Annotated in this window: 53 protein-coding genes, 1 tRNA gene and 3 pseudogenes; 39 read left to right on the plus strand and 18 right to left on the minus strand. The window is 72.2% G+C overall.

The window, feature by feature from the left end; all coding sequences use genetic code 11:
- The first annotated feature begins 99 nt into the window (after positions 1-99).
- On the plus strand, positions 100-594 hold the full coding sequence (locus ABZ374_RS38585; protein WP_360320765.1) for a hypothetical protein: 495 nt from the start codon (positions 100-102) through the stop codon (positions 592-594).
- 66 nt (positions 595-660) lie between these two features.
- On the opposite strand, the gene ABZ374_RS38590 is transcribed toward ABZ374_RS38585, so the two are convergent.
- The 3 genes from ABZ374_RS38590 to ABZ374_RS38600 all read right to left on the minus strand — a co-directional run bounded on the left by ABZ374_RS38590 (position 661) and on the right by ABZ374_RS38600 (position 2,380).
- Complete coding sequence (locus tag ABZ374_RS38590; protein WP_360320768.1) at positions 661-897, minus strand: DUF2795 domain-containing protein; 237 nt, start codon at positions 895-897, stop codon at positions 661-663.
- Positions 898-1,117: 220 nt separating this feature from the next.
- Positions 1,118-1,747, minus strand: coding sequence for a class I SAM-dependent methyltransferase (locus tag ABZ374_RS38595; protein ID WP_360320771.1), 630 nt, complete (start codon positions 1,745-1,747; stop codon positions 1,118-1,120).
- A 30-nt stretch (positions 1,748-1,777) separates the two neighbouring features.
- Positions 1,778-2,380 (minus strand): helix-turn-helix domain-containing protein, encoded by a 603-nt coding sequence (locus ABZ374_RS38600; RefSeq protein WP_360320774.1) that lies wholly within the window; start codon positions 2,378-2,380, stop codon positions 1,778-1,780.
- A 200-nt stretch (positions 2,381-2,580) separates the two neighbouring features.
- Here ABZ374_RS38600 and ABZ374_RS38605 point away from each other — a divergent pair, with 200 nt between their 5' ends.
- The 6 genes from ABZ374_RS38605 to ABZ374_RS38630 all read left to right on the plus strand — a co-directional run bounded on the left by ABZ374_RS38605 (position 2,581) and on the right by ABZ374_RS38630 (position 7,306).
- Entirely contained in the window at positions 2,581-3,039 is a 459-nt protein-coding gene (locus ABZ374_RS38605) for a hypothetical protein (RefSeq protein ID WP_360320777.1), read from the plus strand.
- A gap of 122 nt (positions 3,040-3,161) precedes the next feature.
- The gene (locus ABZ374_RS38610; RefSeq protein ID WP_360320780.1) at positions 3,162-3,392 is read left to right on the plus strand and encodes a hypothetical protein; all 231 of its coding nucleotides are present in this window, start codon (positions 3,162-3,164) and stop codon (positions 3,390-3,392) included.
- A 310-nt stretch (positions 3,393-3,702) separates the two neighbouring features.
- Complete coding sequence (locus ABZ374_RS38615; RefSeq protein WP_360320783.1) at positions 3,703-4,740, plus strand: metal ABC transporter substrate-binding protein; 1,038 nt, start codon at positions 3,703-3,705, stop codon at positions 4,738-4,740.
- Between the two features lies 1 nt (position 4,741).
- Positions 4,742-5,515, plus strand: coding sequence for a metal ABC transporter ATP-binding protein (locus ABZ374_RS38620; protein WP_360320786.1), 774 nt, complete (start codon positions 4,742-4,744; stop codon positions 5,513-5,515).
- Positions 5,516-5,522: 7 nt separating this feature from the next.
- Entirely contained in the window at positions 5,523-6,452 is a 930-nt protein-coding gene (locus ABZ374_RS38625) for a metal ABC transporter permease (protein WP_360320789.1), read from the plus strand.
- Positions 6,449-7,306, plus strand: a complete 858-nt coding sequence (locus tag ABZ374_RS38630) for a metal ABC transporter permease (protein WP_360320792.1) — start codon at positions 6,449-6,451, stop codon at positions 7,304-7,306. The genes ABZ374_RS38625 and ABZ374_RS38630 overlap by 4 nt, the downstream gene beginning before the upstream one ends.
- A 34-nt stretch (positions 7,307-7,340) precedes the next feature.
- Here the strand turns inward: ABZ374_RS38630 and ABZ374_RS38635 are convergent, their stop codons facing one another.
- On the minus strand, positions 7,341-8,024 hold the full coding sequence (locus ABZ374_RS38635; RefSeq protein ID WP_360320795.1) for a TetR/AcrR family transcriptional regulator: 684 nt from the start codon (positions 8,022-8,024) through the stop codon (positions 7,341-7,343).
- Between ABZ374_RS38635 and ABZ374_RS38640 the strand changes: the two genes are divergently transcribed.
- Together ABZ374_RS38640 and ABZ374_RS38645 are read left to right on the plus strand one after the other, a co-directional pair.
- Positions 8,002-8,421, plus strand: coding sequence for a CBS domain-containing protein (locus ABZ374_RS38640; RefSeq protein ID WP_360320798.1), 420 nt, complete (start codon positions 8,002-8,004; stop codon positions 8,419-8,421). The two genes, ABZ374_RS38635 and ABZ374_RS38640, sit on opposite strands and share 23 nt — an antisense overlap.
- 91 nt (positions 8,422-8,512) lie before the next feature.
- Entirely contained in the window at positions 8,513-9,376 is an 864-nt protein-coding gene (locus ABZ374_RS38645; protein WP_360320801.1) for a universal stress protein, read from the plus strand.
- 122 nt (positions 9,377-9,498) lie between these two features.
- Here ABZ374_RS38645 and ABZ374_RS38650 read toward each other — a convergent pair whose 3' ends face one another.
- Positions 9,499-10,485 (minus strand): alpha/beta hydrolase, encoded by a 987-nt coding sequence (locus ABZ374_RS38650; protein ID WP_360320804.1) that lies wholly within the window; start codon positions 10,483-10,485, stop codon positions 9,499-9,501.
- Between the two features lie 176 nt (positions 10,486-10,661).
- Here ABZ374_RS38650 and ABZ374_RS38655 point away from each other — a divergent pair, with 176 nt between their 5' ends.
- The 6 genes from ABZ374_RS38655 to ABZ374_RS38680 all read left to right on the plus strand — a co-directional run bounded on the left by ABZ374_RS38655 (position 10,662) and on the right by ABZ374_RS38680 (position 14,124).
- Entirely contained in the window at positions 10,662-11,174 is a 513-nt protein-coding gene (locus ABZ374_RS38655; protein ID WP_360320807.1) for a methylated-DNA--[protein]-cysteine S-methyltransferase, read from the plus strand.
- 69 nt (positions 11,175-11,243) lie between these two features.
- Positions 11,244-11,702, plus strand: coding sequence for a hypothetical protein (locus ABZ374_RS38660; protein ID WP_360320810.1), 459 nt, complete (start codon positions 11,244-11,246; stop codon positions 11,700-11,702).
- A gap of 70 nt (positions 11,703-11,772) precedes the next feature.
- Positions 11,773-12,204 carry a GNAT family N-acetyltransferase gene (locus tag ABZ374_RS38665; protein WP_360320813.1) on the plus strand — a complete coding sequence of 144 codons (432 nt, stop codon included), beginning with the start codon at positions 11,773-11,775 and terminating at the stop codon, positions 12,202-12,204.
- Between the two features lie 111 nt (positions 12,205-12,315).
- Positions 12,316-13,389 carry a dihydrodipicolinate reductase gene (locus ABZ374_RS38670; protein ID WP_360320816.1) on the plus strand — a complete coding sequence of 358 codons (1,074 nt, stop codon included), beginning with the start codon at positions 12,316-12,318 and terminating at the stop codon, positions 13,387-13,389.
- A 2-nt stretch (positions 13,390-13,391) separates the two neighbouring features.
- On the plus strand, positions 13,392-13,871 hold the full coding sequence (locus tag ABZ374_RS38675) for a carboxymuconolactone decarboxylase family protein (protein ID WP_360320819.1): 480 nt from the start codon (positions 13,392-13,394) through the stop codon (positions 13,869-13,871).
- A 133-nt stretch (positions 13,872-14,004) separates the two neighbouring features.
- Positions 14,005-14,124, plus strand: a tRNA-OTHER gene (locus tag ABZ374_RS38680).
- A 55-nt stretch (positions 14,125-14,179) separates the two neighbouring features.
- Here ABZ374_RS38680 and ABZ374_RS38685 read toward each other — a convergent pair.
- Positions 14,180-14,764 carry an XRE family transcriptional regulator gene (locus tag ABZ374_RS38685; RefSeq protein ID WP_360320822.1) on the minus strand — a complete coding sequence of 195 codons (585 nt, stop codon included), beginning with the start codon at positions 14,762-14,764 and terminating at the stop codon, positions 14,180-14,182.
- 77 nt (positions 14,765-14,841) lie between these two features.
- On the opposite strand from ABZ374_RS38685, the gene ABZ374_RS38690 reads away from it, so the two are divergent.
- Positions 14,842-16,314, plus strand: a complete 1,473-nt coding sequence (locus ABZ374_RS38690) for an MFS transporter (protein ID WP_360320825.1) — start codon at positions 14,842-14,844, stop codon at positions 16,312-16,314.
- Positions 16,315-16,331: 17 nt separating this feature from the next.
- Here ABZ374_RS38690 and ABZ374_RS38695 read toward each other — a convergent pair whose 3' ends face one another.
- Both ABZ374_RS38695 and ABZ374_RS38700 read right to left on the minus strand, forming a co-directional pair.
- Positions 16,332-16,895, minus strand: coding sequence for a hypothetical protein (locus tag ABZ374_RS38695; RefSeq protein ID WP_360320828.1), 564 nt, complete (start codon positions 16,893-16,895; stop codon positions 16,332-16,334).
- A 153-nt stretch (positions 16,896-17,048) separates the two neighbouring features.
- Positions 17,049-18,167, minus strand: a complete 1,119-nt coding sequence (locus tag ABZ374_RS38700; protein WP_360320831.1) for an MBL fold metallo-hydrolase — start codon at positions 18,165-18,167, stop codon at positions 17,049-17,051.
- A gap of 261 nt (positions 18,168-18,428) precedes the next feature.
- Here ABZ374_RS38700 and ABZ374_RS38705 point away from each other — a divergent pair, with 261 nt between their 5' ends.
- Positions 18,429-19,874: an amidase family protein gene (locus tag ABZ374_RS38705; protein WP_360320834.1), complete on the plus strand. Its 1,446-nt coding sequence runs from the start codon at positions 18,429-18,431 to the stop codon at positions 19,872-19,874.
- A gap of 57 nt (positions 19,875-19,931) precedes the next feature.
- Here ABZ374_RS38705 and ABZ374_RS38710 read toward each other — a convergent pair whose 3' ends face one another.
- Positions 19,932-20,798 carry an SAM-dependent methyltransferase gene (locus tag ABZ374_RS38710; RefSeq protein WP_360320837.1) on the minus strand — a complete coding sequence of 289 codons (867 nt, stop codon included), beginning with the start codon at positions 20,796-20,798 and terminating at the stop codon, positions 19,932-19,934.
- 140 nt (positions 20,799-20,938) lie between these two features.
- On the opposite strand from ABZ374_RS38710, the gene ABZ374_RS38715 reads away from it, so the two are divergent.
- Positions 20,939-21,619 (plus strand): class I SAM-dependent methyltransferase, encoded by a 681-nt coding sequence (locus ABZ374_RS38715; protein WP_360320840.1) that lies wholly within the window; start codon positions 20,939-20,941, stop codon positions 21,617-21,619.
- A 247-nt stretch (positions 21,620-21,866) separates the two neighbouring features.
- A complete protein-coding gene (locus ABZ374_RS38720; RefSeq protein ID WP_360320843.1) occupies positions 21,867-22,469 on the plus strand; it encodes a TetR/AcrR family transcriptional regulator in 603 nt (200 codons plus the stop codon).
- A 24-nt stretch (positions 22,470-22,493) separates the two neighbouring features.
- On the opposite strand, the gene ABZ374_RS38725 is transcribed toward ABZ374_RS38720, so the two are convergent.
- A complete protein-coding gene (locus ABZ374_RS38725) occupies positions 22,494-22,886 on the minus strand; it encodes a DUF2267 domain-containing protein (RefSeq protein WP_360320845.1) in 393 nt (130 codons plus the stop codon).
- 794 nt (positions 22,887-23,680) lie between these two features.
- Here ABZ374_RS38725 and ABZ374_RS38730 point away from each other — a divergent pair.
- Positions 23,681-25,117, plus strand: coding sequence for a hypothetical protein (locus ABZ374_RS38730; RefSeq protein WP_360320847.1), 1,437 nt, complete (start codon positions 23,681-23,683; stop codon positions 25,115-25,117).
- Positions 25,118-25,155: 38 nt separating this feature from the next.
- A complete protein-coding gene (locus ABZ374_RS38735; protein WP_360320849.1) occupies positions 25,156-27,168 on the plus strand; it encodes a phosphocholine-specific phospholipase C in 2,013 nt (670 codons plus the stop codon).
- A gap of 64 nt (positions 27,169-27,232) precedes the next feature.
- On the opposite strand, the gene glgX is transcribed toward ABZ374_RS38735, so the two are convergent.
- On the minus strand, positions 27,233-29,353 hold the full coding sequence (gene glgX, locus ABZ374_RS38740) for a glycogen debranching protein GlgX (RefSeq protein ID WP_360320852.1): 2,121 nt from the start codon (positions 29,351-29,353) through the stop codon (positions 27,233-27,235).
- Between the two features lie 67 nt (positions 29,354-29,420).
- Positions 29,421-30,137, minus strand: coding sequence for a rhomboid-like protein (locus tag ABZ374_RS38745; protein ID WP_360320855.1), 717 nt, complete (start codon positions 30,135-30,137; stop codon positions 29,421-29,423).
- A 255-nt stretch (positions 30,138-30,392) separates the two neighbouring features.
- Between ABZ374_RS38745 and ABZ374_RS38750 the strand changes: the two genes are divergently transcribed.
- Positions 30,393-32,591 (plus strand): MMPL family transporter, encoded by a 2,199-nt coding sequence (locus tag ABZ374_RS38750; protein ID WP_360320858.1) that lies wholly within the window; start codon positions 30,393-30,395, stop codon positions 32,589-32,591.
- 109 nt (positions 32,592-32,700) lie between these two features.
- Here ABZ374_RS38750 and ABZ374_RS38755 read toward each other — a convergent pair whose 3' ends face one another.
- Both ABZ374_RS38755 and ABZ374_RS38760 read right to left on the minus strand, forming a co-directional pair.
- Entirely contained in the window at positions 32,701-33,144 is a 444-nt protein-coding gene (locus ABZ374_RS38755) for an SRPBCC family protein (RefSeq protein ID WP_360320861.1), read from the minus strand.
- A 29-nt stretch (positions 33,145-33,173) separates the two neighbouring features.
- Positions 33,174-33,359 (minus strand): annotated as a pseudogene (locus ABZ374_RS38760) (LuxR C-terminal-related transcriptional regulator); the annotation flags it as partial.
- Between the two features lie 297 nt (positions 33,360-33,656).
- On the opposite strand from ABZ374_RS38760, the gene ABZ374_RS38765 reads away from it, so the two are divergent.
- The 5 genes from ABZ374_RS38765 to ABZ374_RS38785 all read left to right on the plus strand — a co-directional run bounded on the left by ABZ374_RS38765 (position 33,657) and on the right by ABZ374_RS38785 (position 37,588).
- Positions 33,657-34,175: a YceI family protein gene (locus tag ABZ374_RS38765; protein ID WP_360320864.1), complete on the plus strand. Its 519-nt coding sequence runs from the start codon at positions 33,657-33,659 to the stop codon at positions 34,173-34,175.
- 151 nt (positions 34,176-34,326) lie between these two features.
- Complete coding sequence (locus ABZ374_RS38770; protein ID WP_360320867.1) at positions 34,327-34,518, plus strand: hypothetical protein; 192 nt, start codon at positions 34,327-34,329, stop codon at positions 34,516-34,518.
- Positions 34,511-35,488, plus strand: a complete 978-nt coding sequence (locus tag ABZ374_RS38775; RefSeq protein WP_360320870.1) for a hypothetical protein — start codon at positions 34,511-34,513, stop codon at positions 35,486-35,488. The genes ABZ374_RS38770 and ABZ374_RS38775 overlap by 8 nt, the downstream gene beginning before the upstream one ends.
- Positions 35,489-35,490: 2 nt before the next feature.
- Positions 35,491-36,318 (plus strand): phosphotransferase, encoded by an 828-nt coding sequence (locus ABZ374_RS38780; protein ID WP_360320873.1) that lies wholly within the window; start codon positions 35,491-35,493, stop codon positions 36,316-36,318.
- A gap of 235 nt (positions 36,319-36,553) precedes the next feature.
- The gene (locus tag ABZ374_RS38785) at positions 36,554-37,588 is read left to right on the plus strand and encodes a Sua5/YciO/YrdC/YwlC family protein (RefSeq protein ID WP_360320876.1); all 1,035 of its coding nucleotides are present in this window, start codon (positions 36,554-36,556) and stop codon (positions 37,586-37,588) included.
- Between the two features lie 267 nt (positions 37,589-37,855).
- Here the strand turns inward: ABZ374_RS38785 and ABZ374_RS38790 are convergent.
- Both ABZ374_RS38790 and ABZ374_RS38795 read right to left on the minus strand, forming a co-directional pair.
- Positions 37,856-38,551: pseudogene (locus tag ABZ374_RS38790) on the minus strand (gamma-glutamyl-gamma-aminobutyrate hydrolase family protein); the annotation flags it as partial.
- 142 nt (positions 38,552-38,693) lie between these two features.
- Positions 38,694-39,437 carry an FCD domain-containing protein gene (locus ABZ374_RS38795; RefSeq protein WP_360320879.1) on the minus strand — a complete coding sequence of 248 codons (744 nt, stop codon included), beginning with the start codon at positions 39,435-39,437 and terminating at the stop codon, positions 38,694-38,696.
- 174 nt (positions 39,438-39,611) lie between these two features.
- On the opposite strand from ABZ374_RS38795, the pseudogene ABZ374_RS38800 reads away from it, so the two are divergent.
- The 3 genes and pseudogenes from ABZ374_RS38800 to ABZ374_RS38810 form a co-directional block, all read left to right on the plus strand.
- Positions 39,612-40,389, plus strand: a pseudogene (locus ABZ374_RS38800) (hypothetical protein); the annotation flags it as partial.
- 11 nt (positions 40,390-40,400) lie between these two features.
- Positions 40,401-41,858: an aldehyde dehydrogenase family protein gene (locus ABZ374_RS38805; protein WP_360320882.1), complete on the plus strand. Its 1,458-nt coding sequence runs from the start codon at positions 40,401-40,403 to the stop codon at positions 41,856-41,858.
- On the plus strand, positions 41,859-42,644 hold the full coding sequence (locus ABZ374_RS38810; RefSeq protein ID WP_360320885.1) for a 3-oxoacyl-ACP reductase: 786 nt from the start codon (positions 41,859-41,861) through the stop codon (positions 42,642-42,644).
- A 53-nt stretch (positions 42,645-42,697) separates the two neighbouring features.
- On the opposite strand, the gene ABZ374_RS38815 is transcribed toward ABZ374_RS38810, so the two are convergent.
- Positions 42,698-43,375 carry a transglycosylase family protein gene (locus tag ABZ374_RS38815; protein WP_360320888.1) on the minus strand — a complete coding sequence of 226 codons (678 nt, stop codon included), beginning with the start codon at positions 43,373-43,375 and terminating at the stop codon, positions 42,698-42,700.
- A 622-nt stretch (positions 43,376-43,997) separates the two neighbouring features.
- Positions 43,998-45,014: a LacI family DNA-binding transcriptional regulator gene (locus tag ABZ374_RS38820; protein WP_360320891.1), complete on the minus strand. Its 1,017-nt coding sequence runs from the start codon at positions 45,012-45,014 to the stop codon at positions 43,998-44,000.
- A 526-nt stretch (positions 45,015-45,540) separates the two neighbouring features.
- Here ABZ374_RS38820 and ABZ374_RS38825 point away from each other — a divergent pair.
- The 9 genes from ABZ374_RS38825 to iolD all read left to right on the plus strand — a co-directional run bounded on the left by ABZ374_RS38825 (position 45,541) and on the right by iolD (position 55,381).
- On the plus strand, positions 45,541-46,578 hold the full coding sequence (locus ABZ374_RS38825) for a Gfo/Idh/MocA family oxidoreductase (protein ID WP_360320894.1): 1,038 nt from the start codon (positions 45,541-45,543) through the stop codon (positions 46,576-46,578).
- Positions 46,575-47,495, plus strand: a complete 921-nt coding sequence (locus ABZ374_RS38830) for a TIM barrel protein (protein WP_360320897.1) — start codon at positions 46,575-46,577, stop codon at positions 47,493-47,495. Before ABZ374_RS38825 ends, ABZ374_RS38830 begins: the two co-directional genes overlap by 4 nt.
- 188 nt (positions 47,496-47,683) lie before the next feature.
- Complete coding sequence (locus ABZ374_RS38835; protein WP_360320900.1) at positions 47,684-48,679, plus strand: sugar ABC transporter substrate-binding protein; 996 nt, start codon at positions 47,684-47,686, stop codon at positions 48,677-48,679.
- The gene (locus ABZ374_RS38840) at positions 48,676-49,785 is read left to right on the plus strand and encodes an ABC transporter permease (protein ID WP_360320903.1); all 1,110 of its coding nucleotides are present in this window, start codon (positions 48,676-48,678) and stop codon (positions 49,783-49,785) included. Before ABZ374_RS38835 ends, ABZ374_RS38840 begins: the two co-directional genes overlap by 4 nt.
- Positions 49,782-50,660 (plus strand): ATP-binding cassette domain-containing protein, encoded by an 879-nt coding sequence (locus ABZ374_RS38845; RefSeq protein ID WP_360320906.1) that lies wholly within the window; start codon positions 49,782-49,784, stop codon positions 50,658-50,660. The genes ABZ374_RS38840 and ABZ374_RS38845 overlap by 4 nt, the downstream gene beginning before the upstream one ends.
- Positions 50,657-51,676 carry a 5-dehydro-2-deoxygluconokinase gene (gene iolC, locus ABZ374_RS38850; protein ID WP_360320909.1) on the plus strand — a complete coding sequence of 340 codons (1,020 nt, stop codon included), beginning with the start codon at positions 50,657-50,659 and terminating at the stop codon, positions 51,674-51,676. Before ABZ374_RS38845 ends, iolC begins: the two co-directional genes overlap by 4 nt.
- Complete coding sequence (locus tag ABZ374_RS38855) at positions 51,673-52,587, plus strand: aldolase (protein WP_360320912.1); 915 nt, start codon at positions 51,673-51,675, stop codon at positions 52,585-52,587. Before iolC ends, ABZ374_RS38855 begins: the two co-directional genes overlap by 4 nt.
- Positions 52,584-53,483, plus strand: coding sequence for a 5-deoxy-glucuronate isomerase (gene iolB / locus ABZ374_RS38860; protein WP_360320915.1), 900 nt, complete (start codon positions 52,584-52,586; stop codon positions 53,481-53,483). Before ABZ374_RS38855 ends, iolB begins: the two co-directional genes overlap by 4 nt.
- Positions 53,480-55,381 carry a 3D-(3,5/4)-trihydroxycyclohexane-1,2-dione acylhydrolase (decyclizing) gene (gene iolD / locus ABZ374_RS38865; RefSeq protein ID WP_360320918.1) on the plus strand — a complete coding sequence of 634 codons (1,902 nt, stop codon included), beginning with the start codon at positions 53,480-53,482 and terminating at the stop codon, positions 55,379-55,381. The genes iolB and iolD overlap by 4 nt, the downstream gene beginning before the upstream one ends.
- Positions 55,382-55,415: the final 34 nt, after the last annotated feature.

Raw genomic sequence — 55,415 nt, forward strand, 5'->3', positions numbered from 1 at the left:
CCTAGCCCGCCCCCCACGGACCGGCCCACCCGCGAGGCGACCCGGCACCCGGGGCGGTGGGCGGGGTCGCGGGTCCGGGCGCGCACCTACGCTGGGGGCATGGTCTCTTCGGAAGCGGCGGGCGGCTTCGAGCCGGCGACCGGTGCCGAGGTGCGGCCGGCGGCGGCGCCCGGCGCGGGGACGGCGGAGCGGGCGGCGGCGGTGCGGGACGCGTTCGACGCGTTGCTGCGCATTCGCGCGGTGGTGAACACGGTGGTTGCCGATCCGGGTTCGGTGCCCGCCGAGTGGGAGCGGGTGCGGATGGTGCGGGCGATCGGCCTGTCGTTGGAAGCGGCCGGGGTGCCGCCGTCGGCGGTCGACGAGCGGGGCGAACGCACCGCGACCGGCTACTGCGTCACCGCGACCGAGCATCCCGCGGTGGTCCGGGTGGAGTGGCCGGGCCCGAGGGGGAGCGGTGCACGCCACGAGGCGGAGACGGCGCTGCGCGAGTGCGCGCGGGTGCTGGGCGGGCTCGGTTGGGTGGTGCTGGAGTACCGGGGTCGCGCCGGGCGGCGTCACCTGGAAGTTGAGGCCCCCGCGACCGTACGACGGTGAGCGACCGCACGACGCCGGACGGCGACACCCGGGAATCCGGCCGCCGCCTCGTCCGCCCCGGCGGCGTCACAGGCCCGGGTCCATGGCCGCGTGTCGGCCGCACAGGGCCATGCAGACCTGGTTCGGCCCCTCGTAGGGGCGTTCCGGCAACATCGCCAACGCCCGGGTGACCCAAGCCGCGGCGCCGTTCGTCGCGGCCGCCGCCGTCAGGGCTGCCGGCCGGGCCGGGAATTGCACGCCGAACAGCGCACACTGCAGCGCGTCGGGTTCCATCAACAATGTCGAATCGCCAGTGCGGCGCATGACTCCTCCAGACCACCACCCGGCACTGTCGATTGTGTGGCCCGGCGGCCGGTCGCGCCGAAGGCGCCGGTGACCGACCCGCTGGACCGCCTGGCACACGAGCCAGACGAGGTGTCGTGGGGGCTCGGATCCCGGGGCGCCGGCGGTTTTCCGTTCCAGAGCTATAATACGCCGCCCCGGCCCGGCCATGTCGGATCAGGATTCCCGCGGACGGCGCTGGTCAGCCCCGGGCGCGGTAGACGAGCAGATAGCGCCAGAAGAGCAAGCGGCGCACCGTGCAGCCGGGCAACAGCGCCGCGGCCTCCCGCCGGATCAGCGGCAACGGCATCGTCGGCGGACGCACCGGCGCGGTGATGGCCGGCTCGGGTGCGCCGGCGCGCCCGCCGCGTCGCTCCTTCGCCGCCACGACGAGCCGCGCGGCGGCGTTGATCGGGACGGCGGCCAGGCTGTACGCCCAGTCGAGCGGGGTGTGCTCGGGGTGGCAACCCAGGATCACCAGGACCCCACCCGGCGCGAGCGCGTCGCGCAGGCCGGCGACGGTGTCGAACGGGACGTGGTGGATGCTCGCCAGGCACGAGATGAAGTCGTAGTGCCCGGCCGGCAGTTCGATTTCGGTGACGTCGGCGCACCGGAAGCGTGGACGCGGCGCACTCGGCGCGGCCCGGGTCGGACGACGGGCCTCGGCGATTGCCTCCTCGGCCGGATCGATCGCGTCGACCGCGATGCCCGAGGCGGCGAGCCGGCGCGCGAACCGCCCGGTGCCGCAGCCCACGTCCAACGCCGTGCGACTGTTCCTCGGCACCTGGCGCAACAGCAGCGGATGGTAGTGGTCGTTGTGATCGAAGGGCATGCCCCGACCCTGCCACAGCCCCTCCCGGCGTCAGTCGGTCGCATCTCCCGCCGCCGCGACCAGGGCGCCGTCCAGGAGCGCGTCCAGGTAGCGCGTCGCCGACTCCGGGTCGTTCCGGTGCGGGGAGTGCCGGATGGCGAAGCCCAGGCCGCAGAGCATGAGCTGGAGGTCGGTGGGGCCCAGGGGCGGGCGCAGCGCCTCGGCGCCGGCCGTACGAGCCAGCAGCTCGCCGGTCGCGCGCAGCAGATGGTCGCGCAGCTCCACGGTTTCGGTGGTGGCGGCGTCGGGGCCGAAGGCGGCCGCGGTGAACGCCTCGTCCTGGGTGTAGGCGGTCAGCGCGGCGGCCAGGAAGCCCCGTAGCGCCTGCCGCGGATCCGGCAGTTCGGCGGCCCGGCGGGCGTGCTGGATCAACTCCGCGAACCGGTCGGCGGCGAGCGCCTCGAGCAGCGCCTCGGGGGTGGGGAAGTGCCGATAGACGGTGCCGACGCCGACGTCGGCGGCCAGTGCGACCGCGTTGAGCTGCGGCGGCCTGCCCCGGCGCACCAGCTCGCGCGCGGCGTCCAGGATCCGGCGCCGATTGCGCGCGGCATCCTTGCGCAGCGTGGGTCTGTGGGGTGCGGCCGTGTCGTCCATGCGGCCGACGGTATCGGCCAAGCGGACGGATGGTCCATGCGGCCGATGGTGGCGGCCGGCGGTCGATCGGCGTCGATACGGCGGTCCCCGATGGGGTGGATTCGCCGGATCGGGTGAAATCCGGGTCGGTTCGGCCTCGTTGCCGTGCCGACGGCGGAAATCGGAGGTTCTCTCGGAGAGCGGTACCGAGGGAGGTCAGGATGGGGCAGGTCGCGGCCGGTGGCGTTTCCGCCCGGCACGGCGTGTTCGGGGTGATCGTGCTGATCGCCCTGATGGCCCTGTTGCACGCGACCCACGTGCCCGGCGTGGCACACCGCGTCGCGCCGGATCCGGACCGCTGTGCGGTGGGCACGGTCGGCCGCGCCGCCTCGTCCGTCACCGGCGACGTGCCCGGCGACGGGCCGCCCGGCGACCACTCGGTGCGCAGCGCCACGCCCGCCGGCGAGACCGGTGGCCGGCACGGCCCCGCCGTCGGCCCCGCGTGCACGTCGGCCACCGCCCGGCCGCGGCACCACTCCACCACCGCGTCGGCCGCCGCCCCGGTGGGCACCGTCGGATCCCGGCCGGCCGATCCGGCCCTGGCCGGCGAACTGCGCGCCCGTACCGCCGCGGGCCTGCCCGGACCGACCCCGGTCCGGACCGTCGTCCTGCGCTGCTGAGCGATCACCGCCGCCGAGCCACCGCCGTCCGGGTCCCGTCCGCCGGACACCCCCGGGGCGCGTGGCCGGACCGGCGTGTCCGCGTTCGATTCCTCAGCCCCGCGAACCCGGGAGATTCCGCCATGCCCCTTGACGCATATCTGCTCATGAGCGCCCTCGTGCGCGCCGAAGCCGTCCGTTCCGCCGCCGGCGCCGGCACCGCCGCGACCTCGGACACCCCGGTGCCGACGGCCGCTTCGGGCCGGACCGCGGCCGAAGCAACGACCCCGGAGGGTGATCCGACCGGCGCCGCCGGCGCCGCGGCCGAACGGCGGGCCGATCCACAACCACCGGCTGCGGCGTCGAGGCCGTAGCACCCGCCCGCCCCACCTCGGTGTCCCCCGGCCCACCCGTGCCGGGGGACACCGGCGTTTTTGGTGTCGTCGCCCGTGCACATCCCATCCGGGCCATCGGTGCGCCGTGACCGACCGTTCGAGGAATTCCTCGACCCGAGCGCCTGATGCCGACCCGCGCTCGACCCCGGCCGGGCTCTCCCCGGTCCCCGGCCGCGCTCGGCCCCGGCCTGGACACGGGTTTCTCAGATGATTATGGTTTTCATTATCGGACGATCGAGGCGACATCCGCCGATCGATGCGTCGATACACCCCTGCCTGGAGAGTTCTCATGCGCATATCCACCCGCGCGATGTTCGCCGTCGCCGCCACCGCCCTGACCGCCGGAACCCTCACCGCGTGCGGCTCCGACGACAAGGACACCGACGACGGCAAGGGCGGGAACCGGATCGAGTCCGCCGGACCGGCGGCCGGCGCCGGTACCGGGCCCCGGATCAAGGTCGTCGCGACCACGACGCAGGTCGCCGACTTCGTGCGCAACATCGGCGGCGACCGGGTCGAGGTGACCCAGTTGATCAAGGCCAACGCGAGCGCCCACGAGTACGAGGCGACGCCGGCCGACCTGAACGCGCTGCGCGCGGCCAAGCTGGTCGTACAAAACGGCGTCGACATGGAGAAGGCGTGGTTGCCCAAGGCGGTTCGGGCCGCGGGCTTCGAGGGCCCGGTCGTGGACACCTCCGTCGGGGTGCAGTTGCGCAAGGGCGAGCACGAGGAACACGAGGAACACGGGAAGTTGGCGGAGCCCGAGAAGCACGAGGAACACGGCGAGTACGATCCGCACATCTGGCACGACCCGCAGGCCGCCAAGGTGATGGTGACCAACATCGCCAAGGCGTTGAGCAACGCCGACGGGGCCAACGCCAAGGTGTACGAGAACAACCTCGCCGGCTACGGCGCCAAACTCGACGCCCTGGACGCCGACAACCGGGCCAAGCTGGACACCATTCCGGCGGCCAACCGCAAACTGGTCACCAACCACGACGCGCTGGGCTACTACGTCGACCGTTACCGGCTGGAGTTCGTCGGCTCGATCATCCCGAGCTTCGACGACCAGGCCGAACTCTCCGGCAGCCGAATCGAGGACGTCGTGGCCAGGATCAAGGCCACCGGCGCCAAGGCGGTGTTCGCCGAAAGCGCGCTGCCGCCCAAGACCGCCGCGACCATCGCCCGGGAGGCGGGCGTCAAGGTCGTCGACGGCGACGACTCGCTCTACGCCGACTCGCTCGGCGCGCCCGGCTCCGCCGGGGCCACCTACCTCACGGCCGAGGCGCACAACACCGACACCATCGTCGCCGCACTGCGGGGCTGAGGTGAGCGAGCCCATCGAGACCACACCGGATCCCGTGCGCTTCACCGAGGCGACCATGGCCTACGACCGCACCCCGGCCCTGAGTCGGGTAGACGGACGCGTCCCGGCCGGCCAGGCGGTGGCCCTGGTCGGTCCCAACGGCGGCGGCAAGTCCACGCTGATCAAGGCCGTCCTGGGCCTGGTTCCGGTGGTCGCCGGCGCGGTCACCGTGGCGGGGCGCCGCCCGGCCGCGGCCCGCGCGCTGGTCGGCTACGTACCGCAGGCGGCCGATCTCGACCCGGAATTCCCGGTCACCGCACGCCAGGTGGTGCTCATGGGCCGCTACCGGCTGATCGGCCGACTGCGGCGACCCGGCCGCCGAGATCGGGCCGCCGCCGACGAGGCGCTGGCCCTGGTCGGCCTCGCCGACCGCGCGAACACCCGCTTCGGCGCCCTGTCCGGGGGCCAACGCCAGCGCGTCCTGCTGGCCCGCGCGCTCTCCGCGCAACCGCCGATCCTGGTCCTGGACGAGCCGTTCAACGGCGTCGACGCGGTGAGCCAGGAGGCCCTGATCGACGCCCTCGCCCGGGCCAAGGCAGCCGGCACCGCGGTCCTGGTCAGCACGCACGACCTCGCCGTGGCACAACGGCTGTGCGAGCAGACCTGTCTGGTCAACCGCAGGCAATTCGCCTTCACCCGAACCGAGTCCGCGCTCACGTCGGAACTGCTGTGCGCCTGCTACGGCGGACAGGTCCTCGAACTCGACGCCGGGCGCCTCGTCGTCACCCCGGGCTGAGGCCGCCGTGGACACCACCCTGCTCCTGGAGCCCTTCCGGGTCCCCTACCTGACCCGGGCCCTGATCGAACTCACCATCCTGGGCGTCCTGTGCGGCACCGTCGGCGCGTTCGTCGCGCTGCGCCGACTGGAGTTCGTCGCCGACGCGCTCACCCACACGGTATTCCCGGGCGTGGCGATCGGCTTCGCCCTCCAGGGCGCCGACGGCGTCTTCGAGGGCGCGCTGATCGCGGCGGGCATCACCGCGTGCGTACTGACCCTGCTCACCCGCAACCGGCGCACCAGCGACGACGCCGCGCTGGCCATCGTCCTGACCGCGATGTTCTCGATCGGGGTGATCGTGGTCTCGCGCAGCCACTCCTATGCCGCCGACCTGCAGACCTTCCTGTTCGGCCAGATCCTCTACACCTCCCGCACGCAGATCGTCGAGACCGCGGTGGTCGCCGTGCTGTGTCTGGCCGTGCTCGCGGCGCTCGGCCGAGAACTGTTCCTGCGCAGCTTCGACGTCGAGGCCGCCCGCGCCGCCGGCCACCGGGTCGGCGCGCTGGACCTGGCGTTGAACCTGGTGATCGCGCTGACCGTGGTCGCCGCGGTCCGCACCATCGGCACCGCGCTGGTGCTGGCGCTGCTGGTGGTCCCGGCGGCCATCGGCCGCACCCTGGGCGGCCGACTGGGCACGATCGTCACGATCGGCGTCGGCTCGGCCGTGCTGTGCGGATACTTCGGCCTGATCATCAGCTACACCGCCTCGATCGACCACGACGTCGCGCTGCCCACCGGGCCGACCGTCGTCCTGACCCTGGTCGCGGCCTACCTGCTCGCCCTGGTCGCGGCCGGCCTCGTCCGCCGGCGCGGCCTGCGCGCGTCCGCCCACGCACCGGCCGCAGGAATGCCCGCCCCGTCGGGTCTTCCCCGGCCGACCGGGAGCCCCCGATGACCTGGTTCGACACGTACACCCACCGCGCCTACGCCGAGGCCGGTCTGGTCGGTCTGCTCGCCGGCGTCGTCGGCGTGCAGGTGGTGCTGCGCAAGCTGGCCTTCCACGCCATGGCGATGACCCATGCCACCTTCCCCGGCGTCGTGCTCGCCTCGATCCTGGGCCTGGACATCTACCTCGGCGGTGCCGCGGTGGGCGTGGTGTTGTCGCTGGCCGTCGTCGGCCTGACCCGACGACCGGGCCGGACCGCGTCCGGTGCGACCGGGGTGATCCTGGCGGCCGGCTTCGCCCTGGGCGCCGCCCTGGTTGCCGCCGGTCCCGCCGGAGACCGCAAACTCTCCGCGTTCCTGGTCGGTTCCATCGTCACCGTCGACACCCACGACCTCGTGGTCACGGCCGGCACCGCGGCGGTGATCCTGCTCGTGCTCGGCCTGTGCGCCAAGGAACTCACCTTCGCCGCGTTCGACCACGAGGGCATGCGTGCCGCCGGGCATCCGGTGACCGCGCTGGACCTGTTGCTCCTGCTGATCGTCCAGGCCGTGATCGTGGTGCTCACCCCGGCGGTGGGCATCATGCTCACGATGGCGTTGCTGGTGGCGCCGGCCGCCACCGCCCGACTGTGGACCGACTCGCTCGCCCGCACCACCGTGCTGGCCGGCGCACTGGGTATCGGCAGCGCGTCGGCCGGACTGGAGATCTCCCGGCACTACGACGTCGCCGCCGGAGCGACCATCGCGCTGGTGGCCGGCGCCGTCTTCGTGCTCTCCCTGCTCCTGTCCCCACGGCACGGCCTGCTCGCCCGCCTCGTCGAACGCCGACCCGCCACCGGCCCGTCGACCGGCGCAATCGGCTGAACCCGCCCGGAGGTTCGGGGTGCGGCGCGGCGGGTCAGCGGAAGATCGGGTGTGCCGCCGTGTCGATGTGGGCGCAGGTCTGGTCCGGGTGGGTGCGGCCGGAGGTGATGTCGAGCAGGCAGGCGACCGGGACGTGTCCCGGGGCCGGCGCCTTGCCCTCGTCGTCCGGCCGGCCCGGGTCGTCCGGCGCGGCCCGCACGAACGCGGTGAACAGCCCCTGCCACCGGGCCGGTCCGTCGTCGGCCGAGGCGTCGACGCGGAAGGAGACGATGCCCGCCTCGACGAGGGCCGGATCGCGGGCCACCCGACGCACGATGTCCCGGAAGGCCGCGCCGCCCCGGTAGGTCACCTCGCCCGGGTGGGCGGCGGTTCGCTCGGCCCATTCGATCACCACATCGTGCAACAGCCGGTCCTTGGACCCGACATAGCGGTACACGGTCGCCGGCGTGGTGCCCGCGCGGGCGGCGATGTCGCGGTCTGCCGAGCACCTTCGTCCGCCGCCCGGCCCACCTGCCGCCGACCCCGACCCCACGTCGGGCGCCATCGAGGGTGTTCCGGTCGGGCCGTCATTCACCCGGGTGGCCGACCGGGAGTGGGGCGGAGACGATGGAAGGACCGCGTCACGGCGCTCGCGGCGTGGTCCCGAGCCCGCGGTCGGTGTGCTGCCGTCGGCGGGCCTGACGAGAGGCACCATCATGACCATGGCCAAGGACATCATGCACGAGGGTGCGCAGTGGATTCCGCAGACCGAGACGCTGGATCGGGCCGCGCAACTGATGCGCCGACTCGACGTGGGTTCGCTCCCGGTCAGCGACGCGAACGAGCGGCTGTGCGGGATCATCACCGACCGCGACATCGTCATCAAGTGCCTTGCCGCCGGCCACGACCCGGCGCGCGTCACGGCCGGCGAGCTGTGCGAGGGCACCCCCCGCTGGATCGACGCGGACGCGGACATCGCCGAGGTGCTGAGCGAGATGCAGGTGCACCAGATCCGTCGACTGCCGGTGATCGCGCGTAAGCGCCTGGTCGGCATGATCAGCGAGGCGGACGTGGCGCGACACCTCTCGGAGGAACAGATCGCCGCCTTCGCCGAGAACGTCTACGCGGCGCGCTAGCGGGAGAATCCACGCGACGCGGCCGTGCGCGTGTCGGGCGATGTGCGTGCCGGGCCGTGCGTGTGCCGAGCGCCCCGTCGAGGTGAATGCCATGTCGTCCACACACAGCGAAGTCGCTCTCGGGGTCCTGGTCGGTCACGACGGTTCGCCCGCCGCCGACCGGGCCCTGGATTGGGCCGCGCAGGACGCCGTCGCCCGGCGGGTACCGCTGTACGTGGTCACCGCCGTGCCGGTCGGCGGGCTCGGCCACCGACATCGGGTCGAGCTGCGCGAGCGGGCACACGCGCTGGTCGACGCCGCCTGCGCCCGGGTGCGGGCGCGCTTCGCCGGAGCGGTCGTGGAGGGCTCGGTCCGTGAGGGCGACGCCGCCGAATCGCTGCTCGCGGCGAGCGCCCGCGCGGACACCATGGTGATGGGCAGTCGCGGTCACGGCGGCTTCACCGGCCTGCTGCTGGGATCGGTGTCGCTGCGGGTGTGTGCGCACTCGTCGTGCCCGGTCGTGGTGGTGCACGCCGACGCGGCCGAGGACGCGAGCGGTGTGGTGGTGGGCATCGCCGGCCCCGAGGACGGACCGGCCGCCGAGTTCGCGGCGGACCGGGCGCTCCGGCTGGGCGGGCTGCGTGGTGTGCACTCGTGGGCGCTCCCGGTGACGGGCCTGGCGCCCAGCCTGATGTTGCCGTCGATGTACGACGTCGACGAGATCGCCGCCGAGCGCGGCCGGATGGTCGACACGGTGCTCGATCCGATCCGGTTCGAGTATCCCGAACTGCCGGTGGACACCGTGGTGATGAACGGGTCGGCCGGGCGCGACCTGGTCTGCGTGTCCACCGGCGGCGCCCTCGTGGTCGTCGCCTCGCACCGACGACACGGCCCCCTGCCGATGAGGTTGGGCCCGACCACGCACGCCGTCCTGCACCACGCCCACTGCCCGGTGGCGGTGGTCCCGGTGCTCTGACCGCGACTTCGGCCGGGCCCGACCCACCGGATGTCGCGGTCGACACCGAACGTCTGTTCACCGCCCGAGCCCGTGCCGGAGTCGGTGCGTGCCGGCAACCCGTCTTCCGGGCAAGGGACTTGTCAGCTCGGTAGGCCGGCCAGCCAGTCGACCAGAAGCCGGTCGACCTCGGTGGGGCGCTCGTGGTGGAGCCAGTGGCCGCAACCGTCCAGGATCCGCGAGTGGACCAGGCCGGGCAGCGTGGTGGGGAATGCCTCGATCGCGTCGGACAGCCACATGGTGGAGGCGTCCAGGGCGCCGCCCAGGAACAGCGAGGGCTGGGTGATCGGCGCGCCGGCGTAGGCCGCCAGGTCGGCCCAGTCCCGGTCCATGTTCCGGTAGCGGTTGAGCGCGCCGGTCATCCCGGTCCGCTCGAACTCACCGGCGTAGACGTCGAGATCGGCCTCGTCGAGCCACCCCGGCAGGCGACCTTCGGGGAAACGGTCGCGCAACCGGCCGCCGCGGCCGACGAAGTGCGGGTCCGGCGCGTCGGCGGCCGGCATCGTGTCGGCGGACAGCGCGGCGTAGAACCCGGCCAGCCACCCCCGCACGTCCGGCTCGATCTCCGCCTCGGCGCGGCCGGGCTCCTGGAAGTACCGGACGTAGAACTCCTCCTCGCCGCCCATCGCCGCGAACACGTCACCGGGCTTCGGCCCGCCCGGCGGGGTGTACGGCACACTCAGCAACCCGACCGCGCGAAAGACGTCCGGCCGCACGAGCGCGGACCCGGCGGCGATGGTCGAGCCCCAGTCGTGCCCGACGATCACCGCCGAACGCTCGCCCAGCGCCTCGACGACGGCGACGTTGTCCTCGATCAGCTCCAGCATTCGATACGCGGCGACGTCCGAAGGCTTGGACGAGCGGCCGTAGCCCCGGACGTCGATGGCGACCGCCCGATGGCCGGCCGCCGCCAGGTCGGCCAGTTGCCGGCGCCAGCCGTACCAGGAATCGGGGAACCCGTGCACGAGCAGGACCAGCGGGCCGGTGCCCTGCTCCACCAGATGGATGCGGCCGGCGGGGGAGGGGATCAGGCGATGGACGGGGGCCGCGGTGTGGGCAGGCCGTGTCATGAAAACTCCCGGGTCTGGGTGCGGACCCCGATCATGTGGCGACTTTTCCACCGTCACAAACTTCTTTGCCGCTTCGGCAAACCGCGCCCGGATCGCACATCCCGCGGGCTCCGCGCGGCCGGCGGACGCGGGGGTGAAGGATGGGCACACACATCGCGACAGGGGAGATCGGCACCATGGACACACGGCACTCGATCGTCGACACCTCGCTGGGCGGGCTCACCGTGGTGGCGGCGCAGGATGCCATCGTGGGCCTCTACTTCCCGCAACACTGGTACCTGCCTCCCGAGGAGAGCCTCGGCCGGCGGGTCGACCATCGCCGGGACCCGTTGCTCGCGGCGGCGGCGACCCAATTGGCCGAGTACCTCGACGGCGACCGGACCGCGTTCGACCTGCCCATCGCCACGCACGGCGATGCGTTCCAGGAGCAGGTGTGGGCGATGCTCCGGGAGATCCCGTTCGGCGAGACCACCACCTACGGGGCACTCGCCGAGCGGTTGGGGAACAAGGCGCTGGCCCAGTCGGTGGGCCAGGCGGTCGGGCACAACCCGATCTCGATCATCGTGGCCTGTCATCGCGTCGTCGGCAGCGACGGGAAGCTGACCGGCTTCGCCGGCGGACTCGAACGCAAGCGACGGCTGCTCGAACTGGAGGAATCCGAGAGCACCAGGGCCGCCCGGCTGTTCTGAGCCCCGACGCGGGTCGACCCGGGCGCTGCGGGGAAGCCGGTTACGACTCTTCGACTTACAGTGACTGTCATGGACGATTTCTTCGGCGTGTCGGGTGAAGAGGCGCCCGGGGACGCCTTGCACGAGTTGGCCGAGCAGACGACCCGGCCGGGCTGGCCGGCGGCGGATCCCGCAACGGATCTGCTGCCCAGACTGCGCGTCGCCTGCGATCTCCCCGGGTCGCCCTGGCGGCTGCGCGGCGCCACCGTATTGCCGGACGGCGTCTACGCCGTCGACGTCGAGCACGCCAGACCGCGCAGCCCCCGCCTGTTGGCCGACGCGATCGAACTGCTCGCCGGGATCGCCGGCCCGGCCTTCTTCGTCCGGCACACGGACGCGGCCACCTTCGACTGCGTCACCGGCACCCTGCAACGCGACACCCCCGGCCCCGGCCGAGGCCACCTGCTCCGGCTGCGCCTGATCACCCCCGGGCGGGACTGGGTGCCCGGCCTGCGGGCGCGCGCGGAGGCCCTGGTGCCCACACTTTGAACGCGGCCCGGACAACGGGCGGCCGTTTAACGGGTGGTCGTCCGCGGGGGCCGGCTGGTTGGATCCGGGGATGGACTTTCACCTGCCCGACGGCTACGAAATCTCGACCGACCCGACCCGGCTCGACGCCGCGCTGATCCACCGCTGGTTGTCGCTCGACGCGTATTGGGCGCTGGGGCGCACGCGGGAGAAGCTGGACACGGCGATCGCCGGGTCGCTCAACTTCGGGGTCTACGACACGGCCTCCGGGGCCCAGGTCGGCTATGCCCGGGTGATCACCGACGGGGCCACCTTCGGTTGGCTCTGCGACGTGTACATCGCGCCCGACGTCCGGGGCAAGGGCCTGGGCACCGCGTTGGCCGCGCACGTGCGGGACCACCTCGCGCCCGCCGGCATACGGCGCCTGATGCTGGCCACGGCGGACGCGCACGCGGTCTACGCGCAGGTGGGCTTCGTACCGCTCGGCGCCACCGACACGTGGATGGTCCTGGGCGAACAGTGAGCCGTCCGGGCACGGCGACCGAGCCCGCGTCGGACGCGGGCTCGGCCAACCGGTCATCTTTTCCGGTCGTGGCCCTATGAACCGTCGAGGGCCCTCGCTACCCTCCAGCGCATGATTTCCACGGTTGTCTGGGGTACCGGGAACGTCGGCCGTGCGGCCATCCGCGCCGTCGAGGCGCATCCGGCGCTGAAGCTCGCGGCGGTATTGGTGCACAATCCCGACAAGGTCGGCCGCGATGCGGGTGAACTGGCGGGGTTGGACCACGAGTTGGGTGTCGCGGCCGAGAACGACATCGACGCGGTGCTGGCCGCCGGGCCGGGCGCGGTGGTGTACGCCGCGTCCGGCGACATCCGTCCCGACGAGGCGCTCGACGACATCGTCCGGGCGATCCGGGCCGGTGCCGTGGTGGTCACCCCCGCCCTGTACGCGCTCTACGACCAGCGCAACGCCCCAACGGAGTTGCGCGAGCCGGTACTTGCCGCCATCGCGGCGGGCGGCGGGTCGCTGTTCGTCTCCGGCGTGGACCCGGGCTGGGGCAACGACGTACTGCCGCTGCTGATCAGCGGGTTGGGCACCACCGTGGACGCGATCCGCTGCCAGGAGATCTTCGACTACTCCACCTACGACCAGGAGGACTCGGTCCGGAATCTGGTCGGCATGGGGCAGCCGATGGACTACGGGGCGCCGATGTTGTGGCCGGACATGCCGACCATGGTGTGGGGCGGGCAAATCCGGTTGATGGCACGGGCGTTGGGCGTCGAACTGGACGAGATCCGGGAGACGATGGACCGCCGGCCGCTGGAGAGCACGGTACGCACCACGACGATGGGCGAGTTCGAGGCGGGCACGCAGGGCGCGGTGCGGTTCGAGGTGCAGGGCATCGTCGACGGCGAGCCCCGGATCGTGATCGAGCACGTGACCCGGATCCACCCCTCCTGCGCGCCGGACTGGCCCACACCGCCCAACGGCGACGGGGCCCACCGGGTGGTCATCGAGGGACGCCCGCGGATCGAGGTGACGGTCGAGGCCACCGACGAGGGCACGAACCGGTCGGCGGGCGGGAACGCCACCGCGGTCGGCCGACTCGTCGGCGCCATCGACTGGCTGGTCGCCGCCGAACCCGGGCTCTACGACGCGCTCGACATTCCGCTCCGTCCCGCAGTCGGCAAGCTCGGAAGGAAGTAACCATGCAGATCGACATTCCCGAGGACAAGGACCCGCTCGCCTACGTGTGGGCGGAGATGGTGCCCGAGATCGGCATCGCGGCCTCCACGTTCTCGATGAAGGTCTACGACGCCTCGAAGCTGGGCCTGCGCGAATTCGAGGCCGCGCGGCTGCGGATCGCCCAGATCAACGGGTGCATCTTCTGCCTCGACTGGCGCACCGAACGCGACGGGGACAAGGTCGAGGACGGCTTCGACGTCGCGGTCACCGAGTGGCGCACCACCGAGGTCTTCGACGACCGCACCCGGTTGGCCGCCGAATACGCCGAGCGGTACGCGGTGGACCACCACAACCTGGACGACGAGTTCTGGGCCCGGATGACCGCGCACTACACCCAGGCCGAGATCGTCGAGCTGAGCATGGCGATCGGGTCCTGGCTGGCCTTCGGTCGGCTCAACCACGTGCTCGGGCTCGACTCGGTGTGCGTGTTGCCGAGCCACTGAGTGCCTCTCGGGGCCGCGCCGGGATCCTCCGGGGCGGCCCCGACCCGGTGCGCCGCGGCGAAAAATCGGGTGGCCCGCGCGTGCCGCGCAACTACGCTCACCCCCAGCGGGATTGCGCGGTTCCGCAGGTTGGGGTGCCGTGGCAGAGCGGCCCATTGCAATCGACGCGGCGGAGGTTCCCGTCGCGTCGATCGAGGGGGTAACGGGCGGGCCTGCCCGTCCCCTTCCACGGGTTCGAATCCCGTCGGCACCGCAACCGCCCCGAGCGCGTCGTGGCCGGGGTGCCCGGCACGCGCCGCCGCCGATGGTCAGGAGTGCGGTTTGGCGCGGACGTGCATGCGCTCGCCCTGTCTGCCGAAGAGGCTGAGGATCTCGACCGGGCGGCCGTCCGCGCTGCCGAACCAGTGCGGCAGCCGGGTGTCCCACTCGGCGGCCTCGCCAGGGCCGAGGACCAGGTCGTGGTCGGCCAGTACCAGGCGCAGTCTGCCGGTGAGCACGTACAGCCACTCGTAGCCCTCGTGGGTGCGCAGATTCGGCTCGGTGCCCCGGTCGGCGATGATCATCTTGAACGCCTGGAGCGGGCCGGGGGTTCGGGTCAGCGACACCGATGTGCCGCCGCTCGGCAGCGGGCGCGGGGTCAGCCGTACGCGGGGGTCGCCGACCTCGGGCGCGCCGACCAGGTCGTCCAGCGGTACGTGGTAGACGCCGGCCAGTGGCAACAACAGTTCCAGGCTGGGCCGGCGTTGGCCGGACTCCAGCCGGGACAGGGTGCTCTTGGAGATGCCGGTCGCCGCGGAGAGCGCGGCCAGGGTGAGGCCGTGGTGGGCGCGCAGGCGCCGCAGTCGTGGCGCGACCGCGTCCAGGACCGCTTGATGGGCCGGTGCGTTGTCCATGGGGGCATTCCACTCCGGTGTCCCGAAAATGGCAACAAGAATTGCCGGGAGGGTGCGGTGCGGACACCCTCCTCGGCATGAGCCCACACGGTGCAACCCGAAGAACGACCGACGCGCCGGCAACCGAGGCGGTGACCGGCGGTGCGAAGCAGGCAGCGGCGGTGCGCTGGGCGTTGGCCGGGCTGTCCTCGTCCATGTTGGCTGCCTCGCTCGGCACCAGCGTCGCCAATGTCGCGCTGCCGACCCTGGCCGGCACGTTCGACGCCTCCTTCCAGGCGGTGCAGTGGGTCGTCCTGGCCTACCTCCTCGCCATCACCACCGTGATCGTCGGCGTGGGGCGGCTCGGCGACCTGTTCGGTCGGCGCCGGTTGTTGTCGGCCGGGATCCTGCTGTTCACGGTGGCCTCGGTCCTGTGCGGCCTGGCGCCCTCGTTGTGGCTGCTGATCGCCGCGCGGGCGGCGCAGGGCCTCGGCGCGGCCGCGATGATGGCGCTGACCATGGCGTTCGTGGGCGAGACGGTGCCCAAGGCGCGGACCGGGCGCGCGATGGGCCTGCTCGGCACGATGTCCGCGATCGGTACCGCGCTCGGCCCGTCCGTGGGCGGTGCGTTGCTGGCCGGACCCGGCTGGCGGATGATCTTCCTCGTCAACGCGGCGCTGGGCCTGGTGACGCTGTTCCTGGTGTACCGCCATCTGCCGATCGACCGACGCGAGGCCGGGACGGCGCGGGCCGGTTTCGATTACCTGGGCACGCTGCTGCTCGCGCTGACGCTCGCGGCGTACGCGCTCGCCATGACGCTCGGGCACGGCCGTTTCGGCCGACTCAACGTGGCGCTGCTGCTCGCCGCCGTCATCGGGGTCGTGCTGTTCGTTCGGGCCCAGGGGAGGGCGGACGCACCGCTGATCCGGCCGGCGATGTTCCGCGAACCGATGCTGGGCGGGAGCCTGGCGATGAGTGTGCTGGTGTCGACGGTGATGATGGCCACGCTCGTGGTCGGGCCGTTCTACCTCGCCCGCACGCTCGGGCTGCGGGACACCCTGGTCGGGCTCGTGTTGTCGGTCGGTCCGGTGGTCGCCGCGCTGATCGGGGTGTCGGCCGGTCGCCTGGCGGACCGGTTCGGCGCGACTCGGATGACCGTGGTCGGGCTCGGTGCGATGGCCGTCGGCGCGTTCGGGTTGTCGATGTCACCGGCGTCGTTCGGCGTGGCCGGTTACCTCGTGCCGATCGTGGTCGTCACGGCCGGCTATGCGGTGTTCCAGACCGCGAACAACACCGCCGTGCTGGCCGATGTCCCACCGGACCGACGGGGTGTCGTGTCCGGGATGCTCAACCTGTCGCGCAATCTCGGGCTGATCACCGGAACGTCGGTCATGGGCGCGGTGTTCGCGTTCGCGTCGGGCACCGACGACGTCACCACGGCGCGGGGCGGGGCGGTCGCCGACGGGATGCGGGCCACGTTCGTGGTCGCCGCGCTGTTGCTCGTGCTCGCGTGGGGCATCGCGGTCGGCGGCCGGGTGTCCGCGCGTCGGGTGGCCCGGGGCGCGCGGTAGTGGGTCGGCCCGCCTGGTCAGGCGACGATGTACCACGCGTTGTCGAGGTACTGGAGGGTGATGTCGCCGAGGCCGCTCTCGGAGAACCGGACGGTGGCGCGGACCGCTCCGACCGGGACGTGCACCTTGTCGGGCGGACGCACCGAGACCAGCTTGGGGTCGACCGTGGCGGTTTGCAGGGCCTTCTTCTGCGCGGGGGAGATCATTTGGAAGGTGATCGGGAAGGACGCGGTGCACGGGCCGGCGCCCTCCCGCTCGGCCTGCTTGGCCGCCGGGCCGGCGATTTCGCAGACTGTGGTGAGGTCCTCGCGGCCCACGGCGTGCAGGTACTGCTCGTAGCGCTGGATCGCCGCCTCGGTCGACCGGCCCTGCGGTGCCGCCCGGGTCTGGGACGGGGCCGCCGGGCTCGGTGCGCCGGAGGCGGTCGATGCCGGCGGTGCGGATGTCGCCGGCGGCGGAACGACCGCGCCGGGTGCGGTCGTCGAGGGCGGAGGCGCGGTTCGGTCCTTCGCGGAGTCGGTGTCGTCGCAGGCCGCCAACAGGATGACGGCCGATACGGTCACGCCCACGATCGCCCGCACGCGATGCTCCCCTCGCTGAGATCACAGGCGGCCGATGCTACTGCGGTCCGGGAGGTCTCCACCGAGGCTTTTCCCCCGTATTCCGTATTCCGCCCCCGCCCTCCTCCGCCTTTCGCCTCCGGGTCGCGCGCCGGTACGGGGCGCGAAGCGTGGTCAGGCGGTGTTGGTGAGCAGGTTCCACCAGGGGGTCGGCTGGGACGGCGTGGCGGTGTCGATGCGGTCGCCGGGGCGGGGGACGGCGAGTTGAACGTCCTTGGCCTTGGCCTCGCGCCACAGGCGGTCGACCGGTTCGGCCCACGGGTGCAGCGCCAGGTTGAAGGTGGCCCAGTGCACCGGCAGCAACACCCGGCCGCCGAGGTCGAGGTGGGCGGTGATCGCCTCCTCCGGGTTCATGTGGATGTCGGGCCAACTCGGGCTGTAGGCGCCGATCGGCATCAGGGTCAGGTCGAACGGGCCGTGCGCCGCGCCGATGCGGGCGTAGCCGTCGAAGTAGCCGGAGTCGCCGGCGTAGAAGACCCGGTGTCGGGTGCCGGCGACGACCCACGAGCCCCAGAGCGTGTCGTTGCGGCGCAGGGTACGACCGGAGAAGTGGCGGGCCGCGGTCGCGGTGAAGCGCAGGCCGGCGACGACGGCGTCCTCCTCCCAGTCGAGTTCGATGATGCGGGAGGCGGGTACGTTCCAGCGCTCCAGGTGGGCGCCGATGCCCAGGGGCACCAGGAACGGCGCGGTCTGGGTGGCGGTGAGGGTGCGTACCGTCGCCCGGTCGAGGTGGTCGTAGTGATCGTGCGAGATGACCACCGCGTCCAGGGTCGGCAGCGCGGCCGAGGGGATCGGGAGCGGGTGCAGCCGGCGCGGGCCGACGAGTTGGCTGGGGGACACCCGCTCGCTCCAGACCGGGTCGAACAACACCCGGCGGCCCTCGATCTCGACCAGGGTGGTCGCGTGGCCGTACCAGACGGCGCTCAGCCCGTCCTGGGCCGGCGGTGTGCTCGGCGAGGTGACCAGCGGCACGGGGGCGGCGGGGCGGCGCTCGTCGCGATTGCGGAGCATCTGGCCGATGAGCTGCGGTGCGCTGCCGGCCGCGACCAGATCGGCGGGCACCGGGTTGCGGAACGCGCCCTCGTGGAACTGCGGCGAGCGCAGAAAGCGGGCGAGCCGCTCTCCTTCGGCCCGCCCACCGAATTCCGCCGGGACGTCCCGCAGGGCCCACCCGGCGGCGGCCAGCGCCAGCCCGCCCGCGACCAGTCGCCGAGCCGCTACGTTACGTGCCATCGTCCACTCTCCCTGTGTCGGCCTCGGGTCGTGTCGTCCTGGGGCGCCCCGTGCTTGCGGCGCGTCGCCCCCGGATCGTGTCTCCCTCGGGTCTTCAACCGACAGCGGGGGTGACACGTTCCCCGAATCGCGATTCCCGTCGGGACGGGGGTCATGCCGACGGTCGGTCGATTGTCGTCCTTGTCATCTCGATTGCTTGACTGCATCATGCATTTGATCGATCGAGGCGATCGATCAAGGCGATCGAAACGAGGCACCACCATGGACACCGGTGAACTGCTGGACGACAACGACGCGGTGGGGTTGGCCGATCTCGTGCGGCAGGGCACGGTCAAGCCGATCGAGATTCTCGACGCGGTGATCGCTCGGATCCAGGAGCGCGACCCGGCGCTGCACGCGTTCGTGGCCACCCGGTTCGAGGCGGCTCGGGCCGAGGCCGAGGGGGTCCTGCCCGACGGGCCGCTGCGGGGTGTGCCGTTCGCGGTGAAGGACCTCGCCTGCGATGTCGCCGGCATGGTGAGTACGCACGGTTCGCGGTTGTTCGCCGACGCGGTCGCCGAGCGGGACGGCGAGTTGGCCACCCGCTACCGCCGCGCCGGACTGGTGATCGTGGGCAAGACCAACACTCCCGAATTCGGCAAGAACGCCAGTACCGAACCGCTTCTGCACGGCCCGTCGCGCAACCCTTGGCGGACCACCCATTCGACGGGCGGTTCCTCCGGCGGCTCGGCGGCGGCCGTCGCGGGCGGGATGTTGCCCGCCGCGCACGCCAACGACGGCGGCGGCTCGATTCGGATTCCGGCGGCGTGCTGCGGCCTGTTCGGGCTCAAGCCCTCGCGCGGCCGGGTTCCGGACGACCACGGTCTGTCCGCGCTGGCCTACCCGTTGGCGATGGCGCACGCGGTCACCCGTACGGTCCGCGACTCCGCGGCGCTGCTCGACGTTGCCGCCGGCCCCGTCGCCGGCGAGCCGTACGCCACGCTGGCGATGCCGGCCGCCGGATCCTTCCTGGCCGCGTTGGACACCGCGCCGGGGCGGCTGCGGATCGGCTTCGCGACGGCGAGTGTGGACGGAACGCCGGCCCACCCGGCGGCCGTTCGGGCGGTCGAGCGCACGGCGGCGCTGCTCGCCGAGTTGGGCCATCGGGTCGAGGAGGGCGCGCCGGTGTGGGACGGTCCGGCGACCGGCCGGGCCCTCGGCCAGGTGATGGCGGCGGCCACGAACACCCAGATCGACGACCGACTCGCCGAACTGGGCCGCGAATTGCGCGAGGACGACCTCGAACCGTTCACCCGAGTGATCCGCGAGAACACGGTCGGCATGCGCGGCCAGGATCTGGTCCGCGCGCTGCAGACGGTGGTTCGGATCGGTCGCGAGGTGGCGCCGTTCTTCGAAACCCACGACGTGTGGCTGAGCCCGACGTTGGGTGTTCCGGTACCCGAACTCGGGGTGTTGGACACGAGCAACCCGGCGAGCATGTACGCGCACGCGGCGAAGATGACCTGGTTCACCTCGGTGTTCAACGTCTCGGGACTGCCCGCGGCGAGCGTGCCGGCGGGCTTCGACGAGGCGGGCCTGCCGGTGGCGATCCAGCTCACCGGTCGGCTCGGGGCCGAGGCGGAACTGCTGCGACTGTCGGCGCAGTTGGAAGAGGCCGCGCCGTGGCCGGGGCAGGCGCCGTGGCCGACCGGGCCGGCCGGGGGCTGAGTACGGCGGCCGATGTCGGGACGACGGGCCTTCGGGTCCGTCGACCCGTGCCGCGGTTCAGCGCAGGTGGCCGACGCCGCCGTAGCCCCATACGTTTTCGAGGGAGTCCAAGGCATCCTCGGGTTCGCCGTCCGGGTTCCAGTGCGGGCGGATACCAGGTGGTTCGACCAGCTCGAAGCCGTCGAAGAAGGCCCGGACCCGATCGTGGTCGCGCATGGTCATCTCGGCGGAGGCGTTCTTCCAGCCGGCCGCACCGGCCCGGCCACGAGCGGGGTCGGCGTCCCAGGACGCGTGCGACAGGATGAGCATGCTGCCCGGGGCGAGGGCGTCGCGCAGTGTGGCGACGATCTGCTCCGGGTTCTCCTCGTCCCTGACGAAGTGCAGGATGGCGACCAGCATCAGCGCGACCGGCTCGGCGAAGTCGATCACCTCCAGCACCTCGGGTGCGGTCAGGATCGCCTTCGGGTCGCGCAGGTCGGCCCGGGTGAAGGTGGTGCGTCCCGGGCCGGCGTCGGTCATCAGCGCCCGACCGTGCACGAGCACGATCGGGTCGTTGTCCACGTACGCCACCCGGGCGTCCGGCGCGACCTGGTGTGCCGCCTCGTGGGTGTTGCCGCCGGTGGGGATGCCGGTGCCGATGTCCAGGAACTGCCGGATGCCGCGCCGCGCGGCGTAGCGCACGCTGCGCTGGAGGAAGAGCCGATTGAGCCGGAGCGTGGTGGGCAGATCCGGCATCGCGGCCAGGATGTGCTCGGCCGCCGCGCGGTCCACGGCGAAGTTGTTCTTGCCGCCCAAGAGATAGTCGTAGATCCGCGCGGTATGCGGGATGCTCGTATCGATCCCGGCCGGGACGGTTTCCGCCTCGACCTCGTCCAGACGCGGCAGCCGCCAGGCGTCCTCGTCGTTGTGCGATATCGACGTCACGGGTTCACCCTTCGGACAACCACCGGCACGGTTGTGCCGAGACTACTGTGACGAACGGCAGTTCGGGCCGGCGTGCGACGAATCGGCGGGCCCGGGCCGGTTGTTGCGGTGGATTCGCGTTGGTGGAAGGGGTTGATCGGATGGTCGAGCCGTCCTATTTGGCGGCGATTCGGCGGTCGTACGACACTGTTTGCGATGAATACGCCCGGGTGGTGAAGGCGCCGGCGGAGTTGGATCCGTTGTCGCGCTCGATGTTGGGCGCGTTCGCCGAACTCGTGCGGGTCGCGGATCGTGGGCCGGTCGCCGATCTGGGCTGCGGGCCGGGGCAGGTGACCGCGTATCTGGCCTCGCTGGGGTTGGCCGCCTTCGGCGTCGACCTGTCGCCAAGGATGATCGAGTCGGCTCGACGGGCCCATCCGGAACTGCGGTTCGTGCCGGGATCGATGACCGCGCTGGACATCGCGAATGACGAACTCGGCGGGATTCTCTGCTATTTCGTCATTCATCACACGCCACCGGAGTGCCTGCCGATGGTCTTCGCCGAATTCGCCCGTACCCTCGCGCCCGGTGGGTGGCTCATGTTGGGCGACTACATCGGGGACGGCGAGCAGGTGCGGCCGATTCGGGCGTACGGGGGACATCCGGTCTCCTACGCGTCGTACTTCCTGCCGGCCGAGCAGATCGTGGGCCTGTTGGGGCGGGCCGGGCTGGTGGTCACCGCGCGGCTGGAATGCGAGCCCGGCGACGGGGTGAAGCGGCGGCACGCGGTCTTCCTGGCGCGCAAACCGGGGGCGGAGCACGCGGCGGAACCTTTGGGGTGACGAGGGGCCGGGGGAGTGCGGCCCGGGCGGAGGCCCGGCGGCGGACGCGGCCGACGTCGGTCGGGTTCGGGGGTGCGGGCCGGATGCGCGATCGGGGCGGTCGCGCGACGGTGTTCGGCGGCCGCGGGTCGATCTTGTCGGAGCCTCGCCGGTGATCCGTCGATCCGGTTCCGGCTCATCGTGCGTCTGCGCGTCGCCGGCCGGCCGGCGACGCGGGGCGGCGGGTGCGCGGTAGAGTGAGTGCCCCATGCGCACCGTCGATCCCGTCAAGCACGCAGCCAAGCGACGCCAGATTCTGGAGGCCGCCGCGTCCTGCTTCGCGCAGATGGGCTTCCACGGCACCCGGACCGCGGACATCTGCAAACGCGCGGGGATGAGTCCGGGGAATCTCTTCCACTACTTCCCGAGCAAGCACGCGATCATCGTGGCGCTGATCGAGAGCGAGGGCGTGCAGACCGCAGAGTTCCTGGAACGGCTGGTCGCCGAGGAGGACGCGCTCGCGGCGCTGTTCACGCTGATCGACACGGTCGTCGAGCTGGCCGCCGACCCCGAGTTCGCGGGTCTCGCGCTGGACACCGCGGCGGAGGCCCAGCGGGACGAGGGCATCGCCGCGCTGGTGGCCCGCAACGACCGCCAACTCCGGTCCGGCATCGCCGATTTGTTGCGTCGTGCCGCCGCGGCCGGGCGGATCGACGCCGGGCTGAACGCCGACGACGCGGCGACCTGGATCGCGGCTCAGATCGACGGGGTCTTCGCACGGCTGGCGACCGATCCGGGCTTCGCCCCACTGGAGCAGGCGCCGATGTTGCGGCTGTTGCTCACCCGGTTCCTGCGCGTCGAACCGGCCTGAGCCACCGCGGCGCGACCCGACGAGTCAGCGTCGGGGGCGGCCGAAGAGCATGTCGTAGCCCGGCGGCAGTTGCAGGAGCAGGCGGCTCATCAGATTTTCGTCGGTGGCGTCGGCCACGACGCTGAGTACCGCTCCGACGTCCCATTTCGCGGTTTCGTCCGTCGCGCCCTCGATCCACGCGCCGGTGGCCCGGACGAAGCGGTCGGCACTGAGTGGCTCGTGTGCGGGGAGCGGGTTGAGCAGCACCACGGCGCAGGTCTCGGGGAGCCGGGCGGCCAGCTCGGCACTTTCGCCGCCGACGAGGTGTGCGCCCAGGAGGGCGAGGACGACCCGGACGGCTCGTTCCGCCTCCTCGGGGGAGGAGTATTCGCCCCGCTCCTGGACTGCCGCGAGGAAGGATTCCCATCGCATCGGCATCGTATCGGCCCTTCTTCCGTCTTCCGTCAGCCGTCGAGGCGATCGGGGCGGGCGGGCCGGCCGGCGACCGGGACGGGCGGCCTCGGGACGCCGGTGCGGCGGTCCGCACCGACCTCTGCGCCGGGGAGGACCCGTCGTGGTCCGGCGCCGCGCGCCGTGCTGCCGCGCGCCATTTTTCTCGGGCCACGGAGGGGGCCTGGGCACAGAAGGTGCACTCCACCTTATAACTCTCCGTAGGAGACTTGACAAGCGGAGACTCAGCCCGGCGCGGGAGCGTGGGCCTCTCCGCCCGTGTGCGTCGTGACCTTTCGGGTCCGACCCATCGCCCTGCGTATCGTTGCTCGGCCCAGCCGGCGGCCGAAGCCGACGGGTGCCCGGTTGTTGCTCCGTCCGCCATGCCGCCGATCGCGCGGGGCGGCACTCGCCCTCGTGGCCCGGTCCGGGAGCGCCGGCTCTTCCCGTGAAGCTTGCCCGGCGGTGCGGATGTGTTCACGCCCCGGCCATCGGGTGCCGGCCTACTGAGCCGAGTTGTACAGACAACTCGACTTCCGCCTGGAGCATTTCCGTGCCCACCTTCCGTGGCCGCAACATCTCGATCACCGTCGGCCCTGTTCCGGACACGACTCCCAGGTCCCGAGTTCGCCCACGAGCGGGCGCAGTTGCACCGCGCGCACGCCGGTTCGCCCCGTAGTCGTCGGCTCCGCCGGTCCCGGCCTCGGCTCGGGTGCTCGGGTGCTCGGGTGCCGTTCTCCGTCTCGACGTCGCCGCCTCTGTTGTGGAAAGGAATTGACGATATGTCAGGGAGTTTGCTCACTCTTCTGCGTCCCACCGTGCCGAAGGAGGGTGATGCGCTGACCTTTCGGTTCGCCACCGACGCGCCGCACGCGAAGAACTGGGTCGGGGTCTACGACGGGGCTCGGCAGCCGGGCAGCGGGGGGTCGTTGGCCTGGAAGTACGTCACCACCGCCGAGGGCGAGGTGACCATCGACACGCAGGGCCTTACGGACGGCCCCTACACCGCCTACCTGTTGGCCAAGGACGGCTACGGCATCCTGGCGCAGACCACGCCGTTCGGTTTCGCGGTGCGGCCGGTGCCGCCCCGGCCCCGGTTCGCGGTGGACACCGTCACCGGTGCGGCGATCGCCCCGGGGGAGACCGCGACCGTGCGCCTGGCCGGGCTGTGGACCGCCTCGAACGGGCAACAGTCCGGCCAGGGCGTCACCTTCCGGGCCCGCGGCGGCGACGGGTGGCTCGGCGTCGGTACCGACGGCGTTGTCACCGCCGAGGCCCCGCGTACCGGCGCGCGCCGGCCGGGCGTCCTCGTGGTCGAAGGCCGCGACGGCGCGACCGGCGCCACCTCGCAGCTCACCGTGCAGATACCGGTCCGGCGCAACGCGCGCGCCGTCACGCTCAAGGTCGCCGGCCTCGACGCGTGGGACGCGGGCAAGCACGTGGACGGCGCGGTGACCAAGGTGTTGCGGCTCGCGCTGACCCAGGAGCTGGACGTCCTGGCGTTGCAGGACACCGGCGGCGTGCTGGGCAAGGCGGTGGCCCAGGCGCTGGGTTGGGCGGTCCACGAGGACCCGGCCGGACTCGCGCTGATCAGCCGGCACCCGCTCACCGACCCGCGCCCGGCGAGCGCCGAGCTGCCGGCGGTGGCGGCGACCGTGCGGGCGCCCGGGGTGCGTGCCGTCCGGGTGTGGACCACGCGCCTGGACGAGGGGGACTACGGGCCGATCGGGATTCGGCGCGGCCGCACCCCCGCGCAGGCCGAGGCGGCCGAACGGGCGAGCCTGCGCTACCGCCAGGCCGGAGCCCTGGTCGCGGCGATGGCGCCCGACCTGCGGGCCGCCCGGGACACCCCGGTACTGCTCGCGGGCGCCCTGTCCTCGCCCTCGCACCTGGACTGGACCGCCCGCACCGCCGGCGCGCACGGGACGTCCGGGCCGGTGCGCTGGCCGGTCACCCAACTGCTCGAACAGGCCCGACTGGCCGACGTGTTCCGTGACCGACACCACGACCCGGCGCGCGAGCCCGGCAACACCTGGTCGCCGGTGGACCCGACCCAACCGCAGGACCGGATCGACGCGCTGCACACCGCCGGACCGCTGTCCGCCGAGGAGGCGCACAGCCTGGTCACCGGCTGGCCCAAGCCGATCCCGGGCACCGCCGGCAACGGCTGGCCCAGCGACCACGCCGCCGCCGTCGCCACCTTCACGCTGCGCGCCTGACCCGCGTCCCCTCCCCTTCCGAAAAGGACCGTTTCGTCATGACCGAGTTCAGCCGCCGCTCCTTCGTGGGCGCCTCCGCCGCCGTCGGCGCGGCCGGCGCGGTGGGCTTCACCGCGACCCCCGCGTACGCCGACCCGACACCCGATCCCGCCGCGGACGCCGCCCGTCGGCCGAAGCCCGGCAGTATCAAGGACGTTCGGCACGTGGTGATCCTGATGCAGGAGAACCGCAGCTTCGACCACTACCTCGGCGCCCTCGCCGGCGTGCGCGGCTTCGCCGACCGCCAGGGCCTGGTGTTGCCGAACGGCGACGACGTGTTCCGCCAGCCGCACCCCGGCCGCACCGACGGCGGCTACCTGTTGCCGTATCGGATGGACTCCACCAAGTACAACGCGCAGAACGCCGGCGGCCTCCCGCACGACTGGAGCACCGGCCACACCGCGGTCAACAACGGTGCGCAGAACCGCTGGGTCGCGGCCAAGGGCGAACGCTCGATGGGCTACTTCACCCGCGAGGACATCCCGTACCAGTACGCCCTCGCCGACGCGTTCACGGTCTGCGACGCCTACTTCACCTCGCTCAACGGCCCCACCGACCCGAACCGGCTCTACCTGTGGTCGGGCACCGCCGGACCCGGCCGGGACGGCACCACCGGCCCGTGGACCGACAACACCCCCGTCACCGACAACCCGGTCGCCGACTGGACCACCTACGCCGAGCGGTTGTCCGCAGCCGGGGTGAGCTGGCGCGTCTACCACAACCCGAGCAAGGACGAGCGCTACGGCGACTACGACGACAACGGCCTGTCCTACTTCAAGCAGTTCCACAACTTCCCCAAGGACGACCCGCGTTACATCAACGCGATGACCAAGTGGGACCTGACCGCGTTCGACGCGCACTGCAAGGACGGCACGCTGCCCACCGTCTCCTGGTTGGTCGCGCCCTACCTGTTCAGCGAACACCCGGACGCCGGGCCCAACTACGGCGCGCACTGGGTGAACACCGCGATGCAGTCGATGTTCGCCAACCCCGAGGTGTGGAAGCACACCGTGTTCCTGCTGATGTACGACGAGAACGACGGCTACTTCGACCACGTGGTGCCGCCGATGCCCGAGCCGGGCACCCCGGAGGAGTTCGTCGGCGGCCGGCCGATCGGCCTGGGCTCGCGCGTACCGCTGTGGATCGCCTCGCCCTGGAGCCGCGGCGGTCAGGTCAACTCCCAGGTGGCCGACCACACTTCGGTGCTGCGCTTCCTGGAGACGGTGACCGGGGTGAACGAACCCAACATCTCCGCCTGGCGCCGCGCGGTCTGCGGCGACCTCACCTCGTGCTTCGACTTCACCCGCCCCGACTACACGATTCCGGCGCTGCCGGACACCAACCCCTTGATCGCCAAGGCGGACGCGGCCAAGGCGCTGCCCGGCGTCAAACTGCCGGCGGCGGGCGCCCAGCAGGTGCCCACCCAGGAACCCGGTTACCGCCCGCATCGGCCGCTGCCGTACCGTCCCTGGGCGGATGTCACCGTCGACCGCAAGACCGGCCGAGTGCAGTGCACGCTGGCCAACGAGGGCACGGTGACCTATCACTTCACCGTGTTCCCCAACATCGTGCTCCCGTTCGCGGGCACCCCGTTCACCGTCGCACCGGGCAAGAGCGCGACCTACGTGTGGGACGCGGCCGGCACCGACGGCGTCTACGACTTCAGCGTGCACGGTGCGGACGGCTTCGTCCGGCGCTTCGCCGGCACCGTGGTCCGCGACCCGCAGCGCGACATCGCCGTGCCCTCGGTCCGGGCCACGCTGCACGGTCGGCGGCCCGACGCGGGCCGGGTGGAACTGCGGCTGGGCAACGAGGGTGACACCGACCTGCGGTTCACCATCACGCCGAACGACTTCGGCGGCACGGCCCGGGATCAGTGGGTCGGCGCCCGGGACCGGGACACCGTGACGTGGCCGACCGACGCGCACGGCCGCTACGACGTCACGGTCGCGGCGGCGGACGGGTTCACCCGCCGTTACGCCGGTACGCTCCACCCGTCGAACCGGGACTGATCGGCGGCCGGTCCGCGTCGCCCCGCCGTGCGGAAGCCCGGCGGCGAGGCGACGCGGGCCGCGCTCATTCGGGGTGGCGGCGCCGGATCAGGACGAGGGCGCTGTGCGCCCGCACGGCCCGGACGCCGCCCGCCTTGACCTCCACCTCGTCGGCGCCGTCCGGGTCGGCGGTGTCGACCGCGACGTGCCACACGTCGCCCCCGTCGCGCAGGACCGGGATGCGGACCTCGATGCCCTCGTAGTGGGCGTTGAGCACGAACAGGAACGAGTCGTCGACGATCGGCCCGCCTCGTGCGTCGCGTTCGGAGATGGCGTCCCCGTTGAGGAAGACCACCACCGAGCGGGCGTCGGGGCGGTTCCAGTCCGCCCCGGTCATCTCCGCGCCGTCCGGGCGGAACCACAGCAGGTCGGCCGGGCCGTCGGCGCCGTCGCCGCGGAAGAAGCGCCGGCGGCGCAACACCGGGTGCGCGGCGCGGAGTCGGACCAGGCCGCGGGTGAACTCCAGCAGGTTCCGGCGGGCCGGGTCGGCGGCGGCCCGGGCCCAGTCCATCCACGCGATCTCGTTGTCCTGGCAGTACACGTTGTTGTTGCCCTGCTGGCTGCGGCCGAGTTCGTCGCCGTGCGCGAGCATCGGCACACCCTGCGCGACGAACAGCGTGGTGAGCAGGTTGCGTTGGCGGCGCTCGCGCAGCGCGCACACGCTCGGGTCGTCGGTGTCGCCCTCGGCGCCGGAGTTCCACGAGCGGTTGTCGTCGGCGCCGTCGCGGCCCTGTTCGCCGTTGGCCCGGTTGTGCTTGCCGTTGTACGACACCAGGTCGCGCAGGGTGAAGCCGTCGTGTGCGGTGACGAAGTTGACACCCGCGAGCGGCCTGCGATGCTCGCTCGTGTACAGGTCGGAGGAACCGGTCAGCCGGGCCGCGAACTCGGGCAACACGCCGTCCGTACCGCGCCAGAAGTCGCGTACACAGTCCCGGTACTTGCCGTTCCACTCGCTCCACAGCGGTGGGAAGTTGCCCACCTGGTAGCCGCCTTCGCCCAGATCCCACGGCTCGGCGATCAACTTGACCCGGCTGACCACCGGATCCTGCTGGACCAGGTCGAAGAACGCGGAGAGCCGGTCCACCTCGTGGAACTGCCGGGCCAGGGTGGCCGCCAGATCGAAGCGGAAGCCGTCGACGTGCATCTCGGTGACCCAGTGGCGCAGCGAGTCCATGATCAACTGGAGCACGTTGGGGTGGCGCATCAGCAGGCTGTTCCCGGTGCCGGTGGTGTCGTAGTAGTGCGCCGGATCGTCGTCCACCAGACGGTAGTACGAGGCGTTGTCGATGCCGCGGAAGGACAGGGTCGGGCCCAGTTCGTTGCCCTCGGCGGTGTGGTTGTAGACGACGTCGAGGATGACCTCGATCCCGGCCGCGTGCAGGGCCTTGACCATCGCCTTGAACTCGGTGACCTGTTCGCCTCGGGTCCCGGAGGACGAGTAGGCGTTGTGCGGGGCGAGGAAGCCGATGGTGTTGTAGCCCCAGTAGTTCGACAACCCTCGGTCGAGCAGCGAGCCGTCCTGGACGAACTGGTGTACCGGCATCAACTCGATCGCGGTGACGCCGAGGGTGGTCAGGTGCTCGATCACGGCGGGGTGGGCGAGGCCGGCGTAGGTGCCGCGTCGGTGTTCCGGGACGTCGGGATGGGTGCGGGTCATGCCCTTGACGTGCGCCTCGTAGATCACCGTCTCGTGGTACGGCCGGTTCGGGCTGCGGTCGTCGCCCCAGTCGAAGGTCGAATCGGTCACCACCGACAACATGGTGTGACCCAGGTTGTCCGACGTGTTCTGTTGATCCCGGGCCTCGGGGCGGTAGTCGAGCAGCGACGGGTCGCCGTCGGTGGTGCCGTCGATCGCCCTGGCGTAGGGGTCGATCAGGATCTTCGCGGGGTTGCAACGATGCCCGCGGTCGGGATCGTGCGGTCCGTGGACGCGATACCCGTAGCGTGTGCCCGGACCGACGCCGGGCAGGTACCCGTGCCACACGAAGCCGTCCACCTCGGGCAGCGGCACCCGCCGTTCGGTGCCGTCGTCGTCGATCAGCGCGAGCTCGACACGCTCGGCGACCTCGGAGAACAGCGCGAAGTTGGTGCCCGAGCCGTCGAAGGTGGCGCCGAGGGGCTGGGACCTGCCATTCCATGCGTGCATGCAGGGAGATTAGCCGTTCATTTCGGACAAAAATCCCATTAACGGCATGGTGCGACGTCGTGTCTCGTCACCGCTTCGCGAGCACGAGGCGCGGGTCGAGGCGCGGACGTGTCGCGCGCCACCACGCCCCCGAGTCCCACTTCGGTCGTCCGCGCGTGAGCCGGCGGCAGCACAGCCCGATCAATACCGCGCTGAGGTGTCCGATCGCGGTGAAGTCGCGGTGGACGAGCAGCGGTAGGACGACGTACAGGGCCAGGCCCGCGAAGTAGGGCAGGCGCCACGGTCCGACGATCCGGTAGCAGAGCAGCCCCGCGACGGCCATGTATCCGTAGCTGGGGCCGACGTCCAGTTGGAACCGCGTACTTTGCGGCAGGGTGCCGGCGTGGATCTGCGCCAGCACGATCGCCTGGCTGACGAGGGTGGCGCCCACGTGCCCGAGGGCGACCACGGCCAGCCATCGCCGAGTCCCGATCCACCGCTCGGCGACCGCGCACAACACGGTGAACATCACGGTGAACTTGAGCAGATGCATCCCCTGGTCCCACACGGCGCTGGCCACCAACACCCGCAGCGGCGCGACGTCGAGGTTGTGCAGGTTCGTGCTCCGGTGCCGTAGGAAGGTGATGCGCTCGTCGGCGGTCAGCCGCACATACAGATCGGCCGTCGTCACATGGAGGATCAGCAGCCAGAGATAGGTACCGGGAGCCGAAACCAGCCAGTTCCGGACCGCACCGAGGGCTCGCCGGGTCGAATCCGGGCCGGGCAGGGGCAATGGTCTTCCCATCGGGAGTCGGACGTCCGCTCGATACAACCACGAAGACCATCCCCGCGGTGTTCCGGCCCCGACGTGGGCGCGGGCTCGTCCGGCCCTCCGACGCGCCGTTCGGTTCGGCGCCGGCCTCGGGTTCGTCGGCGCGTCGACGCGGATCGATGGGGCGAAACAGGGAAAATATGGGCGAATCAGGAATGCGGGTGCGGGGCGTCGTGTGGCGGTCCGTGCAGGGGTTGCGGCCTGTCGGTCGGTGCGGAGGGAAGCGGCTTGTCCACCTATCTGTTCCGGCTGGGGCAATGGGCGTTTCGGCATCGGCGCCTCGTGTTGGCGGTGTGGCTGGCCGTTGCGGTGGCCGCCGTCGTGCTCGCGACGGTGAGCGGGGGCAAGACCGACGACACGTTCACGATCCCCGGGACCGAGTCGCAGCGTACGACCGACCTGCTGAACGAGAAGCTGCCTGCGCTCGGCGGCGCCCAGACCCAGGTGGTGTTCGCCGCGAAGGGCACGGCCAAGGTCACCGACCAGGGTCCGCAGGCCGGCATCGAGGCGGCCGTCGCCCAGTTGCGGACGGTGCCGCAAGTGGTGTCGGTGTCCGACCCGTTCACCGATCAGGGGGTGGCACCGGACCAGCAGGTCGCGCTCGGCTGGGTGCAGTACTCCGTGCAGCCGGCCGACGTCGAGGACTCCACCCTGGACGCGCTGAAGGACGCGGTGGCACCGGCTCGGCAGGCCGGGGTCGAGGTCGAGTACTCGGGCAGTGTGTACCCGGGCTGGCGGATCACCCCCTCCGAACTGCCGGAGGTCATCGGTCTGGCGATCGCGCTGGTCATCCTGCTGATCACGTTCGGCGCGGTGGTGGCCGCCGGCGTGCCGATCGTCACCGCGATCATCGGTGTGGTGGTCGTCCTGATGGGCGTGACCGCGGTCGCGTCGGTGGTGACCATCGCGTCCGCGTCCACCACGGTGGCGCTGATGCTCGGGTTGTCCTGCGGCATCGACTACGGACTCTTCATCCTGTTCAGACACCGCAACAATCTGATCGGCGGGATGGCCGTCGAGGAGTCCGGGGCCCTGGCCCTGGGCACCGCCGGCAGCTCGGTGGTCTTCGCCGGCCTCACCGTCGTCATCGCCCTGTGCGGGCTGGCCGTCGTGGGCATCCCGTTCCTGACCGTGATGGGCTTGTGCGCCGCCGCGGCGGTGGCGGTCGCGTTGCTGATCGCGCTCACCCTGCTGCCCGCGATCCTGGGCTTCGCCGGACCCAAGGTCGTCTCGTTCATCGATACGCGCTTGCGGCCCGGGCACCACGAGGAGGTTGCGCGGATCACCGCGACCGAACCGGCCCGGACCTTCGGCGCGTCCTGGGCACGTTTCGTGGTGCGCTTCCGGATCCCGATGCTGGTCGTCGGTATCGGCCTGTTGCTCGTGCTGGCGATCCCGGCGACGAGCATGGAACTGGGGCTGCCCAGCGGCGCCTCGCAACCGAAGTCCTCCACCCAACGCAAGGCCTACGACCTGACCGCGGCGAGCTTCGGACCCGGGTTCAACGGGCCCCTCCTGGTGGTCGCCGACGGGCCGGTGAATCAGACCGGTATGCAGAACCTGGTGACCGCGCTCAAACAGCAGCCGGACGTGGCGGCGGCAGGCCCGCTCGCCACGAACGACCAGGTCGCCGTGGTCCGGGTGATTCCCACGACCGGGCCCAACTCCGGCGCCACCGCCGACCTGGTGCACCACATTCGGGACAACCGTGCGGCGATCGAGGCCGGCGTCGGGGCCCCGATCCTGGTCGGCGGCAGTACCGCGTCCAACATCGACGTGTCCGCCAAGCTCTCCGCCGCGCTGCCGGTGTTCCTGATCGTGGTGATCGGGCTGGCGTTCGTGCTGCTCACCCTCGCGTTTCGGACCATCCTGGTGCCGATCACGTCGATCATCGGCTTCCTGCTGTCGGTCGGGGCGGCCTTCGGCGCCCAGGTTGCGATGTTCCAATGGGGCTGGGGCGAGCACATCTTCGGCATCACCCCGACCGAGACGATCAGCTTCCTGCCGATCCTGATGCTCGCGATCATCTTCGGATTGTCCAGCGACTACGAGGTGTTCGTCGTCTCCCGGATCAAGGAGGACTTCACCACCACGGGCGATGCGCGCGGTGCGGTCGCGCGCGGCACCGCACTGTCCGCGCGGGTGGTGACGGCGGCCGCGCTGATCATGTTCGCGATCTTCGTCGCCTTCATGTTCACCGACGATCCGACCATCAAGGCGATCGGCTTCAGCTTCGCGGTCGGTGTCTTCCTGGACGCCTTCGTGGTCCGGCTGACCCTGGTCCCGGCGACGATGGCGATCGTCCGCGCCAAGCTCTGGTACCACCCGCAGTGGTTCGCCAAATACGTCCCCGACCCCGACATCGAGGGCAAGCGCCTGGAGGAACGCCTGGCCGGCGGCGCATCCGCCGCAGGCGGCGGCACCTGATCGGCCGCGCCGCCCGCGCCGGGGGCACCTCGTCGCTCAGTCGGGCGCCGCTCGATCACGTCCCGCCGGAGGCACCCGGTCGTCGCGGATCGCCGCCGGCACGACCGGGTCAGGCGCGCGCGAAGCGGGCGATCCGGTGCTCGATCTCGCGTCGAAACACGAGTGTCCCGATGCGCTCGGCGATCGGTGCCGACCAGCGGGGGTGGCAGGTGAAGTTGTAGCGCCGGACGGCTCGGGCGCGGTTCGGGTCGTTCGGGATCGCGGTGAAGCGCCGGCCGCCGCCCATCCTGGCGAAGAACCACGATCCCTCGACCATCCGCATGCCCACGTTCGTCGGCGGTTGGTACGAGACGTATTCGCTGATCATCCGAAAGCCGGCCCGGTGGACGGTGAGGGTGCGGACGCCCTTGCCCGGCTCGGTCGCGCCGTCCAGGAAGCGTTGGCTGCGGATGAACGGATCCCACCGTCGGCGCACCGCGCCGGTGGTCTGGGAGATCGCGAACGCCGTCGCGGGATCGACCGGGACCTCGACCGACGCTTCCACCAGGGGCATGCGGCCATCCTGTCAGGTCGACCCGGGCGTCAGGTGCCCGCGTCGTGGGCGATCAGGCCCGCCTGGGTGCGGTTGGCGCGGCCGGGTTTGTCGAGCGGTCGGGAGACGTAGCCCTTCACGGTGGCCTCCGACAGGAACAGGCGGGACGCGATCTGTGCGTTGGACCGGCCCTCGCCCGGGCCCGCGAGTACCTCGGCCGCCCGCATCGTCCAGGCGAGCGGACCGGGGTGGGCCGGCCACCAGACCAGGCCCCACAGGGTCGCCGCGGTGTCGAGCGGCGCGAAGAAGAGCGCCAACCGACGTCGACGGCGACCGGGTGCCGTTGGTCCCATCGACAGTCGGTCACGGCCATACGGTAGGTCGCCTCCATCGGGGTGGGTGCTCCGCCGGCCTTTCGGCCGAGCGGAAACCTACGAAAGTCGTATGTCCTCGCCGAGGACCCGTACTTCGTCGCTTGTGCCGACGACGATCGGCTCTACCGGCCGGCCTGAGCCGCCCGCTGCAATGGATCCATGGAAACCCGACGAGAGTACGCGACCGACACTCCCCGGCCGGGCCACTACGAGATCGACCCGGCCGGCTCCACCATCACGTTTCGGACCAGGCACGTCTTCGGGCTGCTGCCGGTCCGGGGGAGCTTCGCGATCTCGGCCGGGACGATCGACGTCGTGGAGCCACCGGCCGCCTCCCGGGCGCGGGTGGAGATCGACGCGGCGAGTTTCACCTCGCCCAGTGCGGCACGGGACAAGGTGGTGCGTTCGGCCCGCTTCCTGGACGCCGACCGACATCCCACGATCAGCTTCGCCGCCGATCGCTTGGACCGTGACATGCCGACCGGCACACTCACCGTGCGGGGTGTCGCGCGAGCGGTGCCGGTGTCGATAGTGGCGATCGACGTGCTGCCCCGGGCGTTCTCGGTCCGGGCGACCGCCCGCGTCGATCGCACCGCGTTCGGGGTGACCGCCTCGCGCGGCATGGCCGGCCGACATCTCGACCTGGTCGTCGAGATCACCTGCGCGCAGATCCGTTGATCGCCCGTCCGTTCGGCACGGCTTCGGCCGGGATTGCTCCGGGTCGGTCGTCTCTTTTTGCCATGCAGGTGCAACTGATGTGCCCCATCCGGGCGTTGATGAAGATGACGCACCGTTCGGGTTCGTCGGACACCCACAGTCAGGAGAGGTCATGCCCGGTCCCTTGATTCTCGGCCGCAGGGCCCCCGTCCCCACCCGAGCCGCGCCCGCACTGCCCCGGCATCACTACGATCCCGACCTGTGCGTCAACGTCACCCCGGGCGGCACGCTGTTGATCCACGCGGTCGACTCGGGCACCTACACCGGAACCCAGGAGCCCAGGGGATACAAGAAGGATGACTGATCGCGACGCGAGCGTCGTGATCGTGGCCACCGAGGAGGATCTGACCGCCGACATGGTGGCCGCGCACCTCCTCGGCGGCCCCGTGGCCCTGCTCCGCCTGGATCCGGGCCGCATGCGCGAACGCCCGTTGGTCACCGGCCGGTTCGCCGCCGGCCGTTGGCACACCGTGCTGACCTCGGGGCGGGTGTCGGTGACCCTGGACGAGCGCTGTGCGGTCTACTGGCGCAAACCCACCCGGCCGGACGCACTGGCCCGCGCCGAGGAACGCTGGCGCGCGGACGAGAACACCACCGCACTGCTGGGCCTGTTGCGAGCCCACCCGCTGAAGGTGTGGATCGACGATCCCACCGTCGTGGCGGCCTCGCTGCACAAGCCCACCCAACTGGCGACCGCCGCGCGCAACGGATTCACCGTGCCGGACACGCTGTTCACCAGCGATCCGCAGGCGGCTCGCGCGTTCATCGCGGCGCACCGGGACAAGGTCGTGGTCAAGGCGCTCACCCAACGGCACACCACCTTCATCCCGACCACCCGGATCCACCTCTCCGATGATCTGACCGGCATCGCCGGCACCCTGCACTACCTGCAAGCCCTGGTCGAGGATCGACTGTTCGACGCGCGGGTGACCGTCGTGGACGACCGGGTGTTCGCCGCGGCGATCACGACGGACGGCGCGCTCGACTGGCGGGCCGTCCCGCTGGAGGCGGCCCGATACCGGGCAATCGATCCGCCGGCGGAGATCGCCAGGGCCTGCGTCGAGCACGTGCGCGACCTGGGATTGGCGTACGCCGCGCTGGACTTCGTGGTCACCTCGGCCGGCTGGACCTATCTGGAGACCAACTGCGTGGGTGAGTTCGGCTGGATCGAGAGTGCCACCGGCCTGCCCATCTCGGCACAGATCGCCCGCACCCTGTGCGTGGGCCCGGCCCGGCGCGGCACCATCGGAACCTGCGCGTCCGCCAGACTGTGACCATGGATCCGCTGCTCGCCGCCGCGTTGGAGACCCTCGGCATCGCCGACCGGCCACGCCCGCTGACCTCGCATCACACGCATGCCTGGCGGGCCGGAGGGTGGCGGATCAAGACGGCCAGGGGGCCGGCCGACGCCGCGTCGCTGCACCACGAGGCGCGCGTGTTGACCATCCTGCGCGGGCAGGGCCTGTATCCGGTCGGCGGCGCGCACGGGCACGTCGACGACGGCGTATGGACGGCGGTCGAGTGGCGCCCCGGGGTGACCCTGTGGCGTTGGTGCGAGTCGGCCCGGCGCACCGGCCCCGGCCTCCCGGATCGATTGTTCGTGCTGGCCCGGCAGGCGTTCGCGGCGCTGGCGCGGTTGCATGTGATGGGCTGGCACCACGGGGACATCCAGCCGATGAACATCCTGGTCACCCCGGGGGCCGGGATCGAGTTCATCGACCACGATCTGACCCACCACCCGGATCTGCTCCCGTTGCCGGTCCCCTACCGGGGTGGGATGGACCTGACCACGGCCCCCGAGATCGCCCGGCAACTCCTGGACACCGGCCCCGGACACCACGTGCGCCTCACCGACGCCGCCGAGCTGTACAGCCTGGGCGCCTCGTTCCGGGCGGCGTGGACGGGCCGGGCGCCGGCCACCGACCGGGTGATCGGCGGGCGGATCGGCGCCGCCGACATCCTGGAGGACATCGCCACCGGGCGGCATCGTCCACCACTGGCCGCCGTGCGCCCGTGGTCGGACCCCGCGCTGGAGGCGCTCCTGGAGGCGACGATGTCCCTGGACCCGGCGGACCGGGCGGTGGTGAGCCCGGTGACGACGTAGGCCCGGTTCGGCGGATCCCGGTGGGGCCGCGCCGCCCGACACCGGACGACGCGGCCCGATCCACCGGGATCCGCCGAACCGGGCCAGTCGCGGGTTGCGGCGAATGGTGTACGCCGGGAGGCGGTCACGGCGTGGGTGCCGGGACGGATCACCGACGGTGCCTGTAATGGAGCCCCGGGCTCGGGCACGTCGAGCCGGTGGGCCGAGGTGCCGGACCGGCGAACCAGGAGAGCCGATGCACGAGACGGTGGAATTCGACGAACCCGGGCACGGGCACGATCATGCGGCCGGCGACGGCTCGGGCGGCCGCCGGCTCGAAAGCGACCCGCCCGCGCCCGTCGCGGTCGCGGCGATCACCGACGAGGAACCCGCGATCGGCGGCGACACCGCGTGCACGACCGCGGCGTCCGGGTCGGTGGAGCCGGGTGCCGCGCGCCGTGCCGGGATCCCGCCGGACGTCGCCACGTGCGCGCGCTGTCTGGCCGAGTTGGCCGACCCCACCGATCGTCGCCACCTGCATCCGTTCATCACGTGCGCCGACTGCGGTCCCCGGATCGGCATCGCCACCGCACTGCCCTACGAGCGTGCGCACACCACGATGGCGGACTTCCCGATGTGCGCGGACTGCGCCCGGGAGTACGCCGACCCCGGCGACCGGCGTTTTCGCACACCCTCCCTCTCGTGCCACGCCTGCGGGCCGCGGCTGTCCCTGATCGACGCGCAGGGTGCCCCGATCGGCTTCGGCACCGTGGACGAGGCGCGCCGGATGCTCGCCGACGGGGAGATCCTGGCGGTCAAGGGCATCGGCGGCTATCACCTGCTCTGCGCCGCGGCCGACGAGGAGGCGGTGGCGCGGCTGCGCGAGCGCACCGGGCGGGCGGACGAACCGTTCGCGGTGCTGGCCCGTTCGCTCGGCGAGATCGAGCCGCATGCCGTGATCGGGGGCCTCGAACGCGAGTCGCTCACCGGCGCGACCCGGCCGATCGTGCCGCTGCGGCTCCGCCGGACCGACGAGTCGGCGCTGCCGGAGGCGATCGCCCCGGGGCGTCCCGACCTGGGCTTCATGTTGCCGTACACGCCGGTGCACCACCTGTTGCTGGGACTGGTCGACGATCGGCCCGGGCCGCGGCTGCTCGCGCTCGCCGGTGGCGATGCGCCCGGCGAGCCGATCGTGACCGACGACGCCGAGGCGCCGGCCCGGCTCGCGCCGCTCGCGGACGGCCTGCTCACCCACGATCGGCCGACCGCTCCGCCACCGCCCGTCGGATGAGCCCGGGGCGGCGGCGGGCGCGGCGGTGAGCGATGCCGCGGGATCGCCGGTGCGCCGGCCCCAGGAGGGGGCGAATGCGACCGTCGGGTGCGCGCCTCAGGCCGCCGGCTCCGACAGCGGCTCCGAGACCGGAATCGGCTCCGACGTCAGCTCCGACATCGGCTCCGGCACTGGAATCAGCTCCGACGTCAGCTCCGACATCGGCTCCGGCACCGGAATCAGCTCCGACATCGGCTCCGGCTCCGGCACCGGCATCGGCCGCGGCCGGCGGGCGGCGGCGATCAGCGCGTCGGCCAGCCGCGCGTCCGTTCCGGCCTCGGGATGCCACTGGACCCCCATCGTGAACGTCTCGCCCGGCAGCTCCACCGCCTCGACGAGGCCGTCCAAGGCCCGCGCACCGGGCACCAGGCCCCGGCCGAGCCGGTCCACCGCCTGGTGGTGGTAGGTCGGCACCTCGTACGCCTCGGTGCCCAGCGAAGCGAACAGCGTGCCGGGAACCGGCGTGACGACGTGCGCCACCATGCGGCCGGGCGGGCCGGTGTGCCCACTGTGGCCGACCACGTCCGGCACGTGCTGGATCAGCGTGCCGCCCAGCACCACGTTGAGCAGTTGCATGCCGCGGCAGATCCCCAGCAGCGGTGTGTTCGAGGCCAGCGCCGCCTCGATCAACGCGCTCTCCCACGCGTCCCGGGCCTCGTCCGGGACACCGGTTCGGGCATGCGGCTCGGCGCCGTAACGGGCGGGCCGTACGTCCGGACCACCCGCGATCACCACGGCGTCCACCCGGGCCACCGCCTCGGCCGCCGCCTCCGGGGCGTCCGGCGGCAACAGCACCGCCAGGCCGCCCGCACGTTGGAAGTGCGTCGGATAGTCGACAGGGAGCAACATCGCCGGTAGCCGCCACACCCCCCAGCGGGCGGTTTCCTCGTGGTAGGTGCTGATACCGATCAGTGGTTTGGTCATACAGGGTCGCTCGGTTCCTCGGGATTGCGGCGGTCAATCATTGGTTCGATACCACACCTTTACTCGACAGGCCGTCGCGGCGCAAGCCTGTGGAGGACGTCCTTCGCGCCGGCGGGTGCGGCCGGCGGCCGGGGCGCCCGGATCAGGCGAGGAAGCCGCGCAGCAGGGCTGCGGTTCCGGCGCAGTGCTCGCGCATCACCTCGGCCGCCGCGTCCGGATCGCCGTCCAGGATCGCCTCGACCAGTGCGGTGTGCTGGTGCTGCGAGTGTTCCAGATTACGTACGAGCAGCGGTATGCAGTCAAGCAGGTCGTTCACCGTGGCCCGTACCGCCGCGTACTGCCCGGCCAGGGACGGCGAGCCGGACAACCGGGCCACGGTCAGATGCAGCAGCGTGTCCCGCCGTCGGTACTCGGCCAGCGGCGCGTCCCGGGTCTGCGCCAGCGCCTCCCGCAACCGCACGGCCTGGGCCCGGTCCAGCCCCTGCGCCGCACACAGCCCGGCCGCGCCCACCTCCAGCACCTCGCGAAAGCGCAGCGTGTCCTCCACGTCCACGGTCGCGATCCGGCGGCGCAACTCGGCGGCCGACCCGTCGCCGACCGGCCCCGGGCGCTCGTGCACGAACGTGCCGCCGTAGCGACCCCGGCGGCTCTCCACGATGCCCTGATCGGCCAACACCTTGAGCACCTCGCGCAGGGTCACCCGGCTGACCCCGAGCCGATCGGCCAGATCGCGTTCGGAGGGCAGCCGGTCGCCCTCGGACACCAGGCCCAATCGGATCACCTGGAGGATCTGCTCCAGTGCCTCCTCGAAGCCGTTGCCCACCCGCACCGGCCGCAACAGCGGCGCCAGACCGTCGCTCGGGCCCGGCCCGGATTGCTCGTCCACGATCCCTCCCTCCAGCTCTTCCCAATCAATGGTTCTCCGCCATACCTTATGGCTTCCGGTTGGACCGACAGGAAGCACTCCCTTGGCAGACCGAACGCCCCCGCCGTCCGTTGACGGACTGCGCGCTCGTCGACACCGGCGAAATCGACACGGTGGTCCCGGCGTTCACCGAGCCTGGACGACGCGCTCGCCCACGGCGCCGAGGGCTGCGACCACCTGCTCGCGGCGGACATCCGACATGAACACGGTGGCCGGTTACGCGATGTCGTCCCGGGAACGCGGATACGGTGACTTCGTGATGTGCCCCGACCCGGCCACCGTGCGCCGCACCCCGTGGCATCCCGGCACCGCGCAGTTCGACGCGGACCTGTTGCGGCACGACGGTTCCCCGGTCGCGGCCTCGCCCCGGCAGATTCTGCGGCGCCGACTCGGCCGGCTCGCCGAGCACGGCCGGCCCGCACACGCGGCCACCGAACTCGAGTTCATCCTGTTCAGGGACAAGCACGCGGCCGGCTGGGACCGCGCCTACCGCGGCCTGACGCCGGCCAACCGATACAACGTCGAGCACTCGGTGTTGGGCACCGGGCGGGTCGAAGGTCGCCCGGGGGCCGGACGACCGCACGTGTGCGCTGCGGGCCACGCGCACCGCTTCGAGAACCGCCTTCCCGGCGGCGACGTCAACCCCCACCTCGCGGTCGCCGCGATGATCGCGGCCGGCCTGCACGGGATCGAGCACGAACTCGAACCCGGCGACGCCTACACCGGTGACGCGCCGCACGTGCCCGGCATGCCGGGCGGGGCCGCCGAGCCGTGGGGCTCCTTGCCCATCGCCGAACACGCCTTCGGCGCCGAGGTGGTGGCCCACCACCTGCACACGGCGCAGGTCGAACAGGACGCGTACGACACGGCAGTGACCGACCGGGAGCGATTCCGCTCCTTCGAGCGCATGTGAGGATCAAAGCGGTGTCCCAGCAGCACGAACGCCACGACCGACCGGACCCCGACGGGCCGCACCAGCACGACATCCTCGATCCCACCACCGAAGAGGTCATCGCGACCGTCCGGGCGAGTTCGGCGCACGACGTCGACGCGGCGGTGGCCCGGGCGGGCCGCGCCGCCGTGAAGTGGGCGGCGTTCGCGCCCGGCGAGCGGGCCCGCGTGTTGCGCCGCTTCGCCGTCGTCGTGGACGAGCACGTCGAGGAACTCGCCCGACTGGAGGTACGCGAGGCCGGCCACCCGATCGGGAACGCCCGCTGGGAGGCGGGCAACGTACGCGACCTGCTGGACTACGCGGCCGGCGGCGTCGAACGGCTGACCGGCCGGCAGATCCCGGTCGCCGGCGGCCTGGACATCACCTTCCACGAGCCGCTCGGCGTGGTCGCGGTGATCGCGCCCTGGAACTTCCCGATGCCGATCGCCGCGTGGGGTCTGGCCCCCGCGCTCGCGGCCGGCAACGCGGTGATGCTCAAGCCCGCCGAGACCACCCCGCTGAGCGCCCTGCGGCTGGCCGAACTGGGCCTGGTCGCCGGGCTGCCCGAGGGCCTGTTCCAGGTGTTGCCGGGAGCCGGCCCGGTCGCCGGCCGGGCGCTGGTGGAACACCCCGGCGTGGCCAAGGTGGTCTTCACCGGATCCACCGCCGTGGGCCGGGACATCATGGCCAGGTGTGCCGCCGGGGTCAAGCGGGTCACCCTCGAACTGGGCGGCAAGAGCGCGAACATCGTCTTCGCCGACGCGGACATCGAGGCCGCCGCGGCCGCCGCGCCGGGCGCGTTCCTGGACAACACCGGACAGGACTGCTGCGCGCGTACCCGCATCCTGGTGCAGCGCGACGTCTACCACCGCTTCATGGACCTGCTCGAACCGGCGGTGCGGGCCTTCCGGGTCGGCGACCCCGGGGACCCGGACACGCAGATGGGCCCGCTGATCTCCGCCGCGCATCGCGAGCGGGTGCGCTCCTACGTACCGCAGGACGCGCCGGCGGCGATCCGCGGCGAGGCGCCCGCCGGCAAGGGCTTCTGGTATCCGGCGACGGTGCTCACGCCCGACTCCGCCGAGGATCGCACGGCCGTGGAGGAGATCTTCGGCCCGGTCGCGGTGGTCCTGCCGTTCGACGACGAGGCGGACGCGATCCGGCTGGCCAACGCCACCGCGTACGGCCTGTCCGGGTCGTTGTGGACGCGGGACGTCGGTCGCGCGCTGCGCGTCTCGCGGGCGGTGCGGGCCGGGAACCTGTCCGTCAACTCGCACAGCAGCGTGCGCTATTCGACCCCGTTCGGCGGGTTCGGGCAGTCCGGGCTGGGCCGTGAGCTGGGTCCGGACGCGTTGGCGGCCTTCACCGAGATCAAGAACGTGTTCATCAGCAGCGAGTCCTGTGGTACCGGATCCACCGGCACCGCGTCCACCAGCACCGAGGAGAGTTGAGTGACCGAGCAGACCCCCGTGTGCCGCCGCCTGGTCGGCCGCACCGCCGTCGTCACCGGAGCGGGCAGCGGTATCGGCCTGGCCTCCGCCCGGCGACTGGCCTCCGAAGGCGCGAACGTGGTGTGCGCCGACATCGACGAGGCATCCGGCAAGGCCGCCGCCGACGAGGTCGGCGGGCTCTTCGTGCGGGTCGACGTCACCGACGCCGAGCAGGTCGAGGCCCTGTTCAAGACCGCGTTCGACACCTACGGTTCGGTCGACGTCGCGTTCAACAACGCGGGCATCTCGCCGCCCGACGACGACTCGATCCTGACCACCGGCCTGGACGCGTGGCGCCGGGTCCAGGAGGTCAACCTGACCTCGGTGTTCCTGTGTTGCAAGGCCGCGTTGCCGTACATGCGGGAACAGGGCCGGGGCTCGATCATCAATACCGCGTCCTTCGTGGCGGTGATGGGCGCGGCGACCTCGCAGATCTCCTACACCGCGTCCAAGGGCGGTGTGCTCGCGATGTCGCGGGAACTGGGCGTGCAGTTCGCCCGGGAGGGCATCCGGGTCAACGCGCTGTGCCCGGGGCCGGTGAACACCCCGCTGCTCAAGGAGCTGTTCGCCAAGGACCCGGAGCGGGCGGCCCGTCGGCTGGTGCACATCCCGGTCGGCCGATTCGCCGAGCCGGAGGAAATCGCGGCCGCGGTCGCGTTCCTGGCCAGTGACGACTCGTCCTTCGTCAACGCTGCCGAGTTCCTGGTCGACGGCGGCATCGCGGGTGCGTACGTCACCCCGATGTAGCCCGTGCCGGGAGGTCGGGGCCGGCCCCGACCTCCCGCGCGCGGTGTGACGCGTCAGCGCAGCGAGAGGCGTTGACCCGGCTGGATCAGGTCGGGGTCGGGGCCCACCGCCTCCCGGTTCCTGGCGTACAGGGCGGGCCAGCCGCCCGGGAATTGTTGCTCGTCGGCGATGCCGGAGAGGGTGTCGCCGGGCCGGACGACGACCTCGGCGGCGTCCGCGGGCCGGCGCGACTCTTCGGGAGCGGCAGCCGATTGCTCTTGAGGGCCGGAGGCCGGCCGAGTGGATGTGGCGGACTTCTTGGCGCGCCCGGGGCGTTCGGCCGCGCTGCGTTCGGTGCGACGGGCGGGGCCGGCGCCGGCGAGGCCGGCTTTGCGTCCGCAGACGGGCCAGGCACCCGCCCCCTGTGATCGCAGGACGTTCTCGGCGACGCGGATCTGCTCCGCCTTGGGCGCGTCCTGCGCCCGGCCCTTGCCGCCGTTGGCCCTCCAGGTGCGCTCGTTGAACTGGAGCCCGCCGTGGTAGCCGTTGCCGGTTTCGGTGGACCAGTTGCCGCCGCTCTCGCAGTGTGCGACCCGGTCCCAGGTGGCGTCGTCCGCCGCCCGGGCCTGGGTCATTGCCGTGAAGCCCAGGATCGAGGTCGCCACGACACCGACGACCGCCGTGTCGCGGAGGCGGCGCCGGCCGCCGGCCGGGCGCGATTCGTCCCGGTGCGACGTGCTGTGAGAAAGCATGGATTCCCTTCGGAATTCCCCCTGTGGGGTACGGCCGGCGGCGATCCGCGAGGAATCCGTTCCGGCCATCCGAATCGCCCGGATGCTGGTGACGAGCGCTTCGTTGCCTCCACCTCGCGACCGGGTCGCGAGTTCGGCCGTGACTGCACGGCGAATAACGGGGGTGCGGTCTGCACTTGGCGCAGACGGTAGACAACCCGCGTCGTCGATATCAACGACCGATTGCGTTTTCGCAGGCCACGGCGGCATTTCCCGCGAGTGTCGCGGTCGGTGGCGGGCTTTCCCGCAGGCCGGCAAATTCCCTGTCCCGGCACCGTTCGGTCGGCGACCATACGGGTGGTTTCGAAGGATCAAAGGGGAGTCGGGCACGACCGGTGACCGGGCTTCGGGTCGGCCGGCCCGGCCCCGGAGCCGGGATTTCGGCCGAAAGGACTTTGCCTCGCGTCGAAACAATGCGGAGCGCCACGATAAACCTCGAAGGGTGCGGCGAAGATTCGGCCATCGTGGCGGCCGAGCCCTTCCGGGCGGTGTTTCGCACAGCCGGTACCCTGCGCGCGCGACCGGTGATTCGAAGGGATTGGCATAAGCCGGCCTCGTATCGGCGAAGCGCAGATAATAGTAATTAATCCGGTCGGTCCGTCCGCCTCGGGGGTGCGGTGCTGGTGCGGGGCACCAGTTTCGGGTGCAGGAGGTGGCGGGCCGCCTTGGTGCGTTCGCCGCGCAGGCGTTGCAGGAGGGTTTCGGTGGCCAGCCGGCCCATTTCCTCGCGCGGCTGATTGATCGTGGTCAGGCCGATGTGTCGCAGGCCCGCCAGGTGGGTGTTGTCGTAGCCGACCACGGAGACGTCCAGGGGCACCCGCACGCCGGCGGCGGACAGTTCGCCGATGATGCCGACCGCGTTGAAGTCGTTGGCCGCGACGATGGCCGTCGGGAGGGTGGCGCGCTCCAGCAGGGCCCGCGCGGCCCGGGCGCCGCCGGTGTCGGTGTACTCGCTCGGCACGACGGACAGGTGGCGGCCCAACGCCAGGCGCGTCATCGCCTGTTCGTAGCCGCGGCGGCGGACCGCGGCCTGCGAGCCGGCGCCGCCGTCCACGTGCACGATGTCGCGGTGGCCCAGGGCGGCCAGGTGCTCGACGGCCAGCGCCGATCCGGTGGCGCCGTCGTCGTTGACGGTGTCCACCCGGGCGGCTCGCACGCTGCGGGCCACCAGCACGGTGGGCACCCGGGCGGCGGCCTCCTCGATCGCGGCGGTCTCCACGACCGGGCCGAGCAGGATCAGGCCCGCGGGTCGGAACTGGAGCAGGCGTTCCAGGCTGCGGCGTTCGTGCGCCGGACGGCGTCCGCCGGTGCCCAGGATGATGTCCATGCCGCACGCGTGCGCGGCGGCCTCGACGCCGTCGACCACCTCGGCGAAGTACGGGTTGTGCAGGTCGGAGATCATCACGCCCAGCGTGCTGCTGCTGCCGGTGGCCAGGGTGCGGGCGTTGAGGTTGGGGCGGTAGCCCAACTCGCGGGCCGCGGCCAGCACGGCCTGGCGGCGCACCTCGCCGACCTTGGGCGAGTCGCGCATCACCAGCGACACGAGCGAGCGGGACACCCCGGCGCGGGCGGCGACGTCCTCGAGAGTGGGACCGGACACTGATGCTCCCCTTTCCTCCGATGATCTCCCCGTGCGCAGCCGCGGCCGCGTCGTCGGGTGTCCGGGGATCGACGTGCGCCGACTCGACGCGGTCGACCCTCCGATGGGCCCGCGACCCGCACCACCGCGACCCCACCCACCCGATGCCGTGGCGCCGCCCCCGCACGATCGGCGCTCCGGCGACGCCGACGAACCCGGCGCTCGGACGGCCCACGGCCGCGGCACGAAGATTACACGCTTGGAGCGCTCCAACGAATGGAGCGCTCCAAGCGATCCCGGCGCGGACGCCTCGAACGGTCCGTCGAATGGCGGTATTACCCACCGGCTCGGGTGTGTCGGCAACCCGCGGCGAAGGTGACGAGTGACCCTTGACACGCTCGGACGGCGAGTATCAGTCTTGTGGCGTTCCCGGATTGGAGCGCTCCAAAAATGGAGCGCGGCGATCCGGGGCTGCTTCGTCCCCCGGCGGTCGAACAGGCGACCGTCGAAGTCCGTTGTCCGCCGGCCCACTGGAGAAAAGAACCTGATGCGTATCGGAGTCGCAGGTGTGGGGCGAATCGGCGCGATGCACGCGCGGAACCTCACGAGCCTGGAGACGGTCGACGAACTGGTCCTGTTCGACCCGCAACCGGGCCGGGCGCCGGCCCTGGCGAAGGAACTCGGCGTCGAGGCGGTCGACGACCCGAAGACCCTGCTCGACACGGTCGACGGCGTCGTGGTGGCCACCCCCACCGACACCCACCCGCAGATGTTGCGTCGGACGGTGGCCGCCGGTGTGCCGACGCTGTGCGAGAAGCCGATCGCGTCGGACATCGCCGCGATGATCGCGCTGATCGCGGACGTGGAGGCGAGCGGCGTGCCGGTCCTGGTCGGTTTCCAGCGCCGCTTCGATCCGGCCGTGCTGGAGTTGAAGCGCCGCCTGGACGCTGGCGAGATGGGTACGCCGTACCTGGTGCGCGCGGTCGGCCAGGACGCCGTGCCGCCGGACCCGGGCTACCTGCCCGCGTCCGGCGGGATCTTCCGCGACCTGCTCATCCACGACCTGGACGCGGTGCCGTGGTTGCTCGGCGAACCGGTCGTCGAGGTGTTCGCGAGCGGCTCGGTGCTGGTGGACGAGGCGTTCGCGCAGGCGGACGACGTGGACAACGCGGTCGTGCTGCTGCGTTTCGCGAGCGGGGCACACGCGGTGCTCACCGGCGGCCGACACGACCCGGCGGGCTACGACCACCGGATCGAGGTGCTGGGCTCGGCCCAGTCGCTCGCGGTGGGCCTGGATCCCCGGACGCCGTTGACCTCGCTGGAGGCGGACGGTCCGCAGGCCGGCCCGGACGCCTACGCGGGCTTCCCGGAACGATTCGCCCGTGCCTACGACAACGAGATGCGGGTGTTCGTCGAGGTGGTCGCCGGGCGGATGGCCAATCCGTCCCCGGTGCGCGACTCGCTGGCCGGTCTGGTGCTGGCGCAGGCGTGCGAGCGGTCGCGTCGCGAGGGCCGGCCGATCGAGCCGGCGGCCGTACTCGCCGCGGCGGGCGCGGCGGCGTCGGTCACGGAGGTGGCCCGATGAACCCGTGGCCGCCCTCGACCGAATCCGCTTCGGGCCGCCCGGCCGGGCCGGACCTGCGGCCGGCCGGTGCGCCGATCTCCTGGGGCGTGTGCGAAGTGCCCGGTTGGGGCCCGATGTTGCCGGTGGACACCGTGCTCGGTGAGATGGCCGAGCTCGGCCTGACCGCCACCGAGTCGGGGCCGCCCGGCTACCTGCCGGAGGATCCCACGCTGCTCAAGGGCGTGTTGGCGGCGCACGGCCTGACCCTGGTCGGCTCGTTCGCCGCGCTCGTGCTGCACGAGCGGGACCTGGTCGCCCGGTCGACCGCGGCGGCGGAACGCACGGCCGCGTTGATCGCCGCGGCCGGGGGCGAGGTGCTCGTGCTGGCCGCCGCCACCGGCCTGGACGGCTACGACACCCGGTCCGAACCGTCCGACGAGCAATGGCGATGCCTGATCGACACGGCCGACCGGATCGCCCGCATCGCCGCGGCACACGGCCTGCGCACCACCCTGCACCCGCACGTGGGTACACATGTGGAGACCTCGGCGGAGGTGGAACGTTTCCTCGTCGACAGCACCCTGCCGTTGTGCTTGGACACCGGTCACCTGCTGATCGGCGGGACCGACCCGCTCGACCTGGTCCGCCGGCACCCCGACCGGATCGGCCACGTGCACCTCAAGGACGTGCACGCCCCCCTCGCCGCCCTGGTGCGGGCCGGCTCGCTGACCTACGCCGAGGCCGTCCAGCGCGGCATCTACCGCCCGCTCGGCCGAGGCGACGTCCCGGTCGCCGAGATCGTGGCGACGCTGCACGCGGCCGGCTACCGCGGCTGGTACGTGCTCGAACAGGACACCCGGCTGACCGACGACCCGGCCGACGCGGACCTGCCGCGCCGCGACACCGCGCGCAGTCTGGCGCACCTGCGCGGCAACTGACGCCGGCGCCCGGTGGGTCGGCGCCCCCCTTGCCGGTCGCCCGGCCGGGTACGACATCGGTATCGGGCCGCGCGCCCGTGCCGCCGTACCCGCCCACCCGTCGACGCGCCCGCGCACCGGATTCGGACCGCCGCCCGACCCGACCCGTTCGTCCCGACCGTTCCGACCGTCCTGACGAGGAGTATTCGATGCCCCGACGTTCCCTCGGATTCGCCGCCGCGCTAGGCGTATCCGCGCTCGTCCTCGCCGCCTGCAGCAGCCCGTCCGGCAGCGACCCGGATGCCGAGAAGACCCCCAAGAGCGCGCCGACCGCCGCCGCCAAGGGCAACAACACCGTGTCCGTGATCACCCACGGATCGGCGGGGGACGCCTTTTGGAACGTCGTCCAGAACGGCGCGCAGGACGCGGGGAGGAAGCTGGGCGTGGACGTCCGGTACCAGGGCGACGGCGACCCGGCCGGACAGGCCCGGCTGATCGACAACGCGGTCACCCAGGGGGTGGGCGGCATCGTGGTCTCGATGGCCAACCCGGACGCGCTGGCGAACTCGATCAAGGCGGCCACCGCGAAGGGCATTCCGGTGATCACCATCAACTCCGGGCAGAGCAGATCCACCGAGTTCGGCGCGCTCGCGCACGTCGGCCAGGACGAGTCGATCGCCGGCGAGGCGGCCGGCGCCAAGCTCAAGCAGGCCGGCCGGACCAAGATGTTGTGCGTCATCCACGAGGCGGGCAACATCGGCCTGAACCAGCGCTGCGACGGCGCCAAGGCCGGCTTCGGCGGCGCGACCCAGACGCTCCAGGTGGACATCGGCAACCCCACCGACATCCAGGCCCGCATTCGCGGCGCGCTCCAGTCGGACTCCTCGATCGACGCGGTGCTCGCGCTCAACCCGCAGGTCGCCGCGGTCGCGGTGGGCGCGGTGGGCGACGCGAAGTCCAAGGCGCAGATCGCCACCTTCGACCTCAACCCGGACGTGGTCACCGGGATCAAGGACGGCAAAATCGTCTTCGCGGTGGACCAACAGCAATATCTCCAGGGCTACCTGCCGGTCGTGATGATCAAGCTCTACCGGGACAACGCCAACACGGTCGGCGGCGGCAAGCCGGTACTGACCGGACCCGGCTTCGTCGACCGGAACAACGTCGGCGCGGTGGCCGAATACGCGCAGCGGGGGACCAGATGAGCACGAGTGGCACGACGCCCTCGGCGCCCACCGAGGAGGCGGCCGGCCGCGCGGTTCCGGCCCCGTCCGGCACCGGCGGGCCCGGGCCGGACGAACGGGTCGCTCCCGCCCGGCTCGTGCACCGACTGCTGATCCGACCGGAACTGGGCTCGCTGATCGGCGCGGTGCTGGTGATGGGCTTCTTCGGGTTCGTCGCGGACGGCTTCTTCACCGCCGCCGGGGCGGCGACCTGGCTGGACGACTCGGCCACCCTGGGCATCATGGCGGTGGCCGTGGCGCTGCTGATGATCGGCGGCGAGTTCGACCTGTCCGCCGGCGTGATGACCGCCTCGACCGCGCTCATCACCGCGATGCTGGCGACCAGGGCCGGCTGGTCGGTGTGGCCCGCGCTCGCCGTGTCGCTGCTGTTCGCCCTGGCCGTCGGCGCGCTCAACGGTTGGCTCGTGGTGCGCACCGGACTGCCCAGCTTCATCATCACGTTGGGCACCTTCCTGGCGTTGCAGGGCCTCAACCTCGGGGTCACCCGGCACGTGACGAACAGCGTCCAGGTCAGCGGGATGCGCTCGACCGACGGATACGAGTCGGCCGGCCGGTTCTTCGCCTCGACGATGGCGATCGCCGGCACCGAGATCCAGGTCTCGGTGTTGTGGTGGCTGGTGCTGGCCGCGTTGGCGACCTGGCTGCTCGCCCGGACCCGGTTCGGCAACTGGATCTACGCGGTCGGCGGCGCGCCGATCAGCGCGCGCAACGTCGGCGTCCCGGTGGACCGGACCAAGATCGTGTTGTTCATGACCACCGCCGGCGCCGGCTGGCTGGTCGGCTCGATCAACATCCTGCGCTACACCTCGGTCCAGGCCAATCAGGGCATCGGCCTGGAATTCCAGTACATCATCGCCGCGGTGATCGGCGGTTGCCTGCTCACCGGCGGCTACGGCTCGGCGATCGGCGCCGCCGTGGGCGCGCTGATCTTCGGCATGGCGCGCCAGGGCATCGTCTACGCGAAGTGGAACAGCGACTGGTTCCAGCTCTTCCTCGGCGTGATGTTGCTCGCGGCCGTCCTGGTCAACAACTCCTTCCGGCGCCGCGCGGAGAGGTCCCGTCGATGACGAATCCACCCACTCGGCCGCCGGCCGGGCAAGCGGGCAGCGGCGAGAGCGCCGCCGGTGCTTCCAAGGCCCCGCCGAGCGGTCCCGGCACCGGCGCGCACCTGCTCGAACTGCGCGGCGTCGGCAAGCGGTTCGGCAGCGTGATCGCCCTCGACGACGTCTCGGTGACGGTCGACGCCGGCGAGGTGACGTGCGTCCTGGGCGACAACGGCGCGGGCAAGTCGACCTTCATCAAGATCCTGGCGGGCGTGCACGCCAACGACAGCGGCAGCTACCTCGTGGAGGGCGCACCGGTGCGGTTCGCCTCGCCCCGACACGCGCTCGACCGGGGCATCGCCACGGTCTACCAGGACCTGGCGGTGGTGCCGCTGATGAGCGTGTGGCGCAACTTCTTCCTCGGCTCCGAACCGCGCAAGGGCCGCGGCCCGTTCTCCCGGCTGGACATCGCCACCGCCCGCGCCACCACCCGCCGGGCCCTGTCCGACATGGGCATCGACCTGCGCGACGTCGAGCAGCCGGTGGGCACGCTCTCCGGCGGCGAGCGCCAATGCGTGGCGATCGCCCGGGCCGTGCACTTCGGCGCCAGGGTGCTGATCCTGGACGAGCCCACCGCCGCGCTCGGCGTCAAGCAGGCCGGCGTCGTACTGCGCTACATCGCGCGGGCCCGAGACCGGGGCCTGGGCGTGGTGTTCATCACCCACAACCCGCACCACGCCTACCCGGTGGGCGACCGCTTCCTGCTGCTCAACCGGGGCCGCAGCCAGGGCTGCTTCGGCAAATCCGACATCACCCTCGCCGAACTCACCCGGCAGATGGCCGGCGGCGCCGAACTGGAGGCACTCGCCCACGAGTTGGATGCCGAGGCCAAGACATGACCGACTCCGCGCCGGAGCCGGCCGACGCCGCCCGACCCGACCGCAGCCCGGCCCCGGGCCCGATCCCGGACGTGCTCACCGTCGGCCGCGTCGGCGTCGACCTCTACCCGCAACAGAGTGGCGTGCCGCTGGAGCGGGTCGAGACCTTCGCCAGGTCGCTCGGCGGCACCGCCACCAACGTGGCGGTCGCCGCCGCCCGGCTGGGCCGCCGCTCCGCCGTGCTGACCAAGGTCGGTGCCGACCCGTTCGGCACCTATGTGCGCACCGCGCTGGCCGACTTCGGCGTCGACCCGACCTGGGTGGCCGGCCACGAACGGCTGCTCACCCCGGTGGTCTTCTGCGCCCTGGACCCGCCCGAAGACCCGCCGCTGCTGTTCTATCGGCTCCCGGTGGCCCCCGACCTCACCCTCACCGACCAGGACGTGCCCTGGCAACTGGTGCGCGAGGTACCGGTGTTGTGGGTGACCGGCACCGGGGCGAGCATCGAGCCCTCGCGCGGCACCCATCGGCGGATGCTCGCGGTGCGCGGCCGCCGCGCGCACACCGTGCTCGACCTCGACTACCGTCCGATGTTCTGGCCCGACCCGGGCACCGCCCGCCGCCACATCGGCGAACTCCTCGACGAGGCCACGGTCGTGGTGGGCAATCGGACCGAAGTGGAGGTCGCGGTCGGCACGGCGGACCCGGACGAGGCGGCCCGCCGACTGCTCGACCGGGGCGTGCGCCTGGTCCTGGTCAAGAAGGGCGGCCAAGGAGTCCTGGTGGCCACCCCCGAAGGCAGTGCCACGGTCGCCCCGCGCCGGGTCGAGGCGGTCTGCGGGCTCGGCGCCGGCGACGCCTTCGGCGGGGCCCTCGTGCACGGCCTGCTGGCCGGCTGGGACCCGATCCGCATCGCCGAATACGCCAACGCCGCCGGGGCGCTGGTCGCCGCCCGACTCGCGTGCGCCGACGCGATGCCCACCGACGCGGAGATCGAGAAATTCATGAACCACCCGACGCGGGAGAACCGAACGTGATCAGCGACCGCGACTGGACCGACCTGCTGGCGACCCGGGCGAACCGGCCGCACGCGGTACGCGCCGCCTACGCCGAGCGCCGGCGCCGCCCGAGCCTGCTCTCCGCGCACGGCACCCTCTTCCTGGTCGCCGCCGACCACCCCGGGCGCGGCTCGCTCGGGGTGGGCGCCGACCCGCTCGCCATGGCCGACCGACGCGACCTGCTCGGCCGACTGGTCGCCGCCCTCGAACACCCGGACGTGGACGGGGTCCTGGGCACCCCCGACGTGATCGAGGAACTGCTGCTCCTGGGTGCGCTGGAGGACAAGGTGGTGATCGGTTCGATGAACCGGGGCGGCCTGGCCGGCGCGTCCTGGGAGATAGACGACCGCTTCACCGGCTACGACGCGGACGCGATCCGCCGATACCGGCTCGACGGCGGCAAGATGTTGCTGCGCATCGTCGACGAGGATCCGGGCACCGTCCCCACCCTGGAGGGCTGCGCCCGCGCGGTCAGCGAACTGGCCGGGCACGGCATCCGGGCGATGATCGAACCACTGCCCTACCGGCGCGAAGGCACCCGGCTCGTCCTCGATCGCGGCACCGCCGCCAACGTACGCGCGGTGACCGTCGCCTCGGCCCTGGGCACCACCTCCGCCTACACGTGGCTCAAGCTGCCCGCCACCGAGGAGCCGGACCGGGTGGCCGGCGCGACCACCCTGCCGACCGTCGTGCTGGGCGGCGTGCCCTCGGCCGACCCGCAGGCCGACCTGTCCTCGTGGGGGCGCGCCCTGGCCCAACCGGCCGTGCGCGGCCTGGTGGTGGGCCGCGCGCTGCTCTACCCGGCGGACGGCGACGTGCGCGGCGCGGTGGCCGCCGCCGCCCGGGTGTTGCGCGCCGCGAACCCGCGGCCGATCGAGGTGATCGCGTGAACGACCCGACCCTGTTCCACCCCTGGGGCACCGCCACCGGCGCCGAGGACCCGCTGCTGATCACCCCCGAACTCGCCGGCTGGACCTACAGCGGCCTGCGAGTGCTGCACCTGCCTCCGGGCGGCCGGCGGGAACTTGCCACCGGGGAACACGAGTTCGCGGTGATCCCGCTGGCCGGTTCGGCCACCGTGCAGACCGAGGGACGCCGATTCGAACTGGCCGGACGCGACACCGTGTTCACCGCGGTGTCGGACTTCGCCTACGTGCCGCGCGACGCCGAACTGCGGCTGTCCACCGAGCACGGCTGCCAACTCGCGCTCGCCTCGGCCCGGGCCGGCCGGCGACTGGACCCGGCGTACGGCCCGGCGGCCGGCGTGCCGGTCGAGGTGCGCGGCGCCGGACGCGCGACCCGACAGGCCAACAACCTGCTGACCCCCGATGTGTTCGAGGCGGACAAGCTGATCGTCTGCGAGATCCTCACCCCCGACGGCAACTGGTCCTCCCACCCGCCGCACAAGCACGACACGGCGAGCGCCCACGAGAGCGTCAACGAGGAGATCTACTTCTTCCGGGTGGCCGGCCGGGACGGCCGCACCCCCGACCGGATCGGCTTCGGTTTGCACCGCACCTACACCACCGACGGCACGATCGACGAGACGGTGACGGTGCGCGACGGCGACGTCTTCCTCGTCCCGCGCGGCTACCACGGCCCCTGCGTCGCCACCCCCGGACACCACCTCTACTACCTCAACGTGATGGCCGGCCCCGGCGACGAGCGGGCGATGCTCGCCTGCGACGACCCCGCCCACCACTGGGTCCGGGAGAGCTGGGCCGAACAGACGCCCGACCCCAGGTGCCCGATGACGTCGCCGGCGCCGGAAGGAGGAGAGCGATGAGCACGCGGACCACCTCCGCCGACGCGACGCCCGGTGCGACCGTGCGGCTGACCACCGCGCAGGCCCTGGTCCGCTGGCTGGTGGCGCAGGAGAGCGAACTCCCGGACGGCCGCCGGGTCCGGCTGTTCCCCGGCGTGTTCGCCATCTTCGGCCACGGCAACGTGCTCGGCCTGGGCGACGCGCTGCACGAGGCCGGCGCGGCGATGCCGGTCTGGCGCGGCCAGAACGAACAGGGCATGGCCCTGGCCGCGGTCGGCTACGCCCGGGCCACCCAACGTCGCCAAGTGCTCACGGCCACCTCCTCGATCGGGCCCGGCGCGCTGAACATGGTCACCGCCGCGGGTGTCGCGCACGCCAACCGGCTGCCGCTGCTCCTGCTGGTCGGCGACACCTTCGCCGGCCGCGCCCCCGACCCGGTGTTGCAACAGGTCGAGCACTTCCACGACCCGAGCACCACCGTCAACGACGCCTTCCGCGCGGTCAGTCGCTACTGGGACCGGATCACCCGCCCGGAACAACTGATCGCCACCCTCCCGCAGGTGGCCCGGGTGCTGACCGATCCGGCCGACTGCGGGCCGGTCACGCTCGCGCTGCCGCAGGATGTCCAGGCCGAGGCATTCGACTTCCCGCCGGGCCTGTTCGCGCCGCGCCTGCACCGGCCGCCGCGACCGCGCGCCGACCTGGGCGAACTCGCGGAGGCGGCAGCGCTGTTGCGGGCCGCTCGGCGTCCGCTGCTGGTGGTCGGCGGCGGGGTGCGCTACTCGGGCGCGGCGGACGAGGTGTTGCGGCTGGCTCGGGCGCACGGTGTCCCGTTCGCCGAGACGGTCGCCGGGCGCACCCTGCTCCCGCACGACCACCCGCTGCACGCCGGACCGCTCGGGGTGACCGGCTCCGCCTCGGCCAACGCGCTCGCCGCCGACGCCGACCTGATCCTGGCCGTGGGCACCCGCCTGCAGGACTTCACCACCGCGTCGGGCACCGTGTTCGCCGCCGACGCGCGCCTGGTGTCGATCAACGCGGCCCGGTTCGACGCGGTCAAGCGCGGCGCCGCACCGGTGACCGCGGACGCCCGCGAGGCGCTGCGCGAACTCGGGCCGCTGCTGGGCCAATGGCGGGCGGACCCGGCCTGGACCGCCCGGGCCGAGCACGAGCGGCGGGCCTGGGACGGCCTGGTCGATCGGCTGCGCGCGCCGGGCGAGCCCGCCGGGCCGCCGACGTACGCGCAGGTCGTGGGCGTGGTCAACACCATCTCCGGGCCCGACGACTACGTGCTGACCGCGGCCGGCGGGCTGCCCGGCGAACTGGTCGGCGGCTGGCGGGCCGACGGGCCGGTCGGCGCGGCGACGATGGACGTCGAGTACGGCTTCTCCTGCATGGGCTACGAGATCGCCGGCGCGTGGGGCGCCGCGATGGCGCGGCCGACTGGCGTGGTCACCACCCTGCTCGGCGACGGCTCCTACCTGATGCTCAACTCCGAGTTGTACTCGGCGGTCCTGTCCGGACACCGGTTCGTCGCGGTGGTCTGCGACAACGGCGGCTACGCGGTGATCGCCCGACTCCAGGAAGGCCAGGGCGCGGCGCCGTTCAACAACATGATCACCGACTGCCGGGGGCCGGGCGCCGCCGCCGACCACCGGGTCGACTTCGCCGCGCACGCCGCGGCGTTGGGCGCCGAGGTGTTCACCGCGGACACCGTCGAGGAGTTGGCCCAGGCGTACACGGCGGCGCGCTCGGCCCGGCGGCCGGCCGTGGTGGTCGTGCGTACCCGCCCCGACCGGTGGACCGACGCCGGCGCTTGGTGGGAGGTGGGGGTGCCCGAGGTCTCGGCGCGGCCGCAGGTGACCGCGGCCCGCGAGCGCATGGACCTGGCCCGGGCCGAGCGGGCGGCCCGAGGCTGACCGGCGCCGGGACCGCGAGCACCGCTCGCGGTCC

The organism is Embleya sp. NPDC005971 (assembly GCF_040629175.1).
In the GTDB taxonomy this organism is placed as follows: domain Bacteria; phylum Actinomycetota; class Actinomycetes; order Streptomycetales; family Streptomycetaceae; genus Embleya.

Bases quoted from the DNA above. Each gene is read 5' to 3' on its own strand.
- ABZ374_RS38585 (WP_360320765.1), top strand. From the start codon at position 100: ATGGTCTCTTCGGAAGCGGCGGGCGGCTTCGAGCCGGCGACCGGTGCC.
- ABZ374_RS38590 (WP_360320768.1), bottom strand. From the start codon at position 897: ATGCGCCGCACTGGCGATTCGACATTGTTGATGGAACCCGACGCGCTG.
- ABZ374_RS38595 (WP_360320771.1), bottom strand. From the start codon at position 1,747: ATGCCCTTCGATCACAACGACCACTACCATCCGCTGCTGTTGCGCCAG.
- ABZ374_RS38600 (WP_360320774.1), bottom strand. From the start codon at position 2,380: ATGGACGACACGGCCGCACCCCACAGACCCACGCTGCGCAAGGATGCC.
- ABZ374_RS38605 (WP_360320777.1), top strand. From the start codon at position 2,581: ATGGGGCAGGTCGCGGCCGGTGGCGTTTCCGCCCGGCACGGCGTGTTC.
- ABZ374_RS38610 (WP_360320780.1), top strand. From the start codon at position 3,162: ATGCCCCTTGACGCATATCTGCTCATGAGCGCCCTCGTGCGCGCCGAA.
- ABZ374_RS38615 (WP_360320783.1), top strand. From the start codon at position 3,703: ATGCGCATATCCACCCGCGCGATGTTCGCCGTCGCCGCCACCGCCCTG.
- ABZ374_RS38630 (WP_360320792.1), top strand. From the start codon at position 6,449: ATGACCTGGTTCGACACGTACACCCACCGCGCCTACGCCGAGGCCGGT.
- ABZ374_RS38640 (WP_360320798.1), top strand. From the start codon at position 8,002: ATGACCATGGCCAAGGACATCATGCACGAGGGTGCGCAGTGGATTCCG.
- ABZ374_RS38635 (WP_360320795.1), bottom strand. From the start codon at position 8,024: ATGATGTCCTTGGCCATGGTCATGATGGTGCCTCTCGTCAGGCCCGCC.
- ABZ374_RS38645 (WP_360320801.1), top strand. From the start codon at position 8,513: ATGTCGTCCACACACAGCGAAGTCGCTCTCGGGGTCCTGGTCGGTCAC.
- ABZ374_RS38650 (WP_360320804.1), bottom strand. From the start codon at position 10,485: ATGACACGGCCTGCCCACACCGCGGCCCCCGTCCATCGCCTGATCCCC.
- ABZ374_RS38655 (WP_360320807.1), top strand. From the start codon at position 10,662: ATGGACACACGGCACTCGATCGTCGACACCTCGCTGGGCGGGCTCACC.
- ABZ374_RS38660 (WP_360320810.1), top strand. From the start codon at position 11,244: ATGGACGATTTCTTCGGCGTGTCGGGTGAAGAGGCGCCCGGGGACGCC.
- ABZ374_RS38665 (WP_360320813.1), top strand. From the start codon at position 11,773: ATGGACTTTCACCTGCCCGACGGCTACGAAATCTCGACCGACCCGACC.
- ABZ374_RS38670 (WP_360320816.1), top strand. From the start codon at position 12,316: ATGATTTCCACGGTTGTCTGGGGTACCGGGAACGTCGGCCGTGCGGCC.
- ABZ374_RS38675 (WP_360320819.1), top strand. From the start codon at position 13,392: ATGCAGATCGACATTCCCGAGGACAAGGACCCGCTCGCCTACGTGTGG.
- ABZ374_RS38685 (WP_360320822.1), bottom strand. From the start codon at position 14,764: ATGGACAACGCACCGGCCCATCAAGCGGTCCTGGACGCGGTCGCGCCA.
- ABZ374_RS38690 (WP_360320825.1), top strand. From the start codon at position 14,842: ATGAGCCCACACGGTGCAACCCGAAGAACGACCGACGCGCCGGCAACC.
- ABZ374_RS38700 (WP_360320831.1), bottom strand. From the start codon at position 18,167: ATGGCACGTAACGTAGCGGCTCGGCGACTGGTCGCGGGCGGGCTGGCG.
- ABZ374_RS38705 (WP_360320834.1), top strand. From the start codon at position 18,429: ATGGACACCGGTGAACTGCTGGACGACAACGACGCGGTGGGGTTGGCC.
- ABZ374_RS38715 (WP_360320840.1), top strand. From the start codon at position 20,939: ATGGTCGAGCCGTCCTATTTGGCGGCGATTCGGCGGTCGTACGACACT.
- ABZ374_RS38720 (WP_360320843.1), top strand. From the start codon at position 21,867: ATGCGCACCGTCGATCCCGTCAAGCACGCAGCCAAGCGACGCCAGATT.
- ABZ374_RS38725 (WP_360320845.1), bottom strand. From the start codon at position 22,886: ATGCCGATGCGATGGGAATCCTTCCTCGCGGCAGTCCAGGAGCGGGGC.
- ABZ374_RS38730 (WP_360320847.1), top strand. From the start codon at position 23,681: ATGTCAGGGAGTTTGCTCACTCTTCTGCGTCCCACCGTGCCGAAGGAG.
- ABZ374_RS38735 (WP_360320849.1), top strand. From the start codon at position 25,156: ATGACCGAGTTCAGCCGCCGCTCCTTCGTGGGCGCCTCCGCCGCCGTC.
- glgX (WP_360320852.1), bottom strand. From the start codon at position 29,353: ATGCACGCATGGAATGGCAGGTCCCAGCCCCTCGGCGCCACCTTCGAC.
- ABZ374_RS38745 (WP_360320855.1), bottom strand. From the start codon at position 30,137: ATGGGAAGACCATTGCCCCTGCCCGGCCCGGATTCGACCCGGCGAGCC.
- ABZ374_RS38755 (WP_360320861.1), bottom strand. From the start codon at position 33,144: ATGCCCCTGGTGGAAGCGTCGGTCGAGGTCCCGGTCGATCCCGCGACG.
- ABZ374_RS38765 (WP_360320864.1), top strand. From the start codon at position 33,657: ATGGAAACCCGACGAGAGTACGCGACCGACACTCCCCGGCCGGGCCAC.
- ABZ374_RS38770 (WP_360320867.1), top strand. From the start codon at position 34,327: ATGCCCGGTCCCTTGATTCTCGGCCGCAGGGCCCCCGTCCCCACCCGA.
- ABZ374_RS38775 (WP_360320870.1), top strand. From the start codon at position 34,511: ATGACTGATCGCGACGCGAGCGTCGTGATCGTGGCCACCGAGGAGGAT.
- ABZ374_RS38780 (WP_360320873.1), top strand. From the start codon at position 35,491: ATGGATCCGCTGCTCGCCGCCGCGTTGGAGACCCTCGGCATCGCCGAC.
- ABZ374_RS38785 (WP_360320876.1), top strand. From the start codon at position 36,554: ATGCACGAGACGGTGGAATTCGACGAACCCGGGCACGGGCACGATCAT.
- ABZ374_RS38815 (WP_360320888.1), bottom strand. From the start codon at position 43,375: ATGCTTTCTCACAGCACGTCGCACCGGGACGAATCGCGCCCGGCCGGC.
- ABZ374_RS38825 (WP_360320894.1), top strand. From the start codon at position 45,541: ATGCGTATCGGAGTCGCAGGTGTGGGGCGAATCGGCGCGATGCACGCG.
- ABZ374_RS38830 (WP_360320897.1), top strand. From the start codon at position 46,575: ATGAACCCGTGGCCGCCCTCGACCGAATCCGCTTCGGGCCGCCCGGCC.
- ABZ374_RS38835 (WP_360320900.1), top strand. From the start codon at position 47,684: ATGCCCCGACGTTCCCTCGGATTCGCCGCCGCGCTAGGCGTATCCGCG.
- ABZ374_RS38840 (WP_360320903.1), top strand. From the start codon at position 48,676: ATGAGCACGAGTGGCACGACGCCCTCGGCGCCCACCGAGGAGGCGGCC.
- ABZ374_RS38845 (WP_360320906.1), top strand. From the start codon at position 49,782: ATGACGAATCCACCCACTCGGCCGCCGGCCGGGCAAGCGGGCAGCGGC.
- iolC (WP_360320909.1), top strand. From the start codon at position 50,657: ATGACCGACTCCGCGCCGGAGCCGGCCGACGCCGCCCGACCCGACCGC.
- iolD (WP_360320918.1), top strand. From the start codon at position 53,480: ATGAGCACGCGGACCACCTCCGCCGACGCGACGCCCGGTGCGACCGTG.